Below are 50,830 nucleotides of genomic sequence, written 5' to 3' on the forward strand. Positions count from 1 at the left end.
TCTGTCGAGCAGTCTACGTCAGAAGACTCTACTTAGCCGGCCTCAATCCCTGTCCAGCCCCTTGGGTCCATCTCTCTGAGCCCTCAAGAACATGGATCACTGACTAAAAGTGGTGCGATGCCGAACTCGGGCCATCGCGCTATCACTAACGGCGGATTTTGAATCCGTTTTTCGACATTTCTAGGCCGCGCTTGCTACGGGCATTTGTCGATAAATCAACCGCTTGAACACTTACACTGCTTACACACACAACGTAGAGTAGCTGCAGTCTGCGACCAAACTGCGACCAGATTGAAGCCAGCAACTGCAGCGGACGAGCGTCCGCTGCGCAGGTGACGGCGCTATACCACCGGTGATTTCTAAGATAGCCATTAATACTGCCCATTTTCGGATCGTCTACCGGGGCAAATTACTAGCTATCGATCTCGGTACACGGCATAAACGCTGCTCAGCAAGCTTGGCGGTCAGCTCGCTGAGGCTGGTGGGTGCCGCGCCTGGTCTCGGCAGGGATCTTCGGTGTCGTGGTGGCTTGTTGATGCAGCTTGATGTCCATGTCCCTGCTCCTGAATGAACTGCGCGAGAAGCGCTCTTGCTGCCAGCAGAGGATAGCTCCTATCGCTCATTTGATCATCAAGGACCCTACACATAGGAAAGCATCGCCGAGCAGGCCCAACGGCTAGGGCTGGAGGATGACGCAGAAGAGATCAATGGCCAAAAATTCTGGTACTTTTCTGTTGCGAACCCTCCGCCTGCTTCCTACCTTGACGTTATAGAGTCCGCTTAAGATGGCTGAGTAACGCACGAGTATGATGATAGCGACAAGACCGACTAGCTATATGGTACTTAGGGCCCCCAACCTCTTGTGCAGGGTGTGGGCGGTAGCTTGATTGCGTTTCAAAATGCTTAACCTGGCCGAGCGGACTTAATACGCCAGCGAAACTGTTGTCCAGTATATTTATATATCTGGATGGTTTATTTAGTGCCTAAGCTTCGGGTCCGGTGTTTGATCCCCCGCTCGTGGCATAACTCAACCCGCCTGTCCTGCCATTATTTCATCGCTGCAATGAGTGATTGATGGATCTGGTGCTTGGTTTATCGTCGTCGGAATCGTGCCGAGCCAGTTCCGCCAGCGCTGGCCCTTCACGCCGCGTAAGCATGCCATGCAAAGCAGAGCGTAATAACCGAGGGCGTCAGAGACTCCCAGGCACGATCGGTATGACATCCGGCCCCACCGCAGGAATTCATGAGTGGCAACCAATACCTCCTTCCTTCCTTCTGCTCTGGCGTCAGCGTGGCCAGCTAGTTGTACTGGGTCTTATGTGGCCAGAAGCCTTGTCCTGATAACGCCAGCGTCAACTGGCTGAGTTAGCGACGCCATTTTTGGCAGCCAGCAACGAATCACTCCTATAGATCATTTGATCAACCAAGACCCTGTCGCTACCCAATATTGACCTCAGGTCACCCGCTTCACGGTGATCGATTGAAATGACATGAGGTGACCCATGACTGACGAGGAGACTGCGCAAGCGCAGGGCGGCGAAGAGCAGAAGCCCGCGGTTCCCTCCATCTCCCTGCCCAAGGGCGGTGGGGCTATCGGCGGCATGGGTGAAAAGTTCGCCGCCAATCCGGTCACGGGCACGGGTTCCATGTCCGTGCCTATCGCGACCAGCCCGGGGCGTTCGGGCTTCGGCCCTCAGCTTGCACTGACCTATGATTCCGGTGCCGGAAATGGGCCGTTTGGCTTCGGCTGGACGCTTTCCCTGCCGTCGATCACCCGCAAGACCGACAAGGGACTGCCACAGTACCGCGATGCGGAGGACTCGGACGTCCTCATTCTCTCCGGCGCCGAAGACCTGGTGCCCGTGTACCGTCAGGACCCTGACGGAACCTGGATTGCCGACCATCCAGGTTTCCAGCGGGATGCGGAAGGGGGCTGGGTGCGGGATCCATCCGGCCGTCTGGTCGTTCACGAAGACGAACTCGACGGCTACCAGGTTCGCCGCTACCGGCCACGCATCGAGGGGCTCTTCGCGCGCATCGAGCGTTGGACCGAGCTCGACGCACCGGGCGCTGTTCACTGGCGTTCGATCTCCAAAGACAACATCCTCACCCTCTACGGGTTCGATGCGAACTCGCGTATCGCCGATCCATTGGATGCGAGCCACATCTTCCGTTGGTTGATCTGCGAGACGCGCGACGACAAGGGCAACGCCGTGCTCTACCGCTACAAGGCGGAAGACGGGCTTGGTGTCGATATCGACAATGCGCACGAGCGCAACCGCGGGCCGCGTAACGACGCCCGCCGCACGGCTAACCGCTACCTCAAGCGTATCCACTACGGCAACCGCACGCCGCTACTCGGCAATACCGGTGTGCGCCCTCGTTTCCTGGACAAGGCGGCAATCGATGCCCAGATCGGCAACGCCGACTGGATGTTCGAGGTGGTGTTCGATTACGACGATCACGACGCCAACGTCCCCCAGCCGAGCGAAACGCGACCTTGGCCAGCACGCAGTGATCCGTTCTCCGCCTACCGGTCCGGCTTTGAGGTCCGCACCTATCGCCTCTGCCAGCGCGTCCTGATGTTCCATCACTTTCCGGGAACGGAACAGGACGGCGTGGGAGCCGACTGCCTGGTACGCTCCACCGACTTCACTTATTCGGACGAAGTCGATCCCACGGATGTCCGCAACCCGGTCTACACCTTCCTGCACAAGGCCACCCAGAGCGGGTATCGCCGCAACAACAACGGCTACGACAAGCGCAGCCTACCGCCCGTCGAGTTCGAATACACCGAACCCAACGTGCAGGACACCGTGGAGGAAGCAGATCCGCAGAGCCTCGAGAACCTACCCCTCGGCTTGGATCGCAGCGCCTATCGCTGGACCGACCTGCACGGCGAGGGTATCCCCGGCGTCCTCACCGAGCAAGGCGGCGCCTGGTTCTACAAGCGCAACCTTAGCCCGATCAACGAAAGGGTCGAAAACGGCACTCCCCAGGTCGAAGCAATGTTCGCCCCTGTCGAGCGGGTCGCCACCAAGCCTAACCTCGCCTTAGGCAGTGGGGCGCAGTTCATGGACCTGGCCGGTGACGGCCAACCCGATCTGGTGATGCTGGAAGGGCCCATGCCTGGCCTCTACGAACACGACGGCAAGGAAGGCTGGCAGCCCTTCCGCCCCTTCAGCTCACGCCTGAACCGCGACTTCGGCGACCCGAACCTCAAGTTCGTGGACCTCGACGGCGACGGCCACGCCGACGTACTGATCACCGAAAACGACGCCTTCGTCTGGCACGCCTCGCTTGCCGAAGAGGGGTTCGGCCCGGCCCGGCGCGTCGCGCAGGCGCTCGACGAAGAGAAAGGCCCACGCATCGTCTTCGCCGACGGCACGCAGTCCATCCATCTCGCCGACCTCTCGGGCGACGGCCTGACCGACCTCGTACGCATCCGCAACGGTGAGGTCTGCTACTGGCCCAACTTGGGCTATGGCCGTTTCGGCGCCAAGGTAACGATGGATCATGCGCCCTACTTCGACAATCTCGATCAGTTCGACCAGAAGCGCATCCGCCTGGCCGACATTGATGGCAGCGGCACCACCGACATCATTTACCTGCACCGCGACGGCGTGCGTCTCTACTTCAACCAGTCGGGCAATGGCTTGAGCCAGCCGCATCTGCTAAAAATCTTTCCGCGCATCGACGACGTCGTGAGCATCGTGCCCACCGACCTGCTCGGCAACGGCACCGCCTGCCTGGTCTGGTCATCGCCCCTGCCCGGCGATGGGCGACGGCAGATGCGCTACGTCAACTTGATGGGCCGCCGCAAACCGCACTTGCTGATCAAGACCATCAACAACCTCGGCGCCGAAACCCGCGTCGATTACGCGCCCTCGACGAAGTTCTACCTGCAGGACAAACGCGACGGCAAGCCTTGGATCACCCGGCTGCCGTTTCCGGTGCACGTGGTCGAGCGCGTCGTGACCTACGACCGCATCAGCCGCAACCGCTTCGTCACCCGTTACGCCTACCACCACGGCTACTTCGACGGTGAGGAGCGCGAGTTCCGCGGCTTCGGCATGGTCGAGCAGTTCGACACCGAAGCGTTCGAAGACTATGTCATCGGCGTGGAGGCCGTGGAAGGAGCACAAGAACTCGCGCCGGAGCTGAACCAGCCGCCAGTCACGAGCCGAACTTGGTATCACACGGGTGCGTTCCTCGATCAAGCCCGAATCCTTCATCAGTATCGGCACGAGTACTACCAGCAGAAACAGCAGATTCCTGAGCCTGTCATCCCGGAAGAGATTAGCGCCAACGAACTGCGTGAGTGCGCCCGTGCCCTGAAGGGTTTACCGCTACGACAGGAAATCTACAGCTACGACGGTTCTGCTGAAGAAGATTACCCCTACACCGTCACCGAGAACAACTTTGAGATCCGCTGGCTACAGCCACGAGGCAGTCAGCGGCACGGTGTCTTCTTCCCGGTGGGCCGGGAGTCTATTTCACTCAACTACGAACGAAATCCGGCTGACCCCCGTATATCGCACACCTTCGGTCTGGAGCTGGACGAGTACGGCAATGCCCGCAAGTCCTGCTCTGCCGTGTATGGCCGCAAGAATGCCGATACATCTCTTCCCACCGAGACCTCACGCGAGCAGCAGCACAGCTACATCACCTATGCCGAAGCGGATTACACGCCTGACATTGAGCAAGCTGCGCCAGTCGAAGCCTATCGCTTGCGTGTCCCCTTCGAGTCCAGAAACTACGAAATCACCGGCATCGCGCCGGATGCCATCTTCTTCCAGTTCGATGAAATCAAGTCGAAGATCGCCACTACCGCCGAAATCGACTACGAAGTTGTCGCGGATGACGTCACGCCCCAGAAGCGTGTCCTTTCCCACAATCGCACGCTCTTCCTCGACAACGCCCTGAACCCCCTGCCTCTGGGTGAGTGGGACTCTCTGGGGATGATCCATCAGAGCTACACACTTGCCTTTACCCCTGGCGTCACGGCCGCTCACTATGCGGGAAAGGTCAGCGACGCCGAATTCGCTGCCGCTGGCTATGTCCATTTCGATGGCGACATCAACTGGTGGATGCCATCGGGTACAGTGATCTACCCCGCCGACCCTCGCGCTCATTTCTATCTCCCGATCGGTGCCAAAGATCCCATGGGCTTGGAGACAACAGCGACTTTCGATCAGTACACGCTACTGATCGATAAGGTCGAGGTTAAGCAAGCTGCTTGGAGCGTGGTTACGGCGCTTAACGATTACCGCATGCTTGGCCCCGTGTTGATGACCGACCCCAACGGCAACCGCTCGGCCGTCGAGCATGATGAGTTAGGCATGGTGGTCAAGACTGCCGTGATGGGCAAGGTCGGCTCTGCGGACGGCGACACGCTGCTCGACCCGACGACACGGATGGAATACGAGTTGTTCAACTGGATGAACAACCGCAAGCCCAACTATGTTCACACCTTTGCGCGCGAACAGCACGGCGCTGCCAATCCCCGCTGGCAGGAAAGCTACGCCTTCTCCAACGGCAGCGGTGGCGTTGCGATGGTCAAGGCACAGGCGCATCCCGGCATGGCGTTCCGGGTTAATCCGGACGGCAGCAAGGTGGAGGTGGACGCGGATCCGCGCTGGGTGGGCAACGGACGTACGGTGCTAAACAATAAAGGCAAGCCCGTCAAGCAGTACGAGCCGTATTTCAGCACCACACACGAATACGAAGACGAAAAGGTACTTCGCGAAATCGGCGTCACGGCAATCCTCTACTACGATCCGGTCGGACGTAACATCCGCACGGTGTTCCCGAACGGCACCTTCGCCAAGGTGGAGTTCACTCCGTGGTGGCAGAAGGTCTTTGACGCCAACGACACAGTCAAGCAAAGCCAGTGGTATGCAGACCGGGGCAGTCCTGAGCCGGCCACACAACCCGAGCCACTGAACGACCCCGAACGCCGTGCCGCCTGGCTCGCAGCCAAGCATGCGGATACGCCTGGTGTAATTCACTTCGATAGCCTGGGACGGCCCAACTACGCCATCTCGGACTACGGCGGTGGTAAAACGGCGGCGGTGCGTTCCGAGAGCGACCTGACGGGACGCTTCTCCAAGCTCTTCGACCAGGAACAGCGGGAAGTTGCCAGCGGCTTTGTCAGTATGGCGGGCACGCCCATCGTCGGTGAGAGTGCCGAGAAAGGTCGTCGCTGGACATTCCCGAACGCGCTGGGCGCGCTGGTCAAGACCTGGGACGAGCACGGACGCCAGTTCCGCGCCGAGTACGATAGTTTGCACCGGCCAGTCAGCACCTTTGTACACGAAGGCGGACAGGCCGAGATTCTATTCAACTATGTGGTCTACGGCGACCGCCTGGTCAATGCTCAGCAACTCAATCTGCTCGGCACCGCGCATCAAATCTTCGACCAGGCCGGCATGGTGCGTGTACCGGAGCTGGACTTCAAGGGCAATCCCAAGTCCGTGGAACGCGTACTGGCCATGGATTACAAGAACAATCTGGACTGGAGTGCACTTCCCGTCCAGCCGGATCTCGCCGCCATTCAGGCCGCCGCTGATACTGCGTTGGAAATCGCTGAAGTCTTCACCGCCAGTTCTCAGTACGACGCGCTGAACCGCCCGACGCAGGTCACGCTGCCCGATGAGACAATGATCCTGCCCAAGTACAACGAGGCCAACTTCCTGACCTCTCTGCGCGCCCAGATCAGGGGCCAGGGTAACTTCATCGAGTTCCTCAAGAAGCAGGACTACGACGCCAAGGGCCAGCGGCAGTTCGCGCAATACGGCAACGAGGTGTTCACCCGTTACTTCTACGATCCGAACACGTTCCGACTGACCAATCTGCTGACCTACAAGTCGGGCGCCGATCCGCAGACGCAGGGGCTGCAGAACCTGAACTACACCTATGATCCAGTCGGCAACATCACCCAGATCCGCGACGATGCGCAGCAGACCCACTACTTTAACAACGCGGTCGTCAAACAGGAGAACCTTTACGAATACGACGCGATTTACCAGCTTGTGCGCGCTACTGGCCGGGAGCTCGCGGGATTCGGGAACGACACAGTCCGTACGCATACCGATTTGGACTTTCTGCCCCAGTTGCCGCACCTCAACAATACCGATGCGGTGCGAAACTATACCGAGGAATACGAGTATGACTTGCTCGGCAACATCAAGGTGCTCCGGCACCACTTCAATCCGCAACCGGGGCTGGGGGGCGGCTGGACGCGGCACTATCGCCACGCCTTTGACGACGCCCCCGGAAACCGCACCAACCGTTTAACGGCCACCAGCCTGCCCGGCGATCCGGACGCGGGTCCCTACACCGGCAAGTACGACTACGACGCTTACGGGAACATGATCCGGATGCCGCACCTCGCCTCGATGGACTGGAACTTCATGGACCAACTCCGGCACGCGGACCTGGGAGGCGGCGGAAACGCGTATTACGTCTATGGCCTGGGCGGTCAGCGAATGCGCAAGGTGATCGAGCGCGACGGCAACCTGAAGCTCGAGTGGATCTTCCTCGGCGCGATCATGATCTTCCGCCGGCGCCGGCGGAATACCAATGAACTGCGGTTCGAGCGCTCGACGGTCCACATCAGCGACAACACCGGGCACATTGCGCAGGTCGATACGAAAACGCGCGATGACGACAACGCTGATCCGGCCAACCCGCTCGGCGTCGCACTCATTCGTTACCAGTACACGAATCACCTTGGTTCGGCGACGTTGGAGACAGATGAAGTTGGTAATCCGATTTCCTATGAAGAATACCACCCTTACGGCACGACGGCGTATCGCTCGGCCAAACCAGGGTTCGATCTGAGTCTGAAACGGTATCGGTTCAGCGGCAAGGAACAGGATGACGAAACAGGGCTGTACTACTTTGGGGCGAGATATTATGTGCCGTGGCTGGGAAGATGGACGAGCAGCGATCCAGCAGGCTTCGCAAGCGGCCTGAATCTCTACCGCTACTGTTCGAATAACCCGGTGATGTCCCATGACCCCAATGGCATGGATGACGTGCCGGTCAGAAGCAGGCAGCTCGGACGGAATGCGTCGTGGGAAACAATACAATCGCATGTGCCCGAAGGATACCGGATCAGGGAGGGCATCAACGATGAAAACTATACCCGTCATTGGACGCGTCGAGCCGGCGGATACTGGGACATATTGGAGAGGATCGAAGAAGGCGAGGGTGACGGCAGTCCCGCAAGTACGGAAACTGAAACACCCCATGCTCGCGAGAGCTCGGCACCGATCCCACCTCGAGTGGCTTTTGATCCGTCGCCGCCGCCCTCGCCGACCTACCCGACCAGTCCGATTCCGAAACTGGATATCACCTCGGCTCCGGAAAATACCGATTTCGCGAGAGAGGAGAGCGCCGCCAGAAGTGCGTACAGACAGAGGCACGGAATTACTGGCAGGCAGACAGCCGTTCAGCATCCGCAGAAGTGGCGCGAGGGGGCACGCACCAATACGCATCCAAGGATCACCAACGACCCGCGGTTCCTGCATCCAATCAGTAATGTGCGTGGCACAGGAGGGGTTGGTGACAATGGTCGCCCCTATGCAACTGAACATACGCTTGCTGACCGAGGACGTTACCCGGCTGAAGCTGAGCGCACACAGCGCAGATATGGCGATGTAGCCACGGAAAGAGCGACGACAATTTGGGCCGCACAACGCGTCCGCGAGCGCTCTACGGGAAGTCGCGGACCGTTGTTTATCAGGGAGTATATCGTCGCTCCCATAATGCGCGGGGCGACTGGCCACTTTTCAATGGCGGCAACAAGAACGTTTGTACCCTTCGTAGTTGAGGCTGAGTTGGGTCTTATGGGCGCAGGCATGGCCCTATATAACGCCGGCTACGCCTCAGCGGGTGCCGCTGTGTTCGGTGCCGCATCCTATGTTCCCGTCGTCGGCGGAGGGCTTGTCGCAGGTGCTGTGGTGGGGAATGCAGCCGAAAACCTGGCCAGGGAAGTGGGTCTCAGCAGGGAAGAATCACAGGGCGCAGGAGCTCTCGCGTCGGTTGGAGCGGGTGCTGCGGTCGGGGCGCTCATCGGCTCGGTTGTTCCGGGGGTCGGGACGGCCGCCGGAGCCGCCGTTGGAGCAGCCGCGGGTCTGATCGGCTATGGATTGAGCAAGCTATTCTAGAGAAAGCATGTTCAAGAGAAAGAATGATACCAGTTGTTGAAGACACAAGTCGCCACGGCGAACAATTAGAGGACAGAGGAGGACACCAATGAACAAGATCACGTTTGCACTGAATCAAGGCAGGCGCGGCACAGCCGTGGAAGATCTACAGGATGTTTTGCAGCAATGCCTGGAGCTCGGCGTCCCCCTGGCCAACGACGAACCCGCTCGGCGCGAGTTGTCGGCGGAGCCGGAAAGCGGGGGACAGACCACGCATATGAAACGGAAGGCACCAACCCGATGAATTTCGACCCTCAGAAATTCTTCACCAGCCTGATGGATTTTTTCTCCATCCTGCTGCCGGGCGCGCTGCTCACTTATCTGCTGATAGGAGAGGTGGGCTCGGTTGTGCAGGCGGATCGCTATGACAAACTCCTTGGCTCGCAAGCTTGGGGTGCCTTCCTGCTCGCGAGCTACCTCCTCAGCCACCTGGTCTTGCTGCTTGGCTCATGATTGGAAGAGTTCACGACTGGCCTCGGGTTGCTATGCGCTAAATGCGCAGATCACGCGATTCGCCAACCGTACCCCGCCCACACCCTGATCTGGCTGATGTCCAAAGGCGAACGCAACGTCGCCACGGTCCGGACCGAAAAGTTAAAGCAGCAGTCCCCCAGCACCCTGCAGGCCAGGTTACGTCGAGACCGAGAAGGCCTAAAAAGACAGAGAAAAGATTGTATGCCGGCTGAAAGTAATCTCCCCATCCCGACGCGTCCATGCTTGTAAACGTCTCGCTGCCCCAAGCGAAGGTGTCAGCGCTGTGTAAGCCCAAGGCATTTTCAACGGCAATCCACACTGGTCACTTTCCTGGCCGGTACGCAGAAAAATGGTTTTCACACCCTCTCGAAACGTAAGCCACCCGAGCCGATTAGCGCTCGGAATGGCTGGAGACCTGAACCATGAATACGATCACCTTTCCCCTGACACTGGATATGCAGGGGCTTGCCGTAGCCGACCTGCATGACGCGCTGCAACTGTGCCTGGAACGCGGCGCCCTCCTCGCCGACGATAAGGACTTCCAGCGCGAAATTGCTGACGAGCTAAAGCGCGAGCAAGACGAGCAAACCTACGGTGACGTAACCAGCAAACTGGTTAGCTATTTTCAGACAGAGCGGCAGTTGCAGGTCAGTGGAGACGTGGATGAACCGACAGCCGGCGCTCTGAATCGCCTGCTCAAAGAGTTGGGGGCCTTACGTCCCACTGGAGAGTATCAGGTCACGGGCCGCGTCGTGAGCCGGGTCAGTGCCGCCCTGAATGGCCTGCGCGTTGTAGTGGTGGACAAAGCGGTCGGCAGTGATGGGACTCTCGCCGAGGCGCAAACCGATGCGCGGGGCTATTATGCGGTTTCGTTTTCCGAGGCCGAGCTCAGGCGCCGCGGCAAGGAGAAGCCAGATCTGCAATCGCGGGTCTTTTCCGGCAATCAGTTTCTCGCGGCTTCCGAGGTCCGATACGACGCCTCGACCCAGGAAACGTTGAATATCCTTCTGGATGAGAAGGCATCGAGCAACCTGCGGTCCGAGCACGAGACGCTGGCTTCCGCCCTTTCCATGCACTACAAGGGCAAGCTCAGCGATCTACAGGAGACGGACGAGCGTCAGGACATCACGTATCTTGCCAATAAGTCCGGCTGGGATGCCCGTGCTGTCGCCCTCACTGCGCTCGCCGACCAGTTCAGTGCGAAGACGGCGTTTGCGGGCGCGAATGTGCGCATCGAGCCGCCCTTCTTCTATGCGCTATTCCGCTCGGGAGTGCCTGCAAACGAAGCGGCCGTCTACCGCACGGATTCCAAAACTGTCGAGGGCATCTGGAACCAGGCGCTCAAGCAGAACGTGATCCCAAGCAATCTGCACGACCGCTTGCCGGAGGCTATGAAACTGTTCCAACGCGTGGCAAGCCAGCAGTTGCTGGAAGGTCCGGCGCTCGCAGGGCTCTCATCGTTCAAGGATCTCCTCGCGATCTCCCTTAGTGACACTCGACAGCAACAGCAGGTCGCGGACCTGTACGTCCATCACGGACACGACCCGGAGGCCTTCTGGCAACAGGTGCAGGGGACTCTCGGCGACGCAACAATGAAGCAGCTCAAGCTGGACGGGCAACTCGCCTATCTCACCATGAGCAACGCCCCGCTGATCGAGAAGCTGCACGCGGCTGCAGGTGAGAATGGGCTGCAAGACAGCGCTCAGTTGGTGGCCCAAGGCTTCCACCGCGCCGCCAAGTGGCTCGAAAGCATCGGCAGTGATCGGATCCCTTCGGAAGTCCCCGGCAGGGACGAAAGCGAGAAGCGCGAGCGCTACGCCGAATTGCTGGCTGCACAGCTGCGGTTCAGCTTCCCGACGGCGACCGTGGCACAGATGGTGAAGAGCGGAGAGACACCGGTCGTCGCCGCGGATGCTCGTAGCCCTATACACGGGTTCCTCACTCAACATGAAGACAAGTTCGAGATCGGCATGCAGCCCGTTGCTCAGTACGTAGCGCGCAACAACCTGCAGGTGGCCCCTGAGGTGGCGCGGGAGGTGACCCGCATCCAGCGCGTCTACCAGATCACGCCTGACGACGAGTCGATGAACGGGCTGCTGAAGAAGGGGATCGACTCGGCCTACGCCGTGGTGCGCTACGAGCGGGACGAGTTCCTCCGCGCCTTCAAAGATGACGTCGGGGGCGAGCAGAATGCGCGGCTGGTCCACGCCAAGGCGCAGCAGGTGCACACGGCGGTGCTGAACGTCGCGCTCACCTTCCTCACCGCCAGGAGCGCGCCAGGCATCGGCGTCCACTCGCCGGCTTCCATCGTCGACCCGACACCGTCGCCCCCAGCCCATGCCGCCGACGTCCTAGCCTACGCGACCTTGGAGAACCTCTTCGGCGAGATGGACTACTGCACCTGCGAGCACTGCCGCTCGATCCTCAGCCCGGCGGCTTATCTGGTGGACCTACTTCGATTCTTGTACAGCGATGATGGTCTTTGGGCCTCGTTTGTACAAACTTGGAAATCCGAGCATGCGAACGCACCTTATCCCTTCTACGATCAGGCGTCGTGGACCAAGTTTCAGGATGACTGGAACAGTGCACATCCGGGAGAACAACTACCGAACACGGAGATATCACCCTTCGATGTATTGATTTCACGCCGCCCTGACATTCAGCACCTGCCGCTGACCTGTGAGAACACCAACACACCCCTCCCCTACATCGATCTGGTCAACGAGACGCTGGAGTACTACGTCACGAACGGACTCACGCTCGCGGGCTATAGGGGTCACGACACCGACGACAGTGTTAAGCCCGAGGAGTTGCTGGCCAGCCCGCAGTTCGTCGGCGAGACCGCCTATACGGCGCTGGCGAAAGAGCACTTCCCGCCCCCTTTGCCCTTCCACCAATCCCTGGACAGCGTGCGCCGGTACTTCGGCCGCTTCGAGGCCCCCCTGGCCGAGATTATGGAGGCGCTACGCAAGGATGACAGTCTGGAACGGGCGAGCGACGCCGAGTACGGTTGGCGCGATATCTGGATGGAGACGCTCGGGCTCTCGCGGGCAGAGCATCGTTTGCTGGCCGAGCGCTGGCTTACCGGCAGCGCCACCGATGTCATGCTGACGGTGAAGCGGCTTTACGGCTTCGACCCTGCCACCGCCGACGCCGATGGGCGGGCGGTGCTGGACAACGCCAAATCGTTCTCCCACCGGGTCGGGATCACCTACGAACAACTCGTGGAGATCCTCAGGACCCGCTTCGTCAACCCCAATTCTCATCTCATCCCCCGACTGGAGCGGCTGGGCGTTCCCTTTGCGACTCTCAAGGCGCTCAAGGACGGGTCCATCACCGACGCCGAGTTCGACGCCCTGCTCGCCCCCGGCCTCAACCCGGCGCAGTACGGCGGCAACATCAAGGAGTGGGTGAAGAACGACGACAACTACAGCCAGATCATGGGCCTCCTCACGCTCACCAACCCAGCCGACCCGGAGAATGTCTGCAGGTTCGACAAGGTGGAGCTGCGCTACTCGAACCCCGACACGAGCGCCAACCAGCTCCGATCCTTCGAGTTTATCCGCCTCATCCGTTTCATCAGGCTCTGGAAGAAACTCGGCTGGACCATCGAACAGACCGACAAAGCCATCAGCGCCCTCTACCCGGCGGGGCAGACGCCTGACGACCCCAGCGACGCGGTAAACCTGGAGCGGCTCGACGCGGGGTTCCTCATCCTGCTTCCCAGTCTGGGTGTGCTGCGGCGGGTAATGGACCTCCTCAAGCTGGCGCCGCAGAAGGACCTGTTCCCCCTGCTCGCCTCCTTCGCCCCCATCGGCACCCACGGCGAATCGTCCCTCTACCGGCAGATGTTTCTCAGCGCGTCGCTGCTCGACGAGGCATTCGCAGAAGACGGGTACGGGAACTACCTCACCAATACGGCCAAGAAGCTGCTGGACCACGGCGAGACCCTGCGTGCCGCCTTCTCGCTTACCGCCAGCGAGTTCAGCCACATCACGGCTGCGCTGGACTACGATGCCGGCACGGTACTCACACTCAACAATGTAAGTGCCGTCTTTCGCCGCGGCTGGCTGGCGCGCAAACTCAAACTAAGCGTGCAGGAGCTCCTCCTGCTCACCCAGTTGACGGGCTACAACCCATTCGAAACACCCGACCCGACCGCCCCCGCCATCCTGCGCCTCATCGAGTTCGTGGGCCGCCTGCGCGCCATCGGGGTCAAGCCGGTGCAGGCCCTCTATCTGGTCTGGAACCAGGACCTGAGCGGCAAGTCGGCGCCGGACGAAGCGGAGGTGACCGAATTTGCCCGTACCTTGCGCGGCGCCCTGACGGCCATCGAGGGCGAGTTCACAGTCGTCGACGACCCGGACGGCTCCATCGCCCGAGCGCGTATGGCTCTGGTCTACGGCAACGATGCCACCGATCTCTTCTTCGGCCTGCTGGAGAACACCTTCGTCACCGCCGTAGAGTACGATCACAACCAGGACACGCTTGATCAGCCGATCATGGACGCCTCGCCGGGGCATATCGCCTACGATGACTTCAGGAAACGGCTCTCTTATACCGGCGTCCTGACAACGGCCACCCGCGATGCGCTGAAGGCCGTACCCGGGGTGACAGAAACTTTCAAGGATGCAGTGGATGCGCTCTACGCCGAGAACCAGAAGGTCGTCAGGCCCTTCTTCTACCGCTACCCGGAACTGCTGCCACTTTACGACGTCTATGTGGTCTCCGCCGACCCGGTGGAGGCGAAGCGGACCGCCCTGCTGGAGGCCTTCCTCCCGGAGTTGAAGCGCCGCCGGAAGCGCCAGCAGGCGTTGCAGTCGGTCAGTGCCGCTTCCGAGGCCGATATAAGGCTGGCGAGTGCTCTACTCGAAATCGCGGCCGTTCTCCACGCGGCTGGTGACGTGAGCCGCCCCGCCCTCGACGACGTCGCTGCCCTTGAAACGACGGGCCTGGCGGCGCGGTACTTCTATGCCCCCTCGGCGTCGGGGAGTCCCGACCTTAACCACGATGCCGAGGCCAACCTGGAATACGTCGCCTCGGGAAACAACAAGCTGCCCCCCAATGCCACGACCCCGGGCGGCCCTATTTCCGGCATCTGGAGTGGACACCTGGAGGCGCCGGAGAACGGTTTCTACAACATCCGCATCGACACAGACGCTACTGCTGCGGTGGCGCTCACGCTGAACGGGGCGGCGGTCGCGCTGGCCCAGAGCGATAGCACCTGGAGCAACACGGCGCCCATTGAGCTGCGCGCCGGCACGCTCTACGCCGTCTCCCTCACGGTGGAGAACCTGAAGGACAACTTGGCGTTGCGCTGGCAGACGGCCGGACGCGGTTGGGAGATCATCCCCGCCCCGTACCTCTACTCAGCGACGCTCATCGACAACCTGCGCCAGGCGTACATCCGGTTCTTGAAGGCCACCGCGCTGGCAGGGGCGCTGAAGCTGACGGCGGCTGAGTTGGCCCACCTCGCCGCCCACGCGGACTACCAGGTCGACGGGGAGGGCTGGATGAACCACATGCCGACGACGGACAGCCCGGACAGCGCCACCGCCGCGCTGTTCAAAGCTTTTGGTGCTTGCCTCGATCTTTCCAGTCTCAAGGCGGACCTCTCACCCGGTGACGAGCGATTGCTAGAGGTTCTCCAGAACCCAGCGGCGGCGACCGATGCGGAGGGCCTGCTCTACGTCCTCACCCACTGGGAGAAGCCTTCCCTGGATGCGTTCCTTGTCCGCTTCGGCAAGGCCGCGGCCGATCTCGCCCACGTGGAGACCTTACGACGAGTCTACGACGCTTACGGGTGGGTGAAGAAGCTGGGTGTCCCAGCAGCGGTGCTGATCGAGGCGACGACCAACGAGCCGACCGCCGCCACCATGCGCAGCCTACAGTCCGCGCTGCGCGCCCGCTACGACGAAAGCGCCTGGTTGGAGGTGCTCAGGCCCATCAACGACGCGATGCGCTCTTTGCAGCGTGACGCTTTGGTGGCTTACATCCTGCACCGGATGCGCTCAGATCCCGCCTCGGCGCACATTGATACGCCGGAGAAGCTCTTCGAGTACTTCCTGATGGACGTGCAGATGGACCCCTGTATGCTCACCTCACGCATCCGTCACGCCCTTTCGTCGCTGCAGCTCTTCATCGAGCGCTGTCTGATGAACCTGGAGCCCAGGGTCTCGCCGGCGAGCATAAAGACTAAGCAGTGGGAGTGGATGAAGCGCTACCGGGTCTGGGAGGCGAACCGCAAAGTCTTCCTGTGGCCGGAGAATTGGCTCGAACCGGAGCTCAGAGACGATCAGTCGCCCTTCTTCAAGGAGACCATGAGCGAGCTCTTGCAAGGAGACATCACCGAGGACAGGGCCGCAGAGGCCCTCGTCGGCTACCTGACTAAGCTGGAAGAGGTCGCCAAGCTCGAGATCTGCGGCATCCACTACGAGGAGAACGGAGAAGGCACGGCCAACGACATCGCGCACGTCATCGCCCGCACCGCTGGCGCGAACCGCAAGTACTTCTACCGCCGCCGCGAGGGCGGCTTCTGGACGCCGTGGGAGAAGGTGGGCCTCGACGTCGAGGACAATCCTGTACTGCCGGTCGTCTGGAAAAACCGGCTCTTTCTCTTCTGGCTGAAGCTCGTGCAGGAGACGCAGCAGGAGACGCCGCCGTCGCCCACCGGCGACAGTCTGGCCGACGTTGACCCTTCCCAGGTCTTTCCGAACGAAACGCCGAAGGTCGTCGTCAAGGTCATCCTGAACTGGAGCGAGTTCCTAAACGGCAAGTGGCAGCCGACACGCACTTCCGACCCGGCGAGGCCGCTCGAGCCGCGTGCATCCGGCTATGACCCGAGCGGGCCGTACGCTTTCGACCGCACCCTGCTGACACTCTCGGCCCTCTTAGAGACGAAGGGCCTGCGTATCATCGTGTCCGGCCACGGGTTTGTGGGGTGGGGGCCCTCCTTCTTCCTCTACAACAGCTACAGTACGCCTGAGCGGGAGTCGGTGTGGGTGCACTTCATCCCCATGCGGTCCCTGGTTACGAGCACCGCTACGCTCAAGATCTTCGATCAGGACACGGGTGACTCCCAGTCCGTCCTAAGCAACGATATCGCCCGACACTCATCAGTCGAACCGCACCACCAGATCGATGGCAACACCTGGACCCCTCCGTTCTTCTACGAAGACAGCCGCCACGTATTCTACGTGACGACGGAGGAGCATCTCGTGCCGGTATCTCAGTGGAGCAACTTCCCAATCTTCCTGAATCCGCCCAAACCGGCAATCGAGATTGCCGAGCTGGTGCTGAAGCAGGAGAAGGGCTTGGCGGAGTCCATCCCGCACACCCGACAGCCAGGGTTCGGTGTTGTCGATCCATCACCCCTTGAGCGATACGTTACCGAGGACGCCAACATCGCAACCGCCATCGGCACGCCCGGAACCGTGGACTACGGCGACGCCAACATCGGTCCGTCGGGAAGCCGGTTCTAAGTTGACCGCACTCGGTAACTTGAAAGGAGAAATCGACATGGCGCCCAGGACACAAAGCAAAAACGACTATCACGCGAGCAACGACAACCGTTTAATCGAGCTCTTTCACAACATGGCCTACAAACAGGAGTCGGAGTTCACCTATACATTCGAGAACTTCTTCCACCCCTTTGTCGGGGAGTTGATCGAGAAACTCAACAAAGATTCGTTACCCGGGTTGTTCGATCCTCAGTTTCTCGAAGAGCTGGGCGACGTCACGAAAACTCCGTCGAGCAATCTGCCAGGGAGTTATTACACGCCAAACCCATCCAGCAGCAAGCGCGTCAAGGCCGAGTTCCACGACAAGGAGATAGACATCAAACCGGGCGGGCCATATGCCAACTATAATTGGGAGCTGTTCTTCCACATTCCGCTCACCATCGCTGTACACCTGAGCAAAAACCAGCGCTTCGCCGAGGCACAGCGGTGGTTCCACTTCATCTTCGACCCCACCGCCAACGACACGTCCATCGCCGTGCCGCAGCGCTACTGGAATTTTATCGCCTTCCGGAAAAACAGCGCCGGCAAGCAGATCGACGAGTTGCTGGCGCTGCTCAGCAAGCCAGATTCCGAGCTCATTGATGATGAGCCGGATCTGAAAGCGACGATTTTGGAAGGCTACGAGGCGATTAAGAACAAGCCGTTCCAGCCCCACGCCGTCGCCCGCACGCGGCACCTGGCGTACATGTACAGCGTCGTCATGAAGTACCTGGACAACCTTATCGCATGGGGGGACCAACTGTTCCGTCAGGACACCCTCGAGTCAATCAACGAGGCGACGCAGATCTACGTGCTCGCAACCAACATCTTGGGCAAGCGGCCCGAGCGGGTCCCTTTGAAAGGGAAAGTGAAGCCCAAGACGTTCGCGCAGCTCCAGGCGCAGGGCCTCGACCCGATGGGTAACGCCCTGGTGGAGCTCGAGGGTTTATTTCCCTTCAACCATGGCATCCCCACCGGGAGCGACGACGCGGATGCCGCCGCGCCGCTCTTCGGCATCGGCCGTACCCTCTACTTCTGTGTCCCGCGCAACGACAAACTGCTCGGCTACTGGGACACCGTCGCCGACCGGCTGTTCAAGATCCGTCACTGCATGAACATCGAGGGCGTCGTGCGCCCGCTTGCTTTGTTCGACCCGCCGCTGGACCCCGGCATGCTGGTCAAGGCGGCTGCAGCCGGCATTGACATCGGCGCCATCGTCGCCGGGCTGAATCAGCCGGTCAGCCCCGTGCGCGCCCAACTGCTGATCCAGAAGGCCCTCGAGCTGTGCGCCGAGGTGCGGAACCTTGGAAGCGCGTTGCTGTCGGCCATAGAGAAAGGCGATGACGAGCGTATGGCACTACTGCGGCAGGGCCACGAGATCGAGATTCAGCAGTTGCAACAGGAGGTGCGCTTCCTGCAATGGAAGCAAGCTCAGGAGGGTACGGAGTCGCTGCTCAAGACCCGCGCCGTGATACTGGAGCGCTACCAGTACTACCTGCGTTTGCTGGGTCAGGCGCCGGACGGCAACCTCGCCCCGGACATCTTCTCGCTCGACCGTCGGGAGCTTACAGAAGAGAGCTTCGACGAAGCCTATGCCGCGCTCGTCGGGCAGTACGCGAAGGACGTTCCCGTGCAGGCATACCCTCAGCTCAGTATGGAAGGTGGGGCATCGCCACTCGGCACGTTGGGAGAGCAAGGACCAGGCAAACTTTTTCTTACCACCTCGGAAAGCGACGAGATTGAACACCTGATTTCGGCCAGAAATCTCGGCTTGGCTGCCTCTATCTTTGAGGCCCTCGTACCCTCAGTAACACCTATTCCTGACGCGAAAGTTGATCTTCACTATTGGGGTATTGGGGGCACGGTAGATATGAGGGTTGGGACCGCCATCACGATGGGCATCCAAACTGTTGCGAAAATCTTGCAGATGACTGCTGCCTGGGATCGGGACCAGGCAGGCATAGCCTCGCGCACCGCCACCTACGAGCGCCGCGTCGACGACTGGACCTTGCAGGCCAACTCAGCCGCCCACGAGCTGCGCCAGATCGGGCGGCAAGTCATCTCCTCCCTCATCGCCGAACAGATCGCGCACCGGGAGTACCGAAACGTGCTGCAGCAGATTGAGCACGCGCAGGAGATGGACCGCTTCCTGCGGGAGAAGTTCACCAACGCCGAGCTCTATGCCTGGATGCAGGGCGAGCTCTCGCGCCTCTACTATGAGTATTACCGTTTCGCCTTTGACGTTGCACATCGATCCGAGCAGACGATGAAGCGCGAGCTGATGCGGCCCGAACTCGATAACAAGACGCTCGTCAAGTTCAATTACTGGGAAGGCGGCCGCAAGGGGTTGCTATCCGGCGAGGCACTCTATCTCGACGTCAAGCGGATGGAGATGGCCTACCATGAGCAAAACCAGCGCGAGCTTGAGCTGACCAAACACGTCAGTATGCTGCAAGTGGATCCTTTGGCGCTCGTGCAGTTGCGCACTACGGGCCGTTGCACACTGCGGTTGCCAGAGTCCCTGTTCGATATGGACGGCCCAGGTCACTACTTCCGGCGCATCAAGACGGTCGCGGTGAGCATTCCCTGTGTGACAGGTCCCTACGCCAGCGTTAACTGCACCCTCACCCTGCTCAAGAGCAGCATCCGTAAGACCGCCGTGGTCGGCGATCAATATGCTCGTATTGACGCCAACGATGAGCGCTACAGTGACTATTTTGGCAGCCTGCAATCCATCGTCACGAGCTCAGCGCAGAACGACAGCGGTCTGTTCGAGACCAACCTTCGAGATGAGCGCTACCTGCCCTTTGAGAACTCGGGCGCCATCAGTGAGTGGCAACTGCAATTGCCCGCGGACCCAAGCAAGGAGGAACCGGCACAGTTCGACTACAGCACGGTCAGCGACGTTATCTTGCACGTTCGCTATACCGCCCGCGATGGTGGACGACTGCTACGGAATGGGGCCCTCGCCCACCTGGACGAGCTGATCACGGAGTCGCAGGCGGCCGGCTCGGTCCGGCTCTTCTCCGTGCGGCACGAGTTTCCCTCGGAGTGGTCACGCTTCACCACGCAGGCAGTCGTGCCCAACCAGCGATTCGAGCTGACGCTCCCACTGCGCGACGAGCACTACCCTTTCTGGAGCCGCGGTCGCCTGGAAACCGTGACGCGTGTGGATATCCTGGCCCGCCCCGGAGTATCGGAACCGCCGAACAGCCTCGAGGTCGCCGAAGGCGCCGGCAACGGGGCAGGGGTTCAGTCTGATCCGTTGGTTAAGAACACGGCATTCGGTAACCTCTTCGTGGGTCGGCTGCAAAACGTGCCATTGCCGGCCCAGCCTACAGGAGACCTGCCTCTATTCTTCAATAGCAATGCACTGTTGGATGTGTGGATCGTGGTGACCTGGGGTGCGTAGCAACGGCGGTCGTGACAAGAAGAGGTCAACAAGACCTCGTGTGGAAGAGCTTCCAGTAGACGCGGGCAGCCGACGAGATCGCGACGGCACTGCCAGATGATGCATGGCGGACATGGTCCGCCGGCTCGGGGAGTAAAGGGGAAGAATGATTGGCAGCTGGCGGAATGGCTGGGCGATATCTCGCCCGATGACATCCAATACCTGCTGGATCGAACCCGCTGGAATGCAGAGGCGGCACGCGATGTCCTCCGCCAATGCTGGGCTCTCCTGAAGGTGGCCTGGTCCTGGACGAGACCAGCTTTATCAAGAAAGGTCAGCACTCGGCTGGTGTGCCCAGCCACAACACCTTGGTCAGGGTCATGGCGCTGGTGAATGCCGATCAGCTATAAAGCGCGTTTGCCGAGTTGATGAAGGCTTGCCATGACGCCACTGATGGCGCAATGGTCGCGATCGATGGCAAGACACTACAAGGCTCCTGTCGACGAAGCAATAATAAAGGCGCCATCCACATGGTCAGCGCCTTCAGCGCGGCCAATGGGGTGGTGCTGGATAAGGACGGCATGCCGTGCCAGGCGATTTGTAGGTAATGGCGATTGAACGGCCGAGCCGATCCTGATGATTCACGTTCCCACCCCGCTGCGGGATGGACACGGGCGTGAGCGTGCTACCCAAGACAAACTCAACTGTTGGAACTGGCCAAGAATGAATATCACAGGTAGTCCACTCAGCAATAGGCAAAGTCCTATCAGGAAGGGACGACATGACAGACCTTCGTTTGCACACAGCACAGATGCCCGCATACCTCGACAAGGAGGTATCGTCGGCCGATCACGACAAATTCGGCCATGCCCACCTTGCGGCGGCTCTACGGGGGCTCATTGAAGATGAAAAGCACCGGCCGCCCTATTCGATCGGCCTGCTTGGCAAATGGGGAACCGGAAAGTCCACCGTCAAAGGACTTTATCTCGAACATCTAAGCGGCGACGAGAAGAAGAATGGCGTCGGCATCAAGCGCTGGAATCGTATCTACACGATCACCTTTAATGCCTGGAAATATGGCGGCGAGATTGATATCCGAAAATCACTCTTCCGTCACATATTCCTTCAAATCGGTGGCACGCACGAAGAAGCCGACCGGCATCTTTTCAAGACTATTTCGTCGACGGAGTCCCAACGGAAGCCTTTTAGGGAAATATGGTCAGAATTTATAGATCAGTACGTCTTAGGTTTACTCCTCGTCGGAGCCTTTGCCGGCCTGTTTGTGGCCCTGCTCACGTTAATAGCTTGGGGGTTCGGGTTCGTCGATGATCCCTTAATCACTTCTGCCAGCATTGCCTCATCTTCGGGGATTGTTGGAGTGCTTGCTTGGAAGTACTTTTCCATTCTCCCGACAATATCTTCACGCACTCCTGTCAATACAACCTCACCTCCTAGCCAGACTATCGAGGAGTTCGAAGGCCTGTTTCTCACCCAAATCCAAAAGTTCAAGAAAGATCGTGGCAAGAACATCCGGCGCATTGTCGTCTTCATTGATGACCTGGATCGTCTTACGGCCGATGAGATGGTGAGCGGTCTTGACGGCATTCGCAGCCTGATTGAGATGGCCTCACATGACATACCCGAGGATATCGGCATCGTCTTCGTTATTTCATGCGATGAAGAGCGTGTGGCTGACGCGCTGAGCAAGAGACGCGCCACATCTGATCTACCCGCTGCGGTCTCGAATATTCAGGACGCGCGGCGCTATCTTGATCGTATTTTCCAGTTTCGCCTGGAAATTCCACCCTTCCCTAAACGAGACATACGCAGCTTCGCGCTCGGCTTGCTTGAAACCGAATACCCGGACTTACTGGCCGACCTCAAGGAGCGAGAGATCGACCTTCAGGAGCTTGTGGACAGGATGATTCACCCGGCTGTGCAATGCCCACGCAACGCCATTCAAATCGTCAATCTGTTTGCACAATCTTGGTGGCTCGCAGTCCTGCGCGAACACAATTCTGTCGGTGCCGACAAGCCGGGCGGGCTCGGAGAAGGCGTGGTCACGAAGAACCCGCTCACGCTCGCCATAATATGTGTGATCAGAACCGATTTTCCAGATTTCTATCCGGCGCTTCAAAAGAACCCGCGTATCTTCGATTATTTTATTGACAGATACGTTCGACCGTAACCCTTGGAACCCTTACCAGCAGCAGTGCGCGAACAGCTCGCTGAGTTTGCAACTGACAAATCATTGGCCAGCGAAGAAGAGCAGCTCAAGCGCTGGGAGGTAAAACCGCAGTATCGGGGCCTTCGCCATTTTATGTCCCATAACCAGGACGTCCGCCGTCCCTACAGCCTTCAGCCCCTTCTGGCCCTGTCACAAGATCCTGTTTCCAGAAAGCATGGAGACAAGGCAGTGCCAATCGAAGAGGCGCTGCGGACATCCGACGTGGTTGCGCTCATGGATGCGGCCAGCCTTACAGACAGCAACGAGACGTTTCCTACCGACTTTAGTGCCCTGCTTGCCGATCTTATTGATGACCTGCGTACTGAAACTCCCACCATACAGGACAATGTCGCATTCACCGTTGCTCAACTTGACGAGCGGATTCTCGACAAGGACAAGCGACGTATCCTCGGACATGCCGTGCGGCGCGCCGCAGTCAGCGAACATATGCGCTGGCGCCTCGGTCCTGCCAAACTGCATGCCCTCACGCAATATGCAGAGAACGAGGAATTGCGCGCGCTTGGACGTGCGCTGATCGACGACATTACCGCAGATGCCACGAACGTTCGGCTACCCAGCCGCGAGGTGCCGAGCCTGCGGGAAGGCCGTGAACTTACCCAGGATGCGGCCGACCTTGTCGTCACCCTTATGCAGCATGTTGAGCTTCCGGCGCAGTCGCAATCCGCATTTGGCCAGTGGCTATTAAACCGCACAATTAAGTTCGGGCGTCATTCAGACCAGCTACCGTTATCCTGGCTTGAGGACAAGCTTGCAGACCACGAAGGTATGCTTCTTCCGCTGATCCGCGATGACTATCCGCGGATCATCGTCAACGAATACAAGAAAGAGCAGCCAGAGGATCTCGGCCTGTCCATTTTGATCAACCGCCTCAACGCTGTATTTACGCTTTTCTTCGAACAAGGCACGCAAACGAGGGCAAAGTTGTGGGAGTACCTGAAGGACTTTGCCGCCTTGCGCCAACCTCGCCTTGTAACGCTTGCTTTCTCAACATTCGCCAAATGGCATGGTGATACAGATGTTGATGCGGCACATTCCGTCTTTACCGCTATGGGGGCCCGCCTTGTTCTGCATGAGGAAGATGTCGAAGCATGGCCACTCGACGACGAACAAGCATTGCGTGATATTTTTACCGACCTCACCGAATCACTCGTGTCATTTGATGATGACGGCATCGAGCATATGGTCCAGCTCGCCAAGGAATGGTCCAAATCTACCGAGCGCGCCTACAGCGCCTCCAAGCTTTATACGGTTCTCGGCGAAGTCGATTCGGCAGAATGGACAGCATTGAGCCAGGACTGGGCAAAGCGCTTATTCACAGACCTGCCGGCCACATGCCAGCAGGTCCTCCTTCTCGCAGCCAATAGCAAAAATGCGTCGGACGAGCTTCATACAACCCTGGCTTCAACCATTGCATTATTGCGTGGTCCCACACCGCTCGATGACCATAAAATCGAGGCGCTCTCACGTTTACTTACCACACTAGATAAATCGAGCCTTGAGGCCAGTCCATTTGCAGAGCAGCTTGAACAATTCGTCGAGGATACCGCGAATCTTGTCACGCAGAACCCCGGCGATCACCTTGTTTAAAAAACTAAGGCGCTCGCTGGCACCTTGGAAAAGTTGCCCCCTGAAAAGGTGCAGCAGCTACTCAATAGCTTCGCCCAGTTGCAGCTACAGCCGAAAATTCTGGCTGGCGTCTATCATGTGCTCACCGAAGCCTGGCCGCTACCGGCTGCTGAAAGTGGTCTCGACTATGAGGCCCAAAAGCTGTTCAACGCCGGTATCAATACATTCCACAAAATCGAGAAATTTGATAACGAGGCTGCCGATGTACTTGAGAGCCTCGATAGCCTCCTCCACCGTGCCCGCCTTAGTCAGACAGACAATCAGGACCAACTCATCGCCTGCGCCTACGAGCTATGGCCATACGCCCCCGATGCCAGCAAGAAACTTTGCCGCCGCTACCCCGATGCCAAGCGTATGCCTGAGCAGCTCAAAGAGTTGGTGGGCACGATCGCCGAGGGCGATGATGGTGATGCGGACCGATTCCCGGCTGCGCTTGTGCATGAATCCGACTGCGCCAATGCGACAGCCGTACAAGCGGCAACTATGAGCCTGCTCGCACAGCCGCCACAGGAGGCAAATGGTTCTCCGGACCCGGTCTTGGCGCTATGGGCCAAAGCGGTAGCAGAGCAGGATCCTCAGCCGTTACTCGATACGTTTGTCAGAAAAGATACCAACGACGAGCAGGCCGTCCGACTCTATTACCGCATCCTGGAGAATATTGAGTACATCTCTGACGAGCAATTTATCACTCTGCTACGGAAAACTCTGTCCGTGCCAGAAGGCAGGGAGAAGACGGCGGATTCTCTTGTCAGAAGTCTGAAGGAACTTACGGCGGCAAAGTTCAGCACCGACGATCAGAGTAAGGCTCTTTGCGAAGGCGTGCTTTCGGTCTTTTCCGATATTCCGAAGCGTGCTCGAAAGGCCGAGCTAGCCAAGACTTGCACTCCACTAGGACTTAAAAACGTCGTGACGGATGCTGGCTACACAGACCGCTTGTCTGACGATGACATGCAAGTTATCGAGAAGTATACCGGGAAAATAAGGTTGTAGCCACGACCAAACTTTCTGCCTTTACATGCGGCCTCGGCAGTAGGTCAGCGACTGCTGCTGACAGTACGCCATTCCAGACAATCCGGAGGCTTGCCACTCCGTGATATGATGTTGCCAAAGTTATTTTCGTGCACGGGTAATGCTGATTCCACTTGGGGTTGAAGAGGTAATCAGTGTGCTCAATCTCTGGACTGGAATATTGGTGCTGATGTATTGGCGCTTACATTCAAACCGCCCTGTGCGAGTGGGCCTGTTCCTGGTCTTACGAGAGCTCAGAGGATGAGGCAAGCACTTGCCCAATTGGACCACTTCACATTGCCCGCACGCTAGTCAGGATCATCAGCCTCCGGTTAGGGCTTTGCGTGAACAACATGGTGGGTTTACACAGCTAGAATACCCGGGGCGATTCATTGGTCCAAAGGTTAGGGTCCACTTCACATAGCGCGGTTTTTCATGCATTTTTCCTAGGCATTGCCACACGTTACGATAAATTGAAGCGAAATTATGAAAGCATGGTGGCGTTGGCCTGCGGCTTCCTCTGGCTGCCAATGTGAAACGTCAACAGGCCTTAGAAATATTCCGCATGGGCATTCGTCAAGCCCGTTCTGATAACGCGGGCTAACTTCTACGCCGGAATCGCTGAGAGCAGCTTGGGCAAAGCCTCGAACAATGTCTTTTGCTGACCCTCGCTGAGAGCGTCTTTAACTATCTCCACATTGGCCATCTTTACCTTCAGCCGCGTGGTGGCTGCAACGATGATCATGGAAACGGCAACCCCGGTCGCCAGAATGGTGCCGACCATCAGTTGGTCATCCTGGTATTCATCGAGAGCTTGGCCCAGAGCGGGAGCCATGGCCGGATCCTGGGCAAAGATCAGCAGGAGCGCACGGGCTATCTCCGCAGATTGTTGTACGGGTAGCGGACGACTTTGCTCTGCTTCTGAAAGGCTCAATGCATGCTGAAAGAACGCTGTATTCTTCACCTCGGGAATTACGCCATCCACCATCTCGCTCACCGGTGTCTCCATTCCTTCGAAAACGCGTCCGGAAAACTGCTCCAGCAGACGGATGGCCATGGGGTCGTCGAGTTGCTGAACCCGCTTGATAAGTTGATCTGACATGGGTTCTTCTCCTGACTTGAGGGTTACCGCCAATCACCTGAAAGGCTGAAAGGCGCCCAGTGATACGCATTGGCGCCCTTGAAAGGGGCCGTCTTCTCCATCAGCGACAGCATCGCCTCACGCCAAGCGCTGGCGCGGCTACGTCCCTTACGAAGCCAGTTATCGTAGAACCGGATAGAGAAATCGGCCGACGTGCCTACGTCCACATTCCAGTGCGTGGACAGGATGCTGCACGCCCCGGCCATCAGCAGACTCCACTCCAGGCCTAGAGCGTCGCCGCCCACGCCCTCCTCGGATAATCCCGAAACGCAGGCCTGCAGGGTGACGTGGGTGCCCGCAAAGTTGAATGGGCTGCCTGGCTCGAGGACGCGCTCCGGAGTGAGCCGGACCCCCTTGGCGCCGTCGTCCGGTAGATGGCCGTTGTGAGCGAGGAGCAGGCCAGATACGCGGTAGGGATTGTTGTCCTCCGGGATCTGGTGGTCGGGAAAATAACCATGGGTAGCAAAGTGGACGATAGAACCACGCAGCTGTTGGCGAGCGACCGACGAGAGATCGGCGTCTGTGTGCTGCAAAACAATGGCCCCTTGATGCTCCGATAGCCATTGGGGTACCCGGCTCATCTGCATGACCTTATCCGGGTACTTGGCCATTTCCTGGATGGTGGGCACGGTGACGGCCACACTGTCCCTGGGCGTAACGGCGGGCTGGCGCGTGACGTGCCAAAGCATCGCGGCACAGTGGCAGCGGGACAGGGAGCACAGGGCTACAAAGGGGGCGCCGCGAAAGGCGATGTACTGGAAGGGCACCAGGTGCAGCAGGCCTTCGGGGGCGTAGCAGAGATGGTCACCGGCCTGAAGCAGCCCCGCTTCCGCCAGCGGTTCGAGCCAACTCAGGAGCGGTGCAAGGCGCTGCGGGATATCATCCGGATGACGTCCGAAAATACTATTGGATTTGCCCCAGGGAGATGGATCAAGGTTGCGCCGGAGCCTGCATAGTGCTTTTTCGCCGATCTGGACTACCCCCGCGTGCAGGCTGCCGTCCTTGCCCACGAGCACCGCGTAGGTGCGGTCATTGTCCGTCAGATAAGTCAGATAGTGTGCCCCCAGGGTGGCCATGTGTTTCGGCAGCCACTGACCCGCCGGCCCCGACGGCCAGGGCAGATCCTCCCGGTGGGCCTCGATTGCCAGTTTGTCGGCGAGTGCACGCCCCTTCGCCTCCTCGATGACCGAGAGCAGCTCTTGGTGATCGCCGACTTCGATCAGCTGGGCACAGAGTTCGACAAAGAGGTGCGGGTACTTCTGGTCTATCCCGGCCCGCTTCAGGGGATTTGCGATGCGCTCCCGGTGCTGGCGTATGTGCTCTCGAATGGCCTGCAGGGTGGCGACCGCCGGTTGCTGATCACCGAGCCGCTTATGGCAGAGGTAGAGCGGCCAGAGCGTATCCTCGACCATGTCGGTGAAACCCTGGGCGAGTGCCTGCTGCCGAACCTGTTCAAGCGTCTGCCGTGCCTGTTGGAGCTGCGCCGGATCCTTGCCGTGCTGCTCATCTGCGAGCACGGCCGAGACACGCTGGGTGGTGGCGTTGAGTTGGTACTGTCCCCCGCCTCCACCAGCCTGCTGCTCCATAAAGGCCGCTAATTGCTCGTAGGTATGGTTGGCCCGGTTGATCACGTCTTTGGGCGAGAGCGACGCCGATTCCTCTTCCAGCCGCTCGCGGAGCTGGTCAAACATGGCGTCGAACCGAGGGGCGATACTGGTTAGGCTAGTGATGGTAGTGAACAGTGCTTGTTTTCGCTCCTGGCTGGCCCTTTGCTCGGCTGAACGACGGTCTGGCAGTTCCGTGTTCTCCCTGAGCCGTTCATCCAGGCGCTGTTTCAGCAGCCCATACAGATGATGCGCCTTACCACCCTGCGCCACTTCGGATGCCAGGGCGACGCCGGCTTGCTCGAGCGAACCGCACTCGATCAGGGCCTCGATGCGCAAAAAACGCAGGTCGGTCATGTCCTGTCGGCTCACTCCGTTCGCCTGGAGCCACGCAATGGCCTGATCGATGATTGTAACCTGCTCCTGATGTCGATCGAGCCGGTCGTAGGTGCGTTGCGCAGCGTCTGCAAACTGGCCAACGCCGAAGACAAAGCTGTCGGCCATGCCAGGACCGTACCGATCATAGCAGCTCATACAGAACTGCATCCCGGCCAGCGCAAGGACGAGCGCGGCCTGCGGCTCACCACCGACGGCGTGCTCCTGGGCCACCATCAGCAGGGCGTAGACCCGCGACTCCAGTTCCGGGGTGGCGGCCAATTGTATCGCCTGCTGCTGCGAGCTCGAGATTGGCAGCCCGGCGATCAGGGCTGCAAGGGCGGTGCCTTGCCGGTCAAGGGCCGCTTCCAGCCAGGTATCTACTGCAGTCATTGGAAGTCTCCTTTTGCTCGCCAACCGTTAGTGATGGTCTCTACCAGTAGTTGACTGAAATGCCGGGAACCGCGGCCCGCCTGGCGAATTCGTCCTCCCAGGCGCCGCCCCAGCTGCCCGCTCCGCCCGTGCGCGAGCGTCCCGCCATCGACAGGGTGCCTGCCTGCTGCGCGTGTAGGATGTTGAGGTGGTGCTGCATGACGGCCTGTTGAATGGTGCTCGCGACGATCTGGTCGAGCTGGGTAGCTATCAGCTCACCAATGAGCGGACGAATAAGCCCGCTTACTGACTGGATTTCGGGGGGGAGCAGTGGGACGCCGGTGTGCTGTCGGTAGAGCTCGGAGATCTGGCCGATCAAGCTACGGGCCAAGTAGGCGTCGTCAAGCAGGCCATAGAGACCAATGTGATCGGGCAGATAGTCGTGCGGCGTCAGGAAGTATTGGGCCGCTGCCTCCAGCACCGGGACTACGGAACTTCCGATGCCCGCCTGTCTGGCCGCGACGGCGCAGGTGTCGATTAGATCTACGGTCTCGTTGATGTATTGCTCCGTCAGCGCCGTGAGCTCGGCGACAGCAGCAAGATCGAGACGCTGGCCCTGCTGCGCGGCGAGTTCTTGCAGGCGCTGTTCGAATAACTGTCGGCTGTTGGGCGCGGCAAGGGTCTGGGAGATCTGCTGGCGGATTTGAGAGATAGTCATAGGAATTTCCTTTTGCCGAGCGGGCTGGCCTCGCGGCACCGGCGCTCCGCATCGCTGCCGAGACCGGGTTCCTGCCACACCCTGCAACACAGCTTCGCTACCCAACTACTGTGTCAGGGCACGGATATTCAGACAGTTAAGGAGTTGCTGGGACACAAGAGCGAGAAAATCACTCAGATATATACCCATGTACTGAGTAAGATCAGTCTTAGCTGGACTTCGAAGTCCGCTCAGATAGGCTGATCATTCTGAAACGTAAATAAAGCTCCCGCCTACACCCTGTAAAAGAGAGTGGCCCCTACGTTCCATCCACCCAGTCGACTTTGTGGTTTACGTTAGCAAGTGCATCACTCACCCCATCTTCAGCGAACTTTATAACGATAAAGGTAGGCAGGCAGCGGAGGGTTCGCAACAGAAAAGTACCAAAATCTTCAGCCACTGCTCTCTTGCTCCTCCAACCCCAAACGCCAATGCCACTCGGCGATGCCCTCTTCGGGCTAGCCGGCGAATGTAGTGGTCCAATTGCCTCGGACACCTCGATAGGAGGATGATTCACTTATTGAGGAGATATAGATGAATCGGAAACGCAGGACATTCGACGCAGCCTTCAAGCTGCAAGTCGTGCAGATGATCAGACAGCAGGACCTGAGTGTCTCGCAGGTCTGTCGTGACATGAGCCTTGGCGAGACCGCCGTACGTCGTTGGCTTAACCAGGTCGACGCCGAGCAATCGGGTCAGCCAGGGATCGGTAAGCCGCTCACGGCCGAGCAACAGCGCATTCGTCAGCTTGAGGCGGAGAATCGACAGTTACGGCAGGATAATAATCTGTTAAAAAAAGCGTCGGCCTTCATTGCCCGAGAACTGAGGTGATGTATCGATGCTTCGATCAGTTGCAATAGAAGGCCAACGGAATTGCATCGTTATGCCGATTGCTGGGCGTGAGCCGATCGGGATATTACGGGGCGAGGCAACGCGCCGGCCAGCCAGCCAAGCAATGCCCGGTGACAGCCGGCTTGCACGCCGCTTTTTTGGCCTCCGGCCGGAGCTACGGCAGCCGGCGTCTCTGTCGGGTCTTGCATAACCAGGGCGTGACGGTGGGGCGTCACCGGGTTCGTACGCTCATGCGAAGGAGCGGTATTCGGCCTGTCTGGAAGCGCAAACTCACCCACACGACCGACAGTCACCATACCCTGCCGGTAGCCGACTATGTCCTGGATCGTCAGTTCGACCCGGCTGCCAAGAACCTTGCCTGGGTATCGGACATAACGTACATCCGCACTCGCCGCAGTTGGCTATACCTGGCGGCCGTACTGGACCTGTATTCGCGCAAGGTCATCTGTTGGGAGATGGCACCCACTATGCCTACCGATTTGGTATGCTCTGCCTTGCAGATGGCCATCGTCCACCGGCAACCCGTTGGTGGACTGATCGTACACTCTGATAGTAAGCCAATATGCCAGCGATGCCCATCGCGCCTTGCTAACCCGTCACCACTTGCGGGTCAGTATGAGTCGGAAGAGGAATTTTTGGGGACAACACCGTGATGGTGCGTTTTTTCCTGAACTTGAAGGTGGAGCGTGTTTGTTTACGCGACTATGCCAACCATGACGAAGCCATGCGCGTTATCGCCGATTACATAGTGGTTCTACAACAATGTTCGCTTGCATTAAAAATTGGGGTATCTGCCGCCCACGGCGTATAAGCGGGAAAAGGCAGCATAACGACCTATCAGGGTGTACGAAAATAGTTTACAACTACACAGCACCATACTCACATCTCTGGTGAGCGAAGGGGTGTGCTAACTTCATTGATGTAGCTACAGGGGAGCTTTTGAACCCAAGGCCCTTGTTGCCTTGTTCAACCCAAGCGGGGTAAGACGATGGCCGACTTCCTTCCCCATCTTACAGCCATTACCACGATTATATCCGGCGCAGCTGGTACGGCAGGTTTTGTTCTTGGCCTCATTGGCTACAAAAAGAGCAGTGCCCTGCAGAAGCGACTACTCGATAAACCATTTTTGTCGCTAAGTGGCCAAAGATGCCCCGGAAAATAACAAATTCTAGGAGCAAAATTATTAGTGATCTCTTAATAATAGAAAACGAGTTCCATGCAGTGGAACAGAAATATAATAGCCGCAATACTGGAAAGAAATACACTATTGGAGATCCATTCCCGACCTGGATCAGCCCAATCGAAAACCGGCAGCTGATTAATATCAGGGAGTACAGCTGGGACTATACGCCCGAGCTTAAACGGGCCATCATGATCCACAACCGAGACTTAAATGATGTATCAAAAGCGGCCAATGCCTTCAATAGGCTTTTGAGGCCAGTGCATGGCCCATTTAAACTGTATACGACAGCAGGGGAAAAAGTGCCTACCGAAACAGAAAGTGAATTTGGTTATGTAAAACATGACGTTATTGACGTGAATAGCCTGGAGGATTAAAAAAGACATGATTTTCTGAGTGCCGTAAAGATAGTCAATAATTACAGGCTTCCAGAAGAAGACCGAATGATGTATGTGACTTTCCGCCAGGATTTCAGGAGGGATGTTCTCTGCTACAAAAGAAAAATACTTGATGCCATCAAAAAGTCGAAAATTAGTTGGGTTGAAGTCGAAAAGCTGAAACACCGTTTTGACACATTGCACCTGCCCGATCCATCCAGCGTTACATGATAAAAAGGCTTGTGCTTACGTGTTTATTTTGCGGTCAACCGGCTCGCCCAGGACACCATGAAGTCCAAGGCCAATGGTGGACTGCGCATGGATGCCGTGATGTACATGACCGGGGCATTCGAAACGTTCGTTAAGATGGGTCGGCAAGAGGTTGCCAAGACCGTGTTCGAGATCGCCAAGCTCGGCGAAAGCGGCCTCTCCATCAACGACCCGGACAAGCGATACTCGCTGGAGACGCTGGACGGCGATTTTTCAGGACTGCAGGTGCTGTCCATGATGCATGTTGGCCTGAAGGCCATCGATCCCTCTCTGGACTCGCAGGATGCGGAGTACGACACCGCGAAGCAGATGGCCGGGAGGTCAGCCCCGCCGAGGTGGCCGAGGAATCAGCTCTCCCGGCCGCTCGATAGAATCACGCAGTGATTTCGTTGACCGGCGAGTCGCGTCCCGCAGCAGGCGCAGGGGCTGACGGAGAATTCATAGTCCCTGTTGCTGTCACCGACGGCGATCTGGCCCTCACGCTGGATCTCGGCGATTGCCTCGCGAATCTGCTGCTCACGCTCGACGGCCTCCTTCTCGCTCAGCGAGTCGTCCAGCCCGGAGGCGTTATCGTTGGCGATGATCATAAGACAGTCGGTGCAGACCATAAACTGATCGTCAATGATCTCTTACGGCATCTAGCTCTCATTATTCCTCAATGGGTTTCACCCCCACTGTCTTCCCGGCTCCCACCTCATAGCCGCTAACCAGCACGTAGCGATTGCCGCGTCGGCGATCGGCCCACTTGCCGCGGTAGAAGCTTTCGTCGCGCACCTGCCGCCAGTACTGAGACACCGAGCGTGGGGCGGTCATGGCCAGCTTCAGCTCGCGGTCCTCGCGGTCGACGCCGATATGGGCGAAGGGTACGCCCTTCTTGCCCTCAGGGTGCTTGTTCTTCATCCAGGCCGGCATCGTAGCCCTTGATGGGATCGATCGTATGGCGAGCGATTTCTCGCGACACGGTGCTCGGTGCACGACCCAGATCGGTGGCGATGGCCCGGATCGAATGGGTGTCTCGCATCATCATGATGGCGGCTCGGTCTTAAGCAGAGAGATGGCGATAGCAGTGGTTCATGGCAACACCGTACCTGATGATGATGGGTCACGTGTTGCGCTTGGTCATTGAGACCGCCGATTTGAAAGGAGCTCTTTCGACTGAGCGTATTCGATGCGTTTTGCAGCAAGCATTGCCATCAGGGATTGCCAGATCCGATCATTCGCGGAGAAAGCTACCGGCAACCCTGTTAACCAAGCATCGCTTTTGAATTCGCCAGTATCACCAATTGATAGCATGTTTTGATGGGCCACATGGGACGACGTCTCTTCTACTAACGACAAGCACCGTGATAGAGAGCTAGCGTGGGGATCCTTTGTTCTAACAACAGCTGCTGTGTCAGAAATCATGAAACCGGAAACTTCAGACGTTCTTGAGGCTGACTCAAAAAACTTCAGTAGTTCTGATGATTCGGATTCGCTCAGTTCTATCTGTGCAGCAAGCGTGGCAGAACCCTCCGTTAAAAATCGGGCAAACATGGGATAGTCGGGAGCGAATCGCTTAAAACAAGAGTTCTTTGGGCCTAAACTGCTAGGGAAAAATAGGTAAACGATATTCACCTCGTGAATATAAAGCGTTTGGTCTTTCAAGGTATAAGTAGAAATCGTTGGTCTCGACACTCCATCGAGTACATTTTTAAGACGGTCAGGGCGGGCACTCTGATCTATTGCTACGTTATTTAGCTCCACAACGTCATCTAGCCACAGGGTTTCCTGTTGAGAGACACTATTTGGCGATGCAACCTCCGTCGAGGGAATCGCATTGATTGGGGGCCTGGTTTCAAGCTGTGTCAGTCGTTCACTGAACGCATCTTTAATCTGTTGGCCTGAAGAGTTTCCTGATGATGACTTTATCTCACGCAGTGTTGACTCAAGCTGGTTGCGGAATTCCTGTGACATACCATCCGTATTGACCAACTGATCTAGTGACTTCCCCTTCAATTCGTGCATCCATCGTTTAGCAGAGGCAAGGTCGCTGATATAGCGTCCTTGGTCCCAGGCCGCCATCTCAGGGAATTTCAATTCTGTCGCCCGAATAAATCGGCTTAAATTTCGATAAGCAGCGCTGTAAGCCCAGATACCGTAGGTGATTTTTCTGTCATAGGACGAAGGTAAAGAGGTTATCGAATTCAAAGGGCCCAGATAGTCTGTTCCAGGGATAACTCCAAGCAATTCAGACGAAAGAGGGTGGCAGAAGGCGACGGCGCCAACCTCTCCGACAATGTACCGTTTAAACTCCTCGTCATTCATCTGATCCAGTTTTTGATGCTGCGCTTTGATAGGCGCGAAATTAGCACTCAATACAGCCCCAAGGTGGTCTTTACGACTAAGGATTGAATCGCTGAGACTATAGTTGCAATAAGCGGAGTGGCCAGTTTGAATTGACGTGCCGACCCACGCCCAAGACATACTGGGTATGAGTAGCAAGATAAAGCCAAGCATTTTTGTTGAGATAAAAGGCGATACCAATTTGCCGACGTAATCCATCATTAGTATAGCCAATCTTCGAGCAATCTCTTTCCCGCCTTTTTGAACTTATTTACCGGAGCACTATCCAGCAGCCCTGAGTTAGGCAACTCTCGGTGCACAAGCTGCAGTAAACCAGCGGTATCGTATTCCCCCTGGACCTGCCCCATAAGGATTTCTTGCAAAACGCTTTTCTGAATCTGGCTCATCAGTAGCGAAAAGTTTTCTTTTCCTGAGTTTTTGGTACTTAACGTCGAGACATTAATCTCAGGGATCTGAACGACTGCCAACACTTGGCCGTCAATATCAATGAGTGTGAAATGAACCCGATACAAATTAAGCTGATCCAGATCCCACTCCAGCAACCGGGAACGCCCTTCTGCTTGACGGCGCTCAACATAGCTTTGAAACGTTTGCTCCATCAATTTGAAATTGGAAACGCCCGGCGCGATGTATTCCAGTGTCACATCCACATCATAAGCCCGTGCGTGCCTTACCCTGACATGAGGGGAGAACAAACCGGAGACGTACGCATCCAACTCAACTCGATCTGCTCCCAACGACTGAAGAGTTTCGGGATCGTCCAATGCTGTCAAAGAGACCTGGTCCAAGGCCAAGCGTCCCTGGCCACTATCTACTGAAAGTGCAACCACCGAGAGCTTGTGATTGATCTTGGCATTAGCCTGATGGTGAAGCATTTCTTCAACAACATGGGCTATCCATATATCGCGAGCAAGATAGGCTGGGGTGGCTATCAGAGCCGCCACCCCCAACACTAAGACCACTGTTTTTCGCATAACTAATAAGTGATCTCTCTTATTTTGTTTCTTCTGCAGATTTTTGTGCAGTCTTGTGATGTAGCACTGAAGTTTTTAAACCTGCCCCGTTCAGGAGTGAAGCAACTTTTCCAGAAACTTCTTGACCAGCAACAAAATTGATTATTTCCCCTTTACCCTGCTCAAGAGAGATCGAGTAAAGGCCTGGATCATCATAAAAATCATTTTCACCAATGTATGCCATCGTACCTCTCTCAGCCTGGTTTACAGTGCCGCCCAACTGAAGGTATATATCAAGCATCAGCGGCGGGGTCGGTTCTTCTCCATTTGTTTTATTTGGTTCTACAACAGCGTAAAAACGCTCAAGCTGCTGCCCCTCAAGCGGAGCGTACTGGGCCATTGAAATGAGGGTATGAGCTGAGGTGGATGCTGCCTTGGTGTTCTCGAGAAGAAATTGAAGAAGATCCTTATCTCCAACACGCAAAGCGTCATTGATTACATTCCACTGAACTGCGAAGGGAACAGACACTTTTCCGGTCAAAACGCCGTCAAAAACGAACTGTTCTGAACAATCGGGAGAGCTTATGAAAATGTTATCCCCCAGGATCTCCCGGATTTTAGAGTTCAATCCCACGAAGGTTGAGAAGCTGGTTTGCAGCGGTTCAACCTCGTCACCCGCTTGGATACTCTTCAGAATCGGTACGATCTGAGAGTAGCGGAGATCATCTTCCCCACAAGCAGGTTCCGCCTGAGCCTGTTTGGCCGGAGCCGGAGCCGGGGCTTGCACCGTCTCGGAATCGGTTGCCCAAGGATCGGGCTGGGCGCTTCCTGAAGACGTTTGTGTCGTGGAGTTCGACTCTTCTCCCCCGGCAACATCACTCCAGTCGGTAGTTTGAGCAATGGCGCCTGTAGAAACAGAGATACTGCCAATGAGTGCGGCTAAAGCGAGTTTCTTAAACATCCGGTCTACTTCTCCTAATTATTACAGTTGTTGATGAAAAAGGTTGTTCGTCCATCACGGGACACCTGATGCCCCATGGTTCGCATCAAGTGTATAAAGGGTTCTTGGCGAGCCACAACCGCTGTTTTCTCTCCAAAGAGGGTTTTAACCTTCTTCGATTTATAAAAGCGCTGGTCCAGTTCGTAGGGGCCGCAGCCACGGTCAAACAGGATTTCACCGCCAAAAACCCGGAATAACTTGATCATGGTGTAATCTTTCAACCGGCCATCCCTTAGCGGATCCTCAAGATCCTCTGCCCTTGGCGGGAAATCTTGATACATCGGAAAAATGGATGTCATTCGATCTCGGGTACTTACCCCATAAGCTCCCTCGAACGGTAGCTGTGAGAACAGTTGCTGAATTTCAGCGACGGTTTTAGACGCAGCCCTGACCTTTGAAAAAAGGTGTTTTGCCAAACCCGGTCGATCCTCATGTATGGCCGTGGCCATCAACCGGTAAAATTCTTCAAAAGGGATAGTCGCCTGACTAAGCAGCTCTCCTTCAAAAAACGCGACGGGTGAGCAAGTCACATCATGGATCTTTAGGTGTGGCTCAAGCAGCGCCAGGCTGCGTTCACCCATCTGAAGATAGGTACTGATGCGTACTGGTATCGGAGGTATCGTTTCTTCGTTTGCAATGGCCTCAACCAGGGCAGGCATCTGTGCGTTGCTCAACCGCGGGTCGTCCCCATACTCACAGCCGAGGGCCAATGCCGGCAGGCACAGAAATGCGATGAGCAGATATTTCATGGCTGATCTACTCCTTGGCTATCAAAGAGACCTAGTGTGTCAGCAAAGGCATCGCCGATTGGATAAATTGCTGGCTGAAGACTGGTCAACCAAACTACCAAATAACGACCCCATCCCAGTGATTCCTGTGTTTCCTCGACGATTCGTTGGAAAGGAGCGGTTTGTGCGATCTGGCTTGAAAATGCGATTGGCAAAACGATGATGATGGCCAACAGAACGTAGCGTCCTGTCGCAGCAGCCCGGTGCCCCATCCCGAACTTATTGAACGATATTGCGAGCAGACTGACGAGGTTGAGTAGTCCAAAGAACAGTGAAAGCCCCATAGCAACCGGCGGAATCAATACGCTTCGAACATACAGCTTTCCATCTTCGGCGTAAGGCTCGCCATCAGCGTAGTAAGCCGTTTTAACCATCAACCGGGCCCGCTCTGCTGCCAAGCTTTGCTCGATTCTGGCCACCAGAATCGTGTCTCGAAACGCTTTTTCGGAAAGGTTCAGGGGCACAGGGGTGGTCCGGCTTTCGACACCGAGCGCCTCTTTAAGTGGGAGCTGTACCCCTGGATGGGCTATAAACGCTTCGGTGCCCAACTCAGGCGGTATCGCCGCATCAAAACGGGACTTAGCCTGATCAATAAAGCGCTGTTTTAGCTGCCTTATGAGCTCTGATTCGACGCCATTTATAAAGCTCTCGTGATCTCTGAGGCGATAATTCGCCGGCATGCGTATGTCTTTTTCGGCCAACTGGCTGCGCACCTCGGCAGCAACTTCTGCGCTAGCGACGAAGTCTTTAAAGGTCGCGTATTGGAAAGACGATACACCCTGGAGCTTCAAAAACTGGTCACGGATATAGGTTCGATGCCTCGCGCTACAGTCGTACCCACCGCCGAGCTGCTTTTCTACAAATTGCCCCCCTTGCATCACGTGGGTTTCCCTTGTCTGGACGGGTTTGCACCAATACTCGGGAGCCACCTGTTGCCCAAAGGAGGATTTAACCTGTTCGTTGTACTCCTGATTGACGTGCTGCAGACAAGCCTTTTGACCAAAGCCATCACACCGTGCTCGAGCAATAAAATAGAGCTCCAGGCGATCGTACAACCGGTCGAATCCTTCCCTTAAGGAATCACCCTGGTTCCCTCTGTCTTTTTCCTCCCACTGCGCCTGTAATTCGAGGTAGGCATCCCTCCAAATTCCTCTCGCCGTCTCTTCTATCTCATCGGCCTGACGATAATAGTTCTGGTTGGCCTCGTTGTATTGATGAGAGAGTCCGGACACTCGCTCACGAGCTTCCAGATATTCTGCATAGACCTCGGGAAGACGCTCGTTCGCTTGGTGTTTTGCCAGCTGTTTCAGAATAGGGTCGGAGTTCTCGACAACAGAATCGATGTAGGCCGGGGCAAAGAATACTGAAAATCCGATTGTATTTATAAACGTCCTCGCTTCGGGACGTTCAATATCCTCTGGCGCAAATTCAATATCCTTGAAGACTACTACGTTGGTTGCGAGGCCTCGTTTAAGCAAAGAAATGTGCTGAGCATGCATCCTTTGTTCGGCGCTGGATTTCTCAACCAACGAATTGATGATCGCTTCTTGACCGTAGTAAACCGTGGGAAAGGCGATAAATGCGGCCACCAAATGACCCGATATCCTGGCCGCCTGATTATTGGTCTTCCATTTGCGCAATAGGCTGAACACCAGGAGTGTGCAGCCGGCCCCAGAAAGCAGGCGCCCGACATGCGATAGGTATTCAAAATAGTCCGGGTCAGCAACTACAACGCTATCGACCAACCGAGCTTTAAAGGAAAGCTCAAAGATGAGATAAAGGCATTGAAGCCCTATCAGCATTACCCCCCATGAGGGCAGGCTAAGGAACATCGGAATTTTTGAGTTACTGGCTAACAAGGTTTTGTCCTGAGCAGTAATCCGACCGTGAGGCGTCGACCAGAACTCCGTCAGGCAACACTTCGTCACGACTTAGCAGGGAAGAGAGCAGTGCCTGCAAGCCTTCGTCGTCGTCCAGTTGGTACAGCACAACACGACCCAGTTCAGATGGCTTCTTCGAGGAGAGTAACAGATAATCCCGGAAATCAATATGAACGCCGTAATTCGGACCGATCAGGTCAGCCACATCAGTAAAACTGGTTTTATCAAGCAAGGCCCTGTTGCTTTGATGTTGGTACTCATCCGCGATATCGACCTCTTCGGAAACACGATTGAGCAGTTTCGAAATCCTGCTCTTCGGTTGTTCCCGTGTTGTTTCCCGAACCGAGTCTGGGTGAGGATCGACGACCAACCCAAGGTAACCGTTCGGATCCAACGACCTCAGGCATGCCAGGGTTTCAAGTGATCGTGACGAATACAGAAACTGCGACGAGGCCAGCGATTTCCTCACTTTTTGATCCAAGAGGGTAAGATCTCCGCAGCTGTAGGATTTAAGGCCGCTTTTGATTTCTATGTTCAGGACTTGGGATAGGTGAGAGTTTACATTGAACGCATCAAGGACATTGGTCAGGAAAGGTGCCGGGATCCGCGTCTCCTGGCCTTGCCGGTTTTTAAGGCGGACTTGCCTCCATTGGTAAGCCGACATGCCAGAAACGAGCCCTTTTTGACCGTAGGTTGTCCGCCCGACGGTGAAATCGTGATGGATAACCCAAGAACCATCGCGCAGCTGCTGTACATCCACCTCAACGCCAGAATGCCCCTGTCGCAAGGCGGCAACGACGGCTTCTAGAGAGTTTTCCGGTTGGGTGGCACTGCCACGGTGGGAAAACGTAGCAAATCGTGGACATCCAAGTCGGACTTGATTGGGGTTCTTCGCCAGTGATTCTGAGGTTCTGGCAGCTGGGGGGTTGGGGGCTCCGGATTGACGATCGCTCGTGTGTGGGTAAATCATGTTCTGAGCAGTCAGATTAGAACGAGCTATAGACCCAATATCCAAGACGATAGGTGATAAGCGCTTTTCACTCACAGGCTCGTGATCTGGCATCGGTATAGATACTGTACTTACGGTAGACGAACTCTTAACAGCAATCGGTAGCGGTAAAACCTCACCGCTCTGAGTGCGATACAGACTTTGGCTCATCAGCGCAAGTTGTTTTTTGCCTAAGCAGGGATCAAAGTTTTCGAGTAAATCATGACCTAACTCGGCTTGCAACTCTGGATCGCAAAGGCTTTTAACCTGAATTGACTCTGAGCTTGTGCCCGTAGCTCGAATAGACAATCTCTCAAGGGCCTCAAGATCAACGGCGAGAAGATCTGTTGCCAGGGCCAAAAGCAAAAATGTAACTGACAGGCGGATCAAGAGGACCTCTACTTGCTACTCATTGATTACTCAAAGGTGAAATTTCTTGTTAGGAAATTCGAGGTTATGCCACGAAAGAACTAGCTATTGAGCTGTGTGGCAAATTTTTATCATATTAGCTCTTTTTAAGTTACCTCGTCCACCGGTTTTTTTATGACCCCTTGGTTTCTGCACACCCTACGCAGCTAATGCTGGGTGTGCTCGGGGTGCCACATAGCCCAGGGACTGATATGGCCGCTCTTCGTTGTAGTACCGGATCCAGCGATCGATCACGACTCTGGCTTATCCCAGCGACTCGAAGCGATGAAACCAGATGCACTCCTCCCTCAAGGTGCGGAAGAAGCGCTCCACGAGCCCGTTCTATTCCGGTGAATATGGCGTCGTGAACTCCTGCGGAAGGCCATAGGCCTTCACGGTTCCCGTATAGTGGCGACTGCTGAAAACGAGCCCGTTATCTGACCGAAGAACTAACGGTTGTTGAACGCGTCCCAGCGCCCCCAGCCGATAGACCAGCGCTTCCTTCGCGGTCTTGCTGCTGCCATTGTCCGATAATCGCCAGCCGAGGATCTCTCGTGTGCAGCAGTCGATGATCACCGCCAGGCTGGCTCGTCGATCCTTTCCACACCACACGTGGGTGAGATCGGTCGCCCATCGTTCATGAGACCTCAAGGCGACGGATGGCAGACTCCTGGCACGAGGGCGGAAGCCCTGAGGCCGCTTGCGCACCTGCCAGCCTTTGAGCTTCAGGATGCGCTGGATCGGCTTGCGGTTCCCACCCAGAACGCACGCCAGTCGGCGATAGGCAGTAAGCGGCTGACGTACACCGCCGGCGCATGATCAGTCCGGTTTTTACCAGTACTGCGGCAAGAGTTCATGGAAATGGCTTTCCTTGTGAATCAGGAGCCGCTCCAGCACTTCCTTCAGGTAGGAGTAGGGCCCATGGCCATCTGGGCTTCAGCCGGCATGGCGGGGGTCGAGGGGCAGGCGAGGCACGAGCCGGCCCCGCAGAGGCGAAGCGTGTGAGGAACGAACAGGCGGAACCGTCAGCGCGCGGAGCGCAAGAGCGCCAGGGATGCGCAGGGTGGCGAAGCCAGCCCGAAGGGCCGAAGCCCGGAGATGCCCGGCCCGCGGGCGAGGAACGAGCCGGCGGGGGCGGCCATACTGCTGATACTCGGAGCTACACTTATGGAACCATGGTATCGGATGGTTCAGGTGTTGCACTTGGTCATTGGGACCGCTCCCTGAATTCAAGCCCGAGGGTCGTCAATCAGTACAGGAGTGAGACCGATGGCAACCGTGACGCGTTCGAGCGGTATCCGCGTAATCACAACTAATACAGTCAGGGTTGTTCCGGAAGATGACCCTGGCTCAGGAATTTCCGCGCTGCGGCGCGGGAGGCGCGCGACCGAACGGCCGCGCGGGCCAATCCCCCTCACCTCCCCAACGGACGAAGAAGACGAGGCTACCCGGATCTTCGCAAGCCTCACCGACGAGCTGGAACTGACCGACATCATTCCGCTCGAGCCAACGGTAACACCGACATCTGCTGAGGGCACACGTAGCCGCAGCGCCGAATCGATACCTGCAACCCAAGGCGTAGACGTCGATGTGCCCCTCGAAGCAGGCGAATGGGCCGTGCTGCTTATCGAGCAAGATGGCATCTTTGCTTGGGACTTCGGCGCTGTCGAGGAACAACCACCGGAGCCAACCAGCCAGGACGCCTCGGTGCGCCGGGGAGCGCCCCGCGCCACCGGACGCGTCGCGCACTTCCACGTCGACCTGCACGTGCGCGGCACGGCGGCACGCCGCCGCACAAGGTTCGGCTTTATCAGCAATCTGCTGCTCCGCCCTGCCAAAGCCGCGGTGTTCAAGTTCACGGCGAACGTCGTCGTAGGCCAAGTCGTGAAACGGCTGGAGCGGGATGTTGAACGCGGGCTTGTCGAAATCACCGGTCCCGAACCGGTAACGTGGAGGCGCTGCGACAGCATCCTTGAACTGAACCTGCCAATACACCGAGCACCACGCATCCTCCTCTTCGTTCACGGCACCTTCAGCTCCACACTCGGCGGCTTCGGGGTCGTCGGCTTGACGCAGGCGGGCAAGGCTTTCCTTGATGATGCACGCGACGCCTATGACGCCATCGTTGGCTTCGATCATGCCACCCTGAGCGAGGACCCAGTCGAAAACGCCGAGCACTTGCTCGAACTGCTACAAGCGGACGAAGGCCCCCACCCGCCGAACATCGACGTCATCGCACACAGCCGTGGGGTTCTGGTCATCCGCAGCTTGGTCGAGCATCTGCAGCCGGCCGGCCTCCACATGGGAAGGCCACATCCGCAGACTGGTCCTCGTCGGCGGACCAAACAACGGCACCGAGCTTGCCAGGGCATCGAACTGGCATACTATGATCGATCTCTACACCAACCTTGTAGTCGGGACGTCACGTGTACTCTCGTTCCTGGGCCCAAAAGGTGATGCCGCTGGAGGGGTGCTGCGGGCTGCACTCCGGGGCCTCGCCCAGTTCGCCAAGGCAATCACCGTGGCAGGGCTTGATTCCGGGCGAGTCCCCGGCCTGGCCGCCATGGATTCGTCCCAACCGTTCGTCCGCGAACTCAACCGGACCCAGCCCGGCCAGCCCACGCCTTCCGACCTCGATGTCTTTGCCATCACCTCCGACTTCGATTCCGCCGGACCCTTCCACAAGCTTAGTGGGCTCCCCAGCCGGCTCAAGAAAGCACTCGCCGACCGCCTGGTCGACCAGCTCATGGGCACGAAGAACGACCTCGTGGTCAACGTCAACTCCATGACTTGGTTCGACCCCGAATTCCACCATCCGAAAGGCTTCATCCGGGACATCCACAACTTTGGCACGAAGCCGCGCGTATACCACACGAACTACTTCCTCCAGCCCGAGACCTTTATCGCACTCCGGCGCTGGCTGGGGGTTGGCCTGCCATTTGCGCGTGACGACCGAGGCGTCACCCGCAGCGAACCCGGCCTCATCGTTGAAGATCTACCGTCGGTTGCCGATCCCGACTTCGTCGCAGTCGATGCCGCCATGCCCGCGGCAGAAGCACGCGCACTGGTGGACGCGTCGACCAACCGATTTGTCGTGGTCCGCCGCTTCGAGCCGTCCGAACGCAAGGTGTATCACTACGGCTTCACGCGCGGGGAATTCGACGAAATCCTCACAGCCGTCGACCCCGAAGGCATCGTGAACGGGCTTGGCATCCTCCATGAGACCGAGGCATCGCCCGAAATCGGCTCCGGCAGGCTGCAAGACTTCTCTACGGCTGAAGCGAGCACACCATGGGGCCGCCGGGAGATCGCCTTGTCCGGCGGGTGGCCTGTCGGCGTGATACCCCACGCCAGCGAGGTTTCCATGAAAGGGGCCGAGCCCCATGATGAGGCGTCTTCCTCCGTGATGGTGGAATATGCCTACACGCAACCAATGTCCCGGCGGCAGCGACGGCTGCTGATGCGGCGGGCAGAGCGGTTCGTTGAGAGGCAGCGGTTAGGTAGTAACGATTACAATGCTGCGTATCGTAAAACGTATGGTAATAAGGGAGAGACTTCAGCGTCACCAGCGACTGAATCCAAGACGCTGCGCCAGTTCTTCCGAGCCCAGATGGACGGCGAGATAGTCATCGACCAACCAGTAACGCTCATGGTCGAACTTTCCGCCGAGGAGTTGCCCATGGCTGCAGGGCGCACCGAAGCCGGCAGCGGTGCGAACGTCAATCCATCGCGGAAGATCAGTCTTGCGGTCCTGGGCCGCAAGAACGTCGTGGTCGATGGCGACAGCCGCGTTGACATCGACCCTGCAGCGCCGGGAGCGCCCCACCGCCTCTTCTTCAACGTGCGCGGGACGGATGAGGGCGATGGCGAGGTGTGGGTCATCGCCCAGCAAGGGCCGCAACCGCTGGTGACACTTGAGCTGCACCCCGTGGTCGTCCCTGCAAGAAGCGGTGCCCGCCGCAGAGACACCGTCAGCGATGCAGTCGTGCCATTGGTCTCGCAAACGAGGCCGCGCAACCAGCTCCGCATTGTCGAGCAGCGGCACGGAGACAGGACGTCGTTCGACTTCGAGTTCCGCTCCGAGAAGCTTGATTGCTTGGAATTCGACAAGACCCCCCTCGACATGGACCCTGCAGAATATGTCGCAGATCTCTACCGCGACATCGAAAGCCGCTGGGTGAGCAGTCAATCGGATGTCGAGGCGTTTGCGTTGGACCTCCAGGCGATGGGGGTACAGATGTTTACTCGGCTCATTCCTCTGTCCATCCAACACGCACTCTGGAAAGGACGGGACACGATCGAGTCGATCGAGGTCGTGAGCACGGAACCCTTCATCCCATGGGAACTCGTGCATCTAAAAGACCCCGATGGGCTCGGTCTTGACGGTAGGGAGCGGTTCTTCGGTCTAATGGGATTGGTGCGATGGCTGCACGGGGCAGGCCTTCCCCGGCCGCAGATCCGCTTAAAAGACGCGACGGTGAAGGCGGTCGTACCCGACTATCCCGCCGGTTCGGGCATGGAGCTCCCGGCGACGATGAACGAGCTGGCATTTGTGCAGCAGAGACTGGGAGGCGAACAGGTTCCGGCCCAACATGCTGACTTGATACGCCTTCTTCGCACGCCGGGAAGCTTTGACGTCCTTCACTTTGCCGGCCACGGCGTTGCTGCCGCGGACAATATCGCGAACTCTCAGCTCATCCTGGAAGGCCGCGTCGAAAACGGCGCTTGGATACCCTCCGAACTCAGTGCCACCACCGTCGAAGCCTTCGCCAACCTGGCTGGCCACGATGGCTCCCGGCCGCTTGTGTTTCTCAACGCGTGCCAGGTTGGCCGCGCAGGGTACCAGCTCAACGGCCTCGGCGGCTTCGCACAGGCTTTCCTCCGCAAGCGCGCAGGCACCTTCGTCAGTTCACTTTGGGCGGTTGGCGATGCACCAGCGGCAACCTTCACCCGCGTGTTCTACGAAGCGCTCCTTGACGAGAAAACGCTTGCCCAGGCGACGACAGCCGCTCGAAGGGCCGCACGTACCGCCGGGAAGCCACCTGGCTCGCCTACGCGGTGTACGGTGACCCACATGCAGTCGCGGTGTAGTGCCGGAAATGGCGTTCACGTTATTGGATGGTCGAGTCATAGAGAGACAGCCTTCATCCTCGAAGGGGCCGTGCGGCCCCATATTATGGGGGACGCCAACTCGCACCGTCCCGGAGCACGAATCGCGCTCGCATCTACGGCCGTGAAGTTGGATTTGTGCCCGTGGCGCCATCCAGAGGCGATCGATGAATCGCTGCGACTGCCGAACCAAGTGTCGACTCCGATGAGCAGAGACTTTCGGACGCTGAGGTAAGTTGTTTGTGCTGCCTAATAGGTCCAGGCCCTTCGGCAGCACGGTCCGCACTATAGACTGAACCTCCGGGGTCACGTTCCCCAAGGTTATCGCCGAGGCCTGCAGGAATCTCGGTACGGTTCACACCTGAACATTGAAACCGCCGTGGAACAGCCAGTGTAACCCTGAGCACGGATCAACTGGAAGATCACCTCGGTGTTCCAGACGTTATCCGCCAGCAGCTGGTCGATGACTGGCTTGTGGGATCCAGCATGCTCGCTCGTGGCCTGGCAGCCCTCCCGGTTGGTGCGTCCTCGCGGGCCAGAGGGCGCCGTACGGTACGTTTCGAATAGCTGCTCTGATGGGCGATGTCTACGAGGTGGGCGCCTCGCTGGTGGAGTTGTTTTATCATGAGATAGTCCTCTCGGCTTAGCATGGCGCGATCTTTTGAAGGCCTGGTCAACAACAAGGAAAGGTCATGCGGGTCGGGGGACGATCTATTGAGATGATTGGGACTTATAGCGCCGGCGTCGACAGCGTAATTCGGCACTGCACCAGCATGGCGTCAGCAGTTCGGGCCAAGGGTTGGCCTGGCGGCCAAGCCGCGTGGCCAATGGTGTCCCTTGTTGCTGGGTAAGATCATAGTCTTGGCCAGGTGGGACTTTCACCAACTGGGTTACATCTCGCCCTTTCGGTCACGCACTTTGCGTGGCTTCCCGAGCGACCAAGCTTCGCCTGGCGCACTACGCTTTCACCTGTGGCGAGTGGTCCTCTTGAGCCGTGTTCTGGCAGGAACATCTTGATTCTACAAGAGTAAACTACTCGCCATCTCCGTTTTCAGGCCTGCCTCAAAAATAAGGTGGGGTAAGGACAATGCTTCTTTTCACTCATTGCACGTTAGTTTTGAAGTAGGTTAAATAGAAAGCCAATAGCAGATTCTATGAAATCATCAGGAGGTTCATTGGGTGCATTATAAGGTGGTTCGGTTACAACAAAGTCTGGTACAGGGGTGTCAAGGACTGAAGCAGCAGGGAATAGCTCTGGTTGCTCATACAGCCGTAGTCGAAAGTATTCAAATGTCTCAGGATAGTGAGTGATCCCTCCAGGATAGACTTGAGAGAGAAGTACTTCAGGCTCATCTCCATCATTGAGCTGCTCCTTAACTACATTATATCTCTCTTTAAAATCTTCCCAGAGCTCAGGCCATTTCTCCTTTAGCTGATTTATACGCATCATTTGTAGCCTATCATCAAATACTTGCAGCGCTTCGTCAGTCAATGCCTTATTCTGCATTTTTGCAGTTAATTTTATGAGGTTTCTGAACAAAATTTCAATAACCATGCAACGCACCTCCCCTAAGTCACGATGCAATAAGAGCAGGCATTCCAGTGTAAATTATTTATTACTAGTGGCACTATGCTGCACTATGCCCAAGGAAATGGACTTTGACGCGGGTGGTAAGTTCTATAAATGGACTCGTCTAATTTGTATTTTTTTGAGTGAAATCTTGGTTTTCTGTAACTGTTTAGGTGGCTTCAAAGAGGGTATCGCCAACCCCCTGTTTCCTTTGGCATAGTGTGTCCAAACACTCGGCACGCTGCGGTGACATGACCCTCAGCGTTATCAACGTCGACGATGCCCTGGAACGGGTCCGGCAGTAGCTCAAGGAAGACCGCACGGTCTCACCGTCCTTGTGCGCGGCCATTGATGTGCTGATGCTGCTGGTCAAGCTCATGGCCGATCGCCTGGCCACCAGTAGCCGCAACAGCAGCAAGCCACCGTCCCAGGATCCCAATCGCCAGCGCCGCTCGCGCGCTAACGGCGAGCGGCGCCCAGGCGGACAGCCAGGGCACGAGGGTAAGACGTTGGCGCCGGTGACGGATCCCGACGAGGTGGTCAGGCTTCGTGTCGATCATCGGCAACTCCCCAAGGAGCGCACTGACCGCCCGGTTGGCGTTGAGACGCGTCAGGTGCAGGACATCGTGATCCAGGCCGTGGTCACCGAGTACCAGGCCGAGATCCTCGAAGATGATCAGGGGCAGCGCTACGTCGCACCCTTTCCCGAGGGCGTGACGCGCCCGATCCAGTACGGCCCGCGCCTCAAGGCACATGTCGTCTACCTCTCCCAGTACCAGCTGCTGCCCTATGCGCGTATTCGGGCGTTGCTGGACTCGCAGTGCGGCCTGTCGCTGAGCACCGGCACGCTGTTCGCCTTCAATCAGGAGGCCTACCAGCGGGCCGAGGCGTTTGCCAAGTGGGTGATCCCGGCGCTACGTGAAGCCCCCACCGTGCATGCCGATGAAACCGGGATGCAGGTTGGCGGCAAACGTTACTGGCTACACAGCGCTTCCAATGACGCCTTGACCTGGTTGGCGCCACACCCCAAACGTGGCCAAGAGGCGATGGACGCCATCGGCGTGTTGCCCTTCGTGCGTGGCGTGCTGGTGCATGACCACTGGAAGCCCTACTACCGTTACTCGGACTGCCGGCACGCCCTGTGCAATGCCCACCACCTGCGGGAACTGACAGCGGCCTGGGAGAACGAGGGCCAGGCGTGGGCCAAGTCGCTGCATGACCTGCTGTTGGACATGCACCACGCCGTTGATGCCGCCGGCGGCAGCCTCTCTGCCGATGAGGCCCAGCGCTGGCGGGCGCGATATCGACACTGTCTGGCCAATGGCGACGCCGAGTGCCCGCCACCGGCCCAACCACCACCCGGGACACGCGGCCGAGCCAAACGCACCAAAGCGCGCAACCTGCTGGAACGCCTCCAGGCCTACGAGGACGACGTGCTGCGTTTTCTCGAGGATCCCGCCGCCCCCTTCACCAACAACCAAGGGGAGCGGGACCTGCGGATGACCAAGGTGCAGCAGAAGATCTCGGGCTGTTTTCGCGCCTGGGAGGGCGCCGAGATTTTCTGCCGGATGCGCAGCTTTCTCTCGACTGCGGTCAAGCAGGGCCTGGCCGCGCACACGGCATTGGAGCAACTGTTTGCTGGTGAAGTGCCGGACTTCATGCGACAGGATGAACTGGATCAGGCGGCGTGAGCTGAACAGTTACCTTACAATAAGAACAGCGTATCAGAGGGTGCGACGCTCATCCTGGCAGTGGGGGGTATAGAGCCGCTGGAATACGATGCTCAACACCGTGCCGGTCGCGTGGCTGGCCAAGGCGGCATGCGAGGCCTTGCGGGCAGTGGCGAAGCGCGCTTCCCAGTCGTCGCTGCCGGCGAGTCCGTTCTGGTGATCCCAGTAGGGCTGGTAGACGTAACGGTTGTCGAGCAGCCGGCGGAGCGCCCTGGACAAGCATCCAGAAACAGGGCGATCGCAGAAGGTGCTCCCCCCAGCGTTGAAAGGCACCGAAAATTCACCGCCCCGTCCTGCCATTTTTTCCTCCATCATGGCAGGGATTTACATAACAGCTTGGGAGCTGTTGATGAACAGGCACCACTACATGAAAAAATACGCATGGGAAGCCGTGAATCGCGTCTGCGTGCTGATCATCGTCATTGTCCCCTTTGCCCACCTTCTCGTTGAAGGTACGAGTATGTTGAGAGCCTTTATATTTATCGGCATCGCCTTGATCGGACTCTTGATCAGCATCAAGCAACAGGCTGAATTGGAAGAGAAAGAACCGTCGAAAAGACATTGAGCTTTGGTACCAAAGATTGGAAAGGATGATGGGCGAGGTCTGGGAAATCGCTCCCACGAAAGGCACAAGGCACTCCCGCATAGTCAACACCAGGCACCACCAAAGAGTTTGGCAAACAACGCGGCCCGCGACTGGGCGTTGCGATGGTCGATAGCGTTCCACCCCTAACGTCAGTTCCGCGTAAACACAACATCGCCAGGGATGCGCAGGGGGCGAAGCCAGCCCGAAGGGCCGAAGTACGGAGCAGCCCGACCCGCGGGCGAGGCACGAGCCGGCGGGGGCGTCCGAGAGGCTTAGACAGCGCTCCACCGTGCACCTCAGCGTGCCGCCGGCATAGAGTGGCCCATCTTACTGAAGGAACTTGCCTCGACCGCCCAGGCCTGGAACCAAGCGTTCACCTCAATCAACTTGGCAAGAAAGGCGGCCAGTGCGAGAGCCGAGGACTACTCTGCGCCTGTTTAACTTGGTTTTTTATCATGTTCATCAGGTAAGGTGCAGATGCATCGCCTACGTTTATTGGGAGAAAGAAAGAGCTGCTTGAGTTCGTCACAGCTTACCCTCCACTCCATTGGTTCCTTGCCTTCTCGTTCACAAAAGATACGTTCAAGCCTCTCAATATTATCAAAGTATCTATCAATCCAGTAACTGACATGGTCAGCGAAAGCTGGCTCAGCGATGTCATTATCTAGGTAATCGAGACGCTTCATAAGCCCAATCTGATCTAGGAAGTGTCTTGTTCTGGAAATATGACCCCAACTGTCGGATGGAAGATAATTATATAATTCTGAAAAAGACTTAGGCGTGGGAGAATTCGAATTATTGAACAAAAGACGGTCGGCCTGAATTCGGGACTCAAGCAAATCTTGGTCATCATAACGATCGTAAAGGGATAGTGTTAGCTGACGCCGAAGCTGGTCATAGCCGAATCGCTTTTGTAAATTCGAGCCAATCACAACGCCAGCTAGGCCGCCAACAAGCCCGACAAGGGCTGATAAAATAGTAGGATCCATGATAACCTCTCTTACACTTACCTGATTACGTATATGGCTCAGCCAGCTTCAGGAGCCGGTAAGGCATCGGCGGTGTTTTCGCCGCCACCGTCAGCAA

The 50,830-nt window shown here is 57.4% G+C and carries 31 protein-coding genes and 6 pseudogenes; 18 read left to right on the forward strand and 19 right to left on the reverse strand.

The window, feature by feature from the left end; translation table 11 throughout:
* Nucleotides 1–1,502: 1,502 nt before the first annotated feature.
* The 9 genes from KG088_RS17620 to KG088_RS17655 all read left to right on the forward strand — a co-directional run bounded on the left by KG088_RS17620 (nucleotide 1,503) and on the right by KG088_RS17655 (nucleotide 25,443).
* Nucleotides 1,503–9,176: a SpvB/TcaC N-terminal domain-containing protein gene (locus KG088_RS17620; protein ID WP_213827660.1), complete on the forward strand. Its 7,674-nt coding sequence runs from the start codon at nucleotides 1,503–1,505 to the stop codon at nucleotides 9,174–9,176.
* A gap of 88 nt (nucleotides 9,177–9,264) precedes the next feature.
* Nucleotides 9,265–9,459, forward strand: coding sequence for a hypothetical protein (locus tag KG088_RS17625; RefSeq protein WP_213827662.1), 195 nt, complete (start codon nucleotides 9,265–9,267; stop codon nucleotides 9,457–9,459).
* Nucleotides 9,456–9,668, forward strand: a complete 213-nt coding sequence (locus tag KG088_RS17630; RefSeq protein ID WP_213827664.1) for a hypothetical protein — start codon at nucleotides 9,456–9,458, stop codon at nucleotides 9,666–9,668. The genes KG088_RS17625 and KG088_RS17630 overlap by 4 nt, the downstream gene beginning before the upstream one ends.
* Before the next feature lie 443 nt (nucleotides 9,669–10,111).
* The gene (locus KG088_RS17635) at nucleotides 10,112–17,170 is read left to right on the forward strand and encodes a neuraminidase-like domain-containing protein (RefSeq protein WP_213827666.1); all 7,059 of its coding nucleotides are present in this window, start codon (nucleotides 10,112–10,114) and stop codon (nucleotides 17,168–17,170) included.
* 37 nt (nucleotides 17,171–17,207) lie between these two features.
* Nucleotides 17,208–20,600 (forward strand): Tc toxin subunit A-related protein, encoded by a 3,393-nt coding sequence (locus KG088_RS17640; RefSeq protein WP_213827668.1) that lies wholly within the window; start codon nucleotides 17,208–17,210, stop codon nucleotides 20,598–20,600.
* 254 nt (nucleotides 20,601–20,854) lie between these two features.
* Nucleotides 20,855–20,989 carry a hypothetical protein gene (locus KG088_RS20095; protein ID WP_406565621.1) on the forward strand — a complete coding sequence of 45 codons (135 nt, stop codon included), beginning with the start codon at nucleotides 20,855–20,857 and terminating at the stop codon, nucleotides 20,987–20,989.
* 371 nt (nucleotides 20,990–21,360) lie between these two features.
* Nucleotides 21,361–22,767 (forward strand): KAP family P-loop NTPase fold protein, encoded by a 1,407-nt coding sequence (locus tag KG088_RS17645; protein ID WP_213827670.1) that lies wholly within the window; start codon nucleotides 21,361–21,363, stop codon nucleotides 22,765–22,767.
* A 24-nt stretch (nucleotides 22,768–22,791) separates the two neighbouring features.
* Entirely contained in the window at nucleotides 22,792–24,414 is a 1,623-nt protein-coding gene (locus KG088_RS17650) for a hypothetical protein (RefSeq protein ID WP_213827672.1), read from the forward strand.
* 24 nt (nucleotides 24,415–24,438) lie between these two features.
* Nucleotides 24,439–25,443 (forward strand): hypothetical protein, encoded by a 1,005-nt coding sequence (locus KG088_RS17655; protein ID WP_213827674.1) that lies wholly within the window; start codon nucleotides 24,439–24,441, stop codon nucleotides 25,441–25,443.
* A gap of 21 nt (nucleotides 25,444–25,464) precedes the next feature.
* On the opposite strand, the gene tnpA is transcribed toward KG088_RS17655, so the two are convergent.
* Nucleotides 25,465–25,548, reverse strand: a complete 84-nt coding sequence (gene tnpA, locus KG088_RS20100; protein WP_406565623.1) for an IS66 family insertion sequence element accessory protein TnpA — start codon at nucleotides 25,546–25,548, stop codon at nucleotides 25,465–25,467.
* 356 nt (nucleotides 25,549–25,904) lie between these two features.
* Here tnpA and KG088_RS17660 point away from each other — a divergent pair.
* Nucleotides 25,905–25,997, forward strand: a pseudogene (locus KG088_RS17660) (IS5/IS1182 family transposase); the annotation flags it as partial.
* 71 nt (nucleotides 25,998–26,068) lie between these two features.
* On the opposite strand, the gene KG088_RS17665 reads toward KG088_RS17660, so the two are convergent.
* From KG088_RS17665 to KG088_RS17675, 3 genes are read right to left on the reverse strand one after another with little or no spacing between them, the layout of a single operon-like run.
* Nucleotides 26,069–26,563, reverse strand: a complete 495-nt coding sequence (locus tag KG088_RS17665) for a hypothetical protein (RefSeq protein ID WP_213827675.1) — start codon at nucleotides 26,561–26,563, stop codon at nucleotides 26,069–26,071.
* 23 nt (nucleotides 26,564–26,586) lie between these two features.
* Complete coding sequence (locus tag KG088_RS17670; RefSeq protein ID WP_213827677.1) at nucleotides 26,587–28,974, reverse strand: CHAT domain-containing protein; 2,388 nt, start codon at nucleotides 28,972–28,974, stop codon at nucleotides 26,587–26,589.
* Nucleotides 28,975–29,014: 40 nt separating this feature from the next.
* The gene (locus tag KG088_RS17675) at nucleotides 29,015–29,671 is read right to left on the reverse strand and encodes a YkvA family protein (RefSeq protein ID WP_213827679.1); all 657 of its coding nucleotides are present in this window, start codon (nucleotides 29,669–29,671) and stop codon (nucleotides 29,015–29,017) included.
* A gap of 12 nt (nucleotides 29,672–29,683) precedes the next feature.
* On the opposite strand from KG088_RS17675, the gene KG088_RS19730 reads away from it, so the two are divergent.
* The 4 genes and pseudogenes from KG088_RS19730 to KG088_RS17695 all read left to right on the forward strand — a co-directional run bounded on the left by KG088_RS19730 (nucleotide 29,684) and on the right by KG088_RS17695 (nucleotide 32,773).
* Complete coding sequence (locus tag KG088_RS19730; protein WP_319941471.1) at nucleotides 29,684–29,914, forward strand: tyrosine-type recombinase/integrase; 231 nt, start codon at nucleotides 29,684–29,686, stop codon at nucleotides 29,912–29,914.
* A 330-nt stretch (nucleotides 29,915–30,244) separates the two neighbouring features.
* Nucleotides 30,245–31,341, forward strand: a pseudogene (locus KG088_RS17685) (IS3 family transposase).
* Nucleotides 31,342–31,783: 442 nt separating this feature from the next.
* Complete coding sequence (locus KG088_RS17690) at nucleotides 31,784–32,119, forward strand: hypothetical protein (RefSeq protein WP_213827681.1); 336 nt, start codon at nucleotides 31,784–31,786, stop codon at nucleotides 32,117–32,119.
* A gap of 288 nt (nucleotides 32,120–32,407) precedes the next feature.
* Nucleotides 32,408–32,773, forward strand: a complete 366-nt coding sequence (locus tag KG088_RS17695; protein ID WP_213827688.1) for a hypothetical protein — start codon at nucleotides 32,408–32,410, stop codon at nucleotides 32,771–32,773.
* Here KG088_RS17695 and KG088_RS17700 read toward each other — a convergent pair.
* From KG088_RS17700 to KG088_RS17755, 12 genes and pseudogenes are all read right to left on the reverse strand, one after another.
* Complete coding sequence (locus KG088_RS17700; protein WP_213827690.1) at nucleotides 32,737–32,976, reverse strand: hypothetical protein; 240 nt, start codon at nucleotides 32,974–32,976, stop codon at nucleotides 32,737–32,739. The genes KG088_RS17695 and KG088_RS17700 overlap by 37 nt on opposite strands.
* A gap of 61 nt (nucleotides 32,977–33,037) precedes the next feature.
* On the reverse strand, nucleotides 33,038–33,289 hold the full coding sequence (locus KG088_RS17705) for a hypothetical protein (protein ID WP_213827692.1): 252 nt from the start codon (nucleotides 33,287–33,289) through the stop codon (nucleotides 33,038–33,040).
* Nucleotide 33,290: 1 nt separating this feature from the next.
* Nucleotides 33,291–33,416: pseudogene (locus KG088_RS17710) on the reverse strand (helix-turn-helix domain-containing protein); the annotation flags it as partial.
* Between the two features lie 92 nt (nucleotides 33,417–33,508).
* Nucleotides 33,509–34,933 (reverse strand): hypothetical protein, encoded by a 1,425-nt coding sequence (locus KG088_RS17715; RefSeq protein WP_213827694.1) that lies wholly within the window; start codon nucleotides 34,931–34,933, stop codon nucleotides 33,509–33,511.
* The gene (locus KG088_RS17720; RefSeq protein WP_213827696.1) at nucleotides 34,933–35,706 is read right to left on the reverse strand and encodes an AsmA family protein; all 774 of its coding nucleotides are present in this window, start codon (nucleotides 35,704–35,706) and stop codon (nucleotides 34,933–34,935) included. Before KG088_RS17720 ends, KG088_RS17715 begins: the two co-directional genes overlap by 1 nt.
* 19 nt (nucleotides 35,707–35,725) lie before the next feature.
* The gene (locus KG088_RS17725; RefSeq protein WP_213827698.1) at nucleotides 35,726–36,646 is read right to left on the reverse strand and encodes a hypothetical protein; all 921 of its coding nucleotides are present in this window, start codon (nucleotides 36,644–36,646) and stop codon (nucleotides 35,726–35,728) included.
* 14 nt (nucleotides 36,647–36,660) lie between these two features.
* The gene (locus tag KG088_RS17730; protein WP_213827700.1) at nucleotides 36,661–37,434 is read right to left on the reverse strand and encodes a hypothetical protein; all 774 of its coding nucleotides are present in this window, start codon (nucleotides 37,432–37,434) and stop codon (nucleotides 36,661–36,663) included.
* Nucleotides 37,431–39,332: a hypothetical protein gene (locus KG088_RS17735; protein WP_213827702.1), complete on the reverse strand. Its 1,902-nt coding sequence runs from the start codon at nucleotides 39,330–39,332 to the stop codon at nucleotides 37,431–37,433. Before KG088_RS17735 ends, KG088_RS17730 begins: the two co-directional genes overlap by 4 nt.
* Nucleotides 39,319–40,731: a glycerophosphodiester phosphodiesterase gene (locus tag KG088_RS17740; RefSeq protein ID WP_213827704.1), complete on the reverse strand. Its 1,413-nt coding sequence runs from the start codon at nucleotides 40,729–40,731 to the stop codon at nucleotides 39,319–39,321. Before KG088_RS17740 ends, KG088_RS17735 begins: the two co-directional genes overlap by 14 nt.
* Nucleotides 40,732–40,908: 177 nt before the next feature.
* Complete coding sequence (locus KG088_RS20105) at nucleotides 40,909–41,004, reverse strand: integrase core domain-containing protein (protein ID WP_213827706.1); 96 nt, start codon at nucleotides 41,002–41,004, stop codon at nucleotides 40,909–40,911.
* A gap of 87 nt (nucleotides 41,005–41,091) precedes the next feature.
* The gene (locus KG088_RS20110) at nucleotides 41,092–41,457 is read right to left on the reverse strand and encodes a DDE-type integrase/transposase/recombinase (RefSeq protein WP_406565622.1); all 366 of its coding nucleotides are present in this window, start codon (nucleotides 41,455–41,457) and stop codon (nucleotides 41,092–41,094) included.
* A 123-nt stretch (nucleotides 41,458–41,580) separates the two neighbouring features.
* Nucleotides 41,581–41,664, reverse strand: a pseudogene (locus tag KG088_RS17755) (hypothetical protein); the annotation flags it as partial.
* 354 nt (nucleotides 41,665–42,018) lie between these two features.
* Between KG088_RS17755 and KG088_RS17760 the strand changes: the two are divergent.
* A pseudogene (locus KG088_RS17760) lies at nucleotides 42,019–43,029 on the forward strand (DUF7379 domain-containing protein); the annotation flags it as partial.
* Nucleotides 42,995–46,093 carry a DUF7363 domain-containing protein gene (locus tag KG088_RS17765; RefSeq protein ID WP_455026974.1) on the forward strand — a complete coding sequence of 1,033 codons (3,099 nt, stop codon included), beginning with the start codon at nucleotides 42,995–42,997 and terminating at the stop codon, nucleotides 46,091–46,093. The pseudogene KG088_RS17760 and the gene KG088_RS17765, both read left to right, overlap by 35 nt.
* A gap of 876 nt (nucleotides 46,094–46,969) precedes the next feature.
* On the opposite strand, the gene KG088_RS17770 is transcribed toward KG088_RS17765, so the two are convergent.
* Complete coding sequence (locus KG088_RS17770; protein ID WP_213827714.1) at nucleotides 46,970–47,413, reverse strand: hypothetical protein; 444 nt, start codon at nucleotides 47,411–47,413, stop codon at nucleotides 46,970–46,972.
* A 266-nt stretch (nucleotides 47,414–47,679) separates the two neighbouring features.
* Between KG088_RS17770 and tnpC the strand changes: the two are divergent.
* A pseudogene (gene tnpC / locus KG088_RS17775) lies at nucleotides 47,680–49,119 on the forward strand (IS66 family transposase).
* A gap of 33 nt (nucleotides 49,120–49,152) precedes the next feature.
* Here the strand turns inward: tnpC and KG088_RS17780 are convergent.
* Nucleotides 49,153–49,458: a hypothetical protein gene (locus KG088_RS17780; protein ID WP_213827716.1), complete on the reverse strand. Its 306-nt coding sequence runs from the start codon at nucleotides 49,456–49,458 to the stop codon at nucleotides 49,153–49,155.
* A 49-nt stretch (nucleotides 49,459–49,507) separates the two neighbouring features.
* On the opposite strand from KG088_RS17780, the gene KG088_RS17785 reads away from it, so the two are divergent.
* Entirely contained in the window at nucleotides 49,508–49,723 is a 216-nt protein-coding gene (locus KG088_RS17785) for a hypothetical protein (RefSeq protein WP_213827718.1), read from the forward strand.
* A 458-nt stretch (nucleotides 49,724–50,181) separates the two neighbouring features.
* Here the strand turns inward: KG088_RS17785 and KG088_RS17790 are convergent, their stop codons facing one another.
* The gene (locus KG088_RS17790; RefSeq protein WP_213827720.1) at nucleotides 50,182–50,733 is read right to left on the reverse strand and encodes a hypothetical protein; all 552 of its coding nucleotides are present in this window, start codon (nucleotides 50,731–50,733) and stop codon (nucleotides 50,182–50,184) included.
* Nucleotides 50,734–50,830 lie beyond the last annotated feature (97 nt).

Origin of the sequence: Halomonas jincaotanensis, assembly GCF_018448785.1 — a bacterium.
Taxonomy (GTDB): domain Bacteria; phylum Pseudomonadota; class Gammaproteobacteria; order Pseudomonadales; family Halomonadaceae; genus Halomonas; species Halomonas jincaotanensis.

Excerpts from the sequence above, each read along its gene's own strand:
- KG088_RS17620 (WP_213827660.1), top strand. The coding sequence starts at position 1,503 with ATGACTGACGAGGAGACTGCGCAAGCGCAGGGCGGCGAAGAGCAGAAG.
- KG088_RS17625 (WP_213827662.1), top strand. The coding sequence starts at position 9,265 with ATGAACAAGATCACGTTTGCACTGAATCAAGGCAGGCGCGGCACAGCC.
- KG088_RS17630 (WP_213827664.1), top strand. The coding sequence starts at position 9,456 with ATGAATTTCGACCCTCAGAAATTCTTCACCAGCCTGATGGATTTTTTC.
- KG088_RS17635 (WP_213827666.1), top strand. The coding sequence starts at position 10,112 with ATGAATACGATCACCTTTCCCCTGACACTGGATATGCAGGGGCTTGCC.
- KG088_RS17640 (WP_213827668.1), top strand. The coding sequence starts at position 17,208 with ATGGCGCCCAGGACACAAAGCAAAAACGACTATCACGCGAGCAACGAC.
- KG088_RS20095 (WP_406565621.1), top strand. The coding sequence starts at position 20,855 with ATGCTGGGCTCTCCTGAAGGTGGCCTGGTCCTGGACGAGACCAGCTTT.
- KG088_RS17645 (WP_213827670.1), top strand. The coding sequence starts at position 21,361 with ATGACAGACCTTCGTTTGCACACAGCACAGATGCCCGCATACCTCGAC.
- KG088_RS17665 (WP_213827675.1), bottom strand. The coding sequence starts at position 26,563 with ATGTCAGATCAACTTATCAAGCGGGTTCAGCAACTCGACGACCCCATG.
- KG088_RS17670 (WP_213827677.1), bottom strand. The coding sequence starts at position 28,974 with ATGACTGCAGTAGATACCTGGCTGGAAGCGGCCCTTGACCGGCAAGGC.
- KG088_RS17675 (WP_213827679.1), bottom strand. The coding sequence starts at position 29,671 with ATGACTATCTCTCAAATCCGCCAGCAGATCTCCCAGACCCTTGCCGCG.
- KG088_RS17695 (WP_213827688.1), top strand. The coding sequence starts at position 32,408 with ATGAAGTCCAAGGCCAATGGTGGACTGCGCATGGATGCCGTGATGTAC.
- KG088_RS17700 (WP_213827690.1), bottom strand. The coding sequence starts at position 32,976 with ATGATCATCGCCAACGATAACGCCTCCGGGCTGGACGACTCGCTGAGC.
- KG088_RS17705 (WP_213827692.1), bottom strand. The coding sequence starts at position 33,289 with ATGAAGAACAAGCACCCTGAGGGCAAGAAGGGCGTACCCTTCGCCCAT.
- KG088_RS17715 (WP_213827694.1), bottom strand. The coding sequence starts at position 34,933 with ATGATGGATTACGTCGGCAAATTGGTATCGCCTTTTATCTCAACAAAA.
- KG088_RS17720 (WP_213827696.1), bottom strand. The coding sequence starts at position 35,706 with ATGCGAAAAACAGTGGTCTTAGTGTTGGGGGTGGCGGCTCTGATAGCC.
- KG088_RS17725 (WP_213827698.1), bottom strand. The coding sequence starts at position 36,646 with ATGTTTAAGAAACTCGCTTTAGCCGCACTCATTGGCAGTATCTCTGTT.
- KG088_RS17730 (WP_213827700.1), bottom strand. The coding sequence starts at position 37,434 with ATGAAATATCTGCTCATCGCATTTCTGTGCCTGCCGGCATTGGCCCTC.
- KG088_RS17770 (WP_213827714.1), bottom strand. The coding sequence starts at position 47,413 with ATGGTTATTGAAATTTTGTTCAGAAACCTCATAAAATTAACTGCAAAA.
- KG088_RS17780 (WP_213827716.1), bottom strand. The coding sequence starts at position 49,458 with ATGGCAGGACGGGGCGGTGAATTTTCGGTGCCTTTCAACGCTGGGGGG.
- KG088_RS17785 (WP_213827718.1), top strand. The coding sequence starts at position 49,508 with ATGAACAGGCACCACTACATGAAAAAATACGCATGGGAAGCCGTGAAT.
- KG088_RS17790 (WP_213827720.1), bottom strand. The coding sequence starts at position 50,733 with ATGGATCCTACTATTTTATCAGCCCTTGTCGGGCTTGTTGGCGGCCTA.